51 protein-coding genes and 2 pseudogenes (2 of these 53 cut by a window edge) are annotated in these 57,671 nt (G+C 56.8%); 27 read left to right on the forward strand and 26 right to left on the reverse strand.

The features are described 5' to 3' along the window. From C2E16_RS07290 to C2E16_RS07305, 4 genes are all read right to left on the reverse strand, one after another. A protein-coding gene (locus C2E16_RS07290; RefSeq protein ID WP_084970289.1) for an HAAAP family serine/threonine permease crosses the window boundary here: on the reverse strand, positions 1–227 show its beginning. Its footprint begins 1,060 nt before the window's first position; only the first 227 of its 1,287 coding nucleotides appear in the window; its start codon is at positions 225–227; its stop codon lies off the left edge, out of view. 530 nt (positions 228–757) lie between these two features. Next, positions 758–1,354, reverse strand: coding sequence for an undecaprenyl-diphosphate phosphatase (gene ybjG, locus C2E16_RS07295; RefSeq protein ID WP_038630068.1), 597 nt, complete (start codon positions 1,352–1,354; stop codon positions 758–760). A gap of 2 nt (positions 1,355–1,356) precedes the next feature. Next, positions 1,357–2,094 carry a phosphatase PAP2 family protein gene (locus C2E16_RS07300; RefSeq protein WP_084970288.1) on the reverse strand — a complete coding sequence of 246 codons (738 nt, stop codon included), beginning with the start codon at positions 2,092–2,094 and terminating at the stop codon, positions 1,357–1,359. Positions 2,095–2,300: 206 nt separating this feature from the next. After that, positions 2,301–3,989 carry an aspartate:alanine antiporter gene (locus tag C2E16_RS07305; protein ID WP_038627134.1) on the reverse strand — a complete coding sequence of 563 codons (1,689 nt, stop codon included), beginning with the start codon at positions 3,987–3,989 and terminating at the stop codon, positions 2,301–2,303. A 290-nt stretch (positions 3,990–4,279) separates the two neighbouring features. On the opposite strand from C2E16_RS07305, the gene ybjM reads away from it, so the two are divergent. Continuing rightward, positions 4,280–4,651: an inner membrane protein YbjM gene (ybjM, locus tag C2E16_RS07310; RefSeq protein ID WP_038627133.1), complete on the forward strand. Its 372-nt coding sequence runs from the start codon at positions 4,280–4,282 to the stop codon at positions 4,649–4,651. A gap of 119 nt (positions 4,652–4,770) precedes the next feature. Here ybjM and C2E16_RS07315 read toward each other — a convergent pair whose 3' ends face one another. Then, positions 4,771–5,034, reverse strand: coding sequence for a GrxA family glutaredoxin (locus C2E16_RS07315; protein WP_038627131.1), 264 nt, complete (start codon positions 5,032–5,034; stop codon positions 4,771–4,773). 203 nt (positions 5,035–5,237) lie between these two features. Here C2E16_RS07315 and C2E16_RS07320 point away from each other — a divergent pair, with 203 nt between their 5' ends. From C2E16_RS07320 to rlmC, 10 genes are all read left to right on the forward strand, one after another. Then, positions 5,238–5,528: a DUF1418 family protein gene (locus tag C2E16_RS07320; protein WP_038627128.1), complete on the forward strand. Its 291-nt coding sequence runs from the start codon at positions 5,238–5,240 to the stop codon at positions 5,526–5,528. After that, complete coding sequence (gene nfsA / locus C2E16_RS07325; RefSeq protein ID WP_038627127.1) at positions 5,512–6,234, forward strand: oxygen-insensitive NADPH nitroreductase; 723 nt, start codon at positions 5,512–5,514, stop codon at positions 6,232–6,234. Before C2E16_RS07320 ends, nfsA begins: the two co-directional genes overlap by 17 nt. A 20-nt stretch (positions 6,235–6,254) precedes the next feature. Next, positions 6,255–7,157: a 30S ribosomal protein S6--L-glutamate ligase gene (rimK, locus tag C2E16_RS07330; protein WP_038627125.1), complete on the forward strand. Its 903-nt coding sequence runs from the start codon at positions 6,255–6,257 to the stop codon at positions 7,155–7,157. 89 nt (positions 7,158–7,246) lie between these two features. Then, entirely contained in the window at positions 7,247–7,726 is a 480-nt protein-coding gene (locus C2E16_RS07335; protein WP_038627122.1) for a YbjN domain-containing protein, read from the forward strand. Between the two features lie 393 nt (positions 7,727–8,119). Then, positions 8,120–9,232 (forward strand): spermidine/putrescine ABC transporter substrate-binding protein PotF, encoded by a 1,113-nt coding sequence (gene potF / locus C2E16_RS07340; protein WP_084970287.1) that lies wholly within the window; start codon positions 8,120–8,122, stop codon positions 9,230–9,232. 120 nt (positions 9,233–9,352) lie between these two features. After that, positions 9,353–10,486 (forward strand): putrescine ABC transporter ATP-binding subunit PotG, encoded by a 1,134-nt coding sequence (potG, locus tag C2E16_RS07345; protein ID WP_038627118.1) that lies wholly within the window; start codon positions 9,353–9,355, stop codon positions 10,484–10,486. A 10-nt stretch (positions 10,487–10,496) separates the two neighbouring features. After that, positions 10,497–11,441: a putrescine ABC transporter permease PotH gene (gene potH, locus C2E16_RS07350; protein ID WP_084970286.1), complete on the forward strand. Its 945-nt coding sequence runs from the start codon at positions 10,497–10,499 to the stop codon at positions 11,439–11,441. Then, positions 11,438–12,283, forward strand: coding sequence for a putrescine ABC transporter permease PotI (gene potI / locus C2E16_RS07355; RefSeq protein WP_038627113.1), 846 nt, complete (start codon positions 11,438–11,440; stop codon positions 12,281–12,283). The genes potH and potI overlap by 4 nt, the downstream gene beginning before the upstream one ends. A 123-nt stretch (positions 12,284–12,406) precedes the next feature. After that, on the forward strand, positions 12,407–12,883 hold the full coding sequence (locus C2E16_RS07360) for a YbjO family protein (protein WP_038627111.1): 477 nt from the start codon (positions 12,407–12,409) through the stop codon (positions 12,881–12,883). 60 nt (positions 12,884–12,943) lie between these two features. Then, positions 12,944–14,071 carry a 23S rRNA (uracil(747)-C(5))-methyltransferase RlmC gene (gene rlmC, locus C2E16_RS07365; RefSeq protein ID WP_084970285.1) on the forward strand — a complete coding sequence of 376 codons (1,128 nt, stop codon included), beginning with the start codon at positions 12,944–12,946 and terminating at the stop codon, positions 14,069–14,071. Between the two features lie 125 nt (positions 14,072–14,196). On the opposite strand, the gene C2E16_RS07370 is transcribed toward rlmC, so the two are convergent. The 6 genes from C2E16_RS07370 to C2E16_RS07395 all read right to left on the reverse strand — a co-directional run bounded on the left by C2E16_RS07370 (position 14,197) and on the right by C2E16_RS07395 (position 18,704). Beyond that, the gene (locus C2E16_RS07370) at positions 14,197–14,928 is read right to left on the reverse strand and encodes an arginine ABC transporter substrate-binding protein (RefSeq protein ID WP_038627107.1); all 732 of its coding nucleotides are present in this window, start codon (positions 14,926–14,928) and stop codon (positions 14,197–14,199) included. A 155-nt stretch (positions 14,929–15,083) separates the two neighbouring features. Then, a complete protein-coding gene (artM, locus tag C2E16_RS07375) occupies positions 15,084–15,752 on the reverse strand; it encodes an arginine ABC transporter permease ArtM (protein WP_038627105.1) in 669 nt (222 codons plus the stop codon). Then, positions 15,752–16,468, reverse strand: coding sequence for an arginine ABC transporter permease ArtQ (artQ, locus tag C2E16_RS07380; protein WP_084970284.1), 717 nt, complete (start codon positions 16,466–16,468; stop codon positions 15,752–15,754). Before artQ ends, artM begins: the two co-directional genes overlap by 1 nt. Before the next feature lie 4 nt (positions 16,469–16,472). Further along, complete coding sequence (gene artJ, locus C2E16_RS07385; protein WP_038627101.1) at positions 16,473–17,204, reverse strand: arginine ABC transporter substrate-binding protein; 732 nt, start codon at positions 17,202–17,204, stop codon at positions 16,473–16,475. Positions 17,205–17,218: 14 nt separating this feature from the next. Next, positions 17,219–17,947, reverse strand: coding sequence for an arginine ABC transporter ATP-binding protein ArtP (gene artP, locus C2E16_RS07390; RefSeq protein WP_038627099.1), 729 nt, complete (start codon positions 17,945–17,947; stop codon positions 17,219–17,221). Between the two features lie 214 nt (positions 17,948–18,161). Next, the gene (locus tag C2E16_RS07395) at positions 18,162–18,704 is read right to left on the reverse strand and encodes a lipoprotein (RefSeq protein ID WP_038627097.1); all 543 of its coding nucleotides are present in this window, start codon (positions 18,702–18,704) and stop codon (positions 18,162–18,164) included. Between the two features lie 108 nt (positions 18,705–18,812). Here C2E16_RS07395 and C2E16_RS07400 point away from each other — a divergent pair, with 108 nt between their 5' ends. Continuing rightward, positions 18,813–19,133 (forward strand): heavy metal-binding domain-containing protein, encoded by a 321-nt coding sequence (locus C2E16_RS07400; protein WP_038627096.1) that lies wholly within the window; start codon positions 18,813–18,815, stop codon positions 19,131–19,133. Continuing rightward, positions 19,130–19,954: an N-acetylmuramoyl-L-alanine amidase gene (locus tag C2E16_RS07405; protein ID WP_103790899.1), complete on the forward strand. Its 825-nt coding sequence runs from the start codon at positions 19,130–19,132 to the stop codon at positions 19,952–19,954. Before C2E16_RS07400 ends, C2E16_RS07405 begins: the two co-directional genes overlap by 4 nt. Before the next feature lie 12 nt (positions 19,955–19,966). Here C2E16_RS07405 and ltaE read toward each other — a convergent pair whose 3' ends face one another. The 5 genes from ltaE to C2E16_RS07430 all read right to left on the reverse strand — a co-directional run bounded on the left by ltaE (position 19,967) and on the right by C2E16_RS07430 (position 26,549). Next, positions 19,967–20,968, reverse strand: a complete 1,002-nt coding sequence (gene ltaE, locus C2E16_RS07410) for a low-specificity L-threonine aldolase (RefSeq protein WP_038627094.1) — start codon at positions 20,966–20,968, stop codon at positions 19,967–19,969. Between the two features lie 56 nt (positions 20,969–21,024). Beyond that, a complete protein-coding gene (gene poxB, locus C2E16_RS07415) occupies positions 21,025–22,746 on the reverse strand; it encodes a ubiquinone-dependent pyruvate dehydrogenase (RefSeq protein WP_084970283.1) in 1,722 nt (573 codons plus the stop codon). Between the two features lie 116 nt (positions 22,747–22,862). Then, a complete protein-coding gene (gene hcr / locus C2E16_RS07420) occupies positions 22,863–23,852 on the reverse strand; it encodes an NADH oxidoreductase (RefSeq protein WP_084970282.1) in 990 nt (329 codons plus the stop codon). Positions 23,853–23,855: 3 nt separating this feature from the next. Next, a complete protein-coding gene (gene hcp, locus C2E16_RS07425; RefSeq protein ID WP_084970281.1) occupies positions 23,856–25,505 on the reverse strand; it encodes a hydroxylamine reductase in 1,650 nt (549 codons plus the stop codon). A 144-nt stretch (positions 25,506–25,649) separates the two neighbouring features. Then, the gene (locus C2E16_RS07430) at positions 25,650–26,549 is read right to left on the reverse strand and encodes a LysO family transporter (protein WP_084970280.1); all 900 of its coding nucleotides are present in this window, start codon (positions 26,547–26,549) and stop codon (positions 25,650–25,652) included. Between the two features lie 197 nt (positions 26,550–26,746). On the opposite strand from C2E16_RS07430, the gene ytfE reads away from it, so the two are divergent. Next, positions 26,747–27,412, forward strand: a complete 666-nt coding sequence (ytfE, locus tag C2E16_RS07435) for an iron-sulfur cluster repair protein YtfE (RefSeq protein ID WP_084970279.1) — start codon at positions 26,747–26,749, stop codon at positions 27,410–27,412. Positions 27,413–27,878: 466 nt separating this feature from the next. On the opposite strand, the gene cspD is transcribed toward ytfE, so the two are convergent. Beyond that, positions 27,879–28,106, reverse strand: coding sequence for a cold shock-like protein CspD (gene cspD, locus C2E16_RS07440; protein ID WP_038627082.1), 228 nt, complete (start codon positions 28,104–28,106; stop codon positions 27,879–27,881). Positions 28,107–28,429: 323 nt separating this feature from the next. Here cspD and clpS point away from each other — a divergent pair, with 323 nt between their 5' ends. Together clpS and clpA are read left to right on the forward strand one after the other, a co-directional pair. After that, positions 28,430–28,750 carry an ATP-dependent Clp protease adapter ClpS gene (clpS, locus tag C2E16_RS07445; protein ID WP_038627080.1) on the forward strand — a complete coding sequence of 107 codons (321 nt, stop codon included), beginning with the start codon at positions 28,430–28,432 and terminating at the stop codon, positions 28,748–28,750. A 56-nt stretch (positions 28,751–28,806) separates the two neighbouring features. Then, on the forward strand, positions 28,807–31,083 hold the full coding sequence (gene clpA, locus C2E16_RS07450; protein ID WP_084970278.1) for an ATP-dependent Clp protease ATP-binding subunit ClpA: 2,277 nt from the start codon (positions 28,807–28,809) through the stop codon (positions 31,081–31,083). A gap of 151 nt (positions 31,084–31,234) precedes the next feature. On the opposite strand, the gene infA is transcribed toward clpA, so the two are convergent. The 5 genes from infA to trxB all read right to left on the reverse strand — a co-directional run bounded on the left by infA (position 31,235) and on the right by trxB (position 37,131). Next, positions 31,235–31,453, reverse strand: coding sequence for a translation initiation factor IF-1 (gene infA, locus C2E16_RS07455; protein WP_002211347.1), 219 nt, complete (start codon positions 31,451–31,453; stop codon positions 31,235–31,237). Positions 31,454–31,781: 328 nt separating this feature from the next. Beyond that, entirely contained in the window at positions 31,782–32,483 is a 702-nt protein-coding gene (gene aat, locus C2E16_RS07460) for a leucyl/phenylalanyl-tRNA--protein transferase (RefSeq protein WP_038627075.1), read from the reverse strand. 32 nt (positions 32,484–32,515) lie between these two features. Then, on the reverse strand, positions 32,516–34,249 hold the full coding sequence (gene cydC / locus C2E16_RS07465) for a heme ABC transporter ATP-binding protein/permease CydC (protein WP_084970277.1): 1,734 nt from the start codon (positions 34,247–34,249) through the stop codon (positions 32,516–32,518). After that, positions 34,249–36,018: a heme ABC transporter permease/ATP-binding protein CydD gene (cydD, locus tag C2E16_RS07470; RefSeq protein ID WP_038627071.1), complete on the reverse strand. Its 1,770-nt coding sequence runs from the start codon at positions 36,016–36,018 to the stop codon at positions 34,249–34,251. Before cydD ends, cydC begins: the two co-directional genes overlap by 1 nt. Positions 36,019–36,162: 144 nt before the next feature. Continuing rightward, entirely contained in the window at positions 36,163–37,131 is a 969-nt protein-coding gene (gene trxB / locus C2E16_RS07475) for a thioredoxin-disulfide reductase (protein ID WP_038627069.1), read from the reverse strand. A 521-nt stretch (positions 37,132–37,652) separates the two neighbouring features. On the opposite strand from trxB, the gene lrp reads away from it, so the two are divergent. From lrp to C2E16_RS07505, 7 genes and pseudogenes are all read left to right on the forward strand, one after another. Continuing rightward, a complete protein-coding gene (lrp, locus tag C2E16_RS07480; protein ID WP_017347019.1) occupies positions 37,653–38,147 on the forward strand; it encodes a leucine-responsive transcriptional regulator Lrp in 495 nt (164 codons plus the stop codon). Between the two features lie 118 nt (positions 38,148–38,265). Then, positions 38,266–40,272 (forward strand): annotated as a pseudogene (locus tag C2E16_RS21365) (DNA translocase FtsK 4TM domain-containing protein); the annotation flags it as partial. 141 nt (positions 40,273–40,413) lie between these two features. Continuing rightward, positions 40,414–41,955: pseudogene (ftsK, locus tag C2E16_RS21370) on the forward strand (DNA translocase FtsK); the annotation flags it as partial. Between the two features lie 191 nt (positions 41,956–42,146). Next, on the forward strand, positions 42,147–42,758 hold the full coding sequence (gene lolA / locus C2E16_RS07490; RefSeq protein WP_038627064.1) for an outer membrane lipoprotein chaperone LolA: 612 nt from the start codon (positions 42,147–42,149) through the stop codon (positions 42,756–42,758). Between the two features lie 7 nt (positions 42,759–42,765). Continuing rightward, positions 42,766–44,109: a replication-associated recombination protein A gene (locus C2E16_RS07495; protein WP_084970359.1), complete on the forward strand. Its 1,344-nt coding sequence runs from the start codon at positions 42,766–42,768 to the stop codon at positions 44,107–44,109. Between the two features lie 99 nt (positions 44,110–44,208). Continuing rightward, positions 44,209–45,501, forward strand: coding sequence for a serine--tRNA ligase (gene serS, locus C2E16_RS07500; RefSeq protein WP_038627060.1), 1,293 nt, complete (start codon positions 44,209–44,211; stop codon positions 45,499–45,501). A 404-nt stretch (positions 45,502–45,905) separates the two neighbouring features. Beyond that, positions 45,906–47,057: an MFS transporter gene (locus tag C2E16_RS07505; protein WP_038627057.1), complete on the forward strand. Its 1,152-nt coding sequence runs from the start codon at positions 45,906–45,908 to the stop codon at positions 47,055–47,057. Positions 47,058–47,120: 63 nt separating this feature from the next. Here the strand turns inward: C2E16_RS07505 and pflA are convergent, their stop codons facing one another. From pflA to ycaO, 4 genes are all read right to left on the reverse strand, one after another. Next, complete coding sequence (pflA, locus tag C2E16_RS07510; RefSeq protein ID WP_038627055.1) at positions 47,121–47,861, reverse strand: pyruvate formate lyase 1-activating protein; 741 nt, start codon at positions 47,859–47,861, stop codon at positions 47,121–47,123. Positions 47,862–48,025: 164 nt separating this feature from the next. Next, positions 48,026–50,314, reverse strand: coding sequence for a formate C-acetyltransferase (pflB, locus tag C2E16_RS07515; protein WP_038627053.1), 2,289 nt, complete (start codon positions 50,312–50,314; stop codon positions 48,026–48,028). A gap of 84 nt (positions 50,315–50,398) precedes the next feature. Beyond that, positions 50,399–51,256 carry a formate transporter FocA gene (gene focA, locus C2E16_RS07520; RefSeq protein ID WP_038627051.1) on the reverse strand — a complete coding sequence of 286 codons (858 nt, stop codon included), beginning with the start codon at positions 51,254–51,256 and terminating at the stop codon, positions 50,399–50,401. Positions 51,257–51,596: 340 nt separating this feature from the next. Beyond that, complete coding sequence (gene ycaO, locus C2E16_RS07525; RefSeq protein ID WP_038627049.1) at positions 51,597–53,354, reverse strand: 30S ribosomal protein S12 methylthiotransferase accessory factor YcaO; 1,758 nt, start codon at positions 53,352–53,354, stop codon at positions 51,597–51,599. Positions 53,355–53,663: 309 nt separating this feature from the next. Here ycaO and serC point away from each other — a divergent pair, with 309 nt between their 5' ends. From serC to rpsA, 4 genes are all read left to right on the forward strand, one after another. Continuing rightward, entirely contained in the window at positions 53,664–54,749 is a 1,086-nt protein-coding gene (gene serC, locus C2E16_RS07530; RefSeq protein ID WP_038627047.1) for a 3-phosphoserine/phosphohydroxythreonine transaminase, read from the forward strand. A gap of 81 nt (positions 54,750–54,830) precedes the next feature. Then, positions 54,831–56,117, forward strand: a complete 1,287-nt coding sequence (gene aroA / locus C2E16_RS07535; RefSeq protein ID WP_038627045.1) for a 3-phosphoshikimate 1-carboxyvinyltransferase — start codon at positions 54,831–54,833, stop codon at positions 56,115–56,117. A gap of 215 nt (positions 56,118–56,332) precedes the next feature. After that, entirely contained in the window at positions 56,333–57,016 is a 684-nt protein-coding gene (gene cmk, locus C2E16_RS07540; protein ID WP_038627043.1) for a (d)CMP kinase, read from the forward strand. 117 nt (positions 57,017–57,133) lie between these two features. Next, positions 57,134–57,671: the start of a 30S ribosomal protein S1 gene (rpsA, locus tag C2E16_RS07545; RefSeq protein ID WP_038627041.1), read on the forward strand. The gene runs 1,136 nt beyond the window's last position; 538 of the gene's 1,674 nt are visible here — the first part of the coding sequence; its start codon is at positions 57,134–57,136; its stop codon lies off the right edge, out of view.

A 57,671-nucleotide genomic window follows, 5' to 3' on the forward strand; every position in this document is an offset into this window, starting at 1 on the left:
AAACGGCAGAGGCCGCGGTGCGCGTAGTAAGTCATCGGGAAAGCCAGCAGCGCCATAATAATCAGCGGCACCAGTCCGCCGATGCCGGCATTGATCGGCAAAAAGAGTACGCCGGCGCCAATCGCCGTACCGTAAAGTCCCAACATCCACATGGTATCGGTTTTGCGCCAGCTGCTGGCGTGTGTTGTCGCCTGTCCGGTCTGGATTGCGGTTTGCTGTGAGGCCATTACCATCTCCATGAGTAACGAATGAATATAAAAAACCGTCGGCGTTCGGCTATGCGAGCGCAGTTATTCACCGCCGGTAAACAAATAGTGTCCTGGGGATACCCCGTTTTCGCGGCACACTCTACCATCATGAAAATAAGTTAAAAGTACCGCGATACCACTAATAGGTGATTAGGATCACAATGCGGAGAATAAGTTAGGTTCGATAATCTGGATGTTTAATTATTTTTAATTTAATTCTCTAAGTTTGTTGTTAATCATGGAGGATAAAGCTGTTTTTTTATTTAATGTCTGGTTGTAAATAGCGAGGTGATTTGTTTGTTTTTTGTGCGATTGTTTTATTAATTTCTTTAAAAACAAATAATTGAAATGATGCTCGCTTTGAATTTACACAGTTTGCGCAACAAATTAGTTTAATTTTCATTAAACGGCTCGTCTTTGCGCAATAGATCGTAAACAACGTGAAATAAGATCAAACAGGAATGAATAAAAAAAACGGGCCTGTAAAACAGACCCGTCAGAAGGGGAGATTAATTACGTACCCAGCCTTTTCTGATCGGCAGGGAAAAAAGCAGACGATAAATCTGATGCAGGAGTTTCATTAAAGGTTGGCCATACCAGGGCCAGGCCATCTGCGAAAACAGACAGCCCAGTACTCCTACCAGCAGCCCGCCCAGCATATCCATCGGCCAGTGAACGCCGAGAAAAACGCGCGACCAGGCGATAGCGATGCCGATTGCCAGCAGCAGCACGCCCGACCAGAGGCGGTGCCAGAAGATAAACGCCAGCGCAAAAGTGAAAATGGTGGTGCCATGATCGCTGGGATAAGAATCATCCGGCGCGTGCGACAGGAACTGGTGTCCAAAACCAATGGCAAAAGGGCGCGGGTGAGGGAACAGTTGGCCGACGCACCAGGAGATCGCCAGCGCATAGAGCAGGGCGATGCCGGTTTTCAAGACCAGCTCCCGAATGCCGCTATGCGGTCCCCAGAGCCACAGCGCGACAATCAGCATCGGGACAATGGCAATTAAATCTTTGGCGATAAACGTCGCCAGTTCCAGTAACCAGGCCGGAGAGTCCGGCGTGGCGTTGATCCAGAGAAACAGCGTCCGGTTCAACTCTTCCATCATTATATCTTCCTCGTCTTATCTGTCAGGCGCGTTACACACCCATAAACCAACAACTGCGCCAGCCAAACCCACCAGCCAGACCATAAATTATGGGAAAGGAAGTGCGCGCCGCGCATCATCTGGCCATAACCCATCACTAAACCCAGCGCGATTGCGCCGCCCCAACAGAGCCAGGCCATTCTGGGACGCGTCGGCCAGTAAAGAAAAAACAGCGCCATCAGACTAAAGCCGCTTGAGGCGTGCCCACCGGGAAAACAACGCCCAGGCCCGCTTTCCATCGGCACGGCGCCGAGCAGCGGATAAGAGAACGCTTTACCGCCGAACTGCACCAGATCCCAGGGGCAGGAGTGCGCGCTTGTCGCTTTCAACACGCCCACAGCCAGCGACCCGACGCCGATCAACAGCGCTACCAGCACCCAGCGCGGCTGACGACGAATCAGGCCCGCCAGCAGCAGCGCAACGCCGATGACAATGACGATATCCTTCAACAGGCGATGATTGATCAGATCCAGCCAACGGTTATCCTTCCAGGGAAATTGCTGCGTCATGGGATCGAACCAGTAACCGGTCAGCGCCATATCCAGGCTCCCGTCGCGCGCCAGCCACAAAAACAGCAGGCCCAAAACCGCCAGAAAAACAGCATGGATAGCGTAGAAGCGTCCCGGCAAAGGGTAAAGCGCCTTAATCCTAATCGGAGGGGATGTTGCGGGTTGGTTTAACTTTGATGTCAGTTGCATGACCGTGCCTGCAAAGGGAACAGGCTGGCTATAGTGACGATCGGTCCTTAAGAAAACATTAAGAGAAGGCGACGAAAAGCAGGCATAAAAAAACCCGCTAATCAGAGATTAACGGGCTCCACAATTTGGGGATTTCAAAGAAAAGCAGTGGCACATATTGAGACTGCCAGCCATGAAAGAAGTTCGCACAAAAAATAAAATATTTTTTAGCCGCCCAGCGCCGGCCAGATAATTACAATCAGCGTGCCCGCCAGCGTCAGTAAAACGTTAGCGATAGCGTAGGTTCCGGCATAGCCCAGCGCCGGGATATTGCTGCGCGCGGTATCGCTGATAATCTCCATCGCCGGGGCGCAGGTGCGCGCGCCCATGATGGCGCCGAACAGCAGGGCGCGGTTCATGCGCAGCACGTAGGCGCCGAACAGGTAGCAGAGCACCACCGGCAGCAGGCTCACCGCCAGGCCGCTCACCAGCATAAGCAGGCCGGTTTCGCCCAGGCCTTTCCCCAGGCCGCTGCCGGCGCTGAGTCCGACGCCGGCCATAAACACCATCAGGCCGAACTCTTTCACCATCGTCAGCGCGCCCTGCGGGATATAGCCGAAGGTTGGATGGTTGGCACGCAGAAAGCCCAGCATGATGCCGGCGAACAGCAGGCCGGCGGCGTTGCCGATGCCGAAGCTGAAGGCGCTGAACTGGAAGCTCACCATGCCGATCATCAGACCTATGATAAAAAAGGCGCAAAAAGCGAGCAGGTCGGTCACCTGACTGTGAATAGAGATAAAGCCGATGCGATCGGCAAGGCTCTTTACACGGCGCGCTTCGCCGCTGACCTGCAGCACGTCGCCTTTATTCAGCATGATGCTGTCGTCGATCGGCATCTCAATCTGGCTGCGGATAACGCGGTTAAGGAAGCAGCCGTGATCGGTCAGCTTCAGATGACTGAGACGCTTGTTGACCGCATTGTGGTTTTTCACCACGATCTCTTCGGTGACGATGCGCATATCGAGCAGATCGCGGTCGAACACCTCTTTACCGTTGCGGAAGCTGGGATCGAGACGCGCATGGGCGTCGGGATAGCCCACCAGCGAAATTTCATCGCCCAACTGCAGCACCGCGTCGCCGTCGGGACTGGCCAGAATGCCGTTGCGGCGGATACGTTCGATATAGCAACCCGTCTGGCGGTAGATGCCCAGCTCGCGCAGATTTTTTCCGTCCGCCCAGGCGACCAGTTCAGGACCGACGCGGTAGGCGCGGATCACCGGCAGATAGACTTTTCGCTGGCTGTCGGCGTCGAGACCGCGTTCGCGGGCGATCTGCTGCGCGCAGGTAGGCAGATCCTGATGCTGCAGGCGCGGCAGGTAGCGGGCGCCGAAGATCAGGCTGACCAGGCCGACCAGGTAGGTCAGGGCATAGCCGAGGCTGAGGTGATCCTGCATCTGGCCGAGCAGCGGGCTGTCGCTCATTGACTGCCGTAGCGTATCGCCGGCGCCGACCAGCACCGGCGTAGAGGTCATTGCGCCCGCCAGCATCCCCGCCGTCAGGCCGATATCCCAGCCGAACGCTTTGCCCAGCGCCAGCGCCAGCAGCATGGCGCTGCTGACCATCACCAGCGCCAGCATCAGGTAGTTTTTGCCGTCGCGGAAAAAAATAGAGAAGAAATTGGGCCCGGCCTCGACGCCTACGCAAAAAATAAACAGCATAAAGCCCAGACTCAGCGCATTGGTATTAATGCCAAAGTGCTGCTGGCCCAGTATAAGCGAAACCACTAAAACACCAATGGAATTACCCAGTTGCACCGAGCCGAGGCGTAATTTACCCAGACAGAGGCCTAAAGCCAGCACGACGAATAATAACAAAATATCATTACGGCTTAACAAATCTGCGACGTTTATATTCACGTATTAACTTCTTGTTTACCAGTAACTTGTTGAAAGACCTGAATTTCCAGGCTAACGTTATTTCCTGTAAGCGCGATGATGGACCGGGCAGTGGCCCGTCCGGAAAGCGATATTCAGGGGCATATGTAAAGTGGCGCTTATTTTATTCATTTATTCTTCAGACCTCCAGTAGAAAGCCAGAGTAAAAACAAAATATTTATTAACTTTTTCCTGTTAATTGTTTAACAGCTTTTTCAGAAACGCTTATTTTTTTGACGGTCCTGGGTAGCAGAAATAAATGAGGAAATTCTATGCTGTTGTATGGCGTCCGCTGGCCGGGCGTAATGATTTGTATGACGCTTTACTGCGCGACCTTCCTGCTGGCGCGCTATAGCGGCGAAGACACGTCTGGCTACTCTTCGGAGCAGACCGGGCTGCTGCTGTTTATGCTGCCGGGCCTGGTCGCGGCGTTGATAAATCGTCGGACGCCGCTGAGCCACGCGCTGCTGGCGGCGCTGGCGGCGACGCCGTGCTGCCTGCTGATCGGCTTCAGTCATGCGTTTATTTCTCAGTCGCTGTTGCAGGAGCTGGCCTGGCTGACCAGCGCCATATTCTGGTGCGGCTTCGGCGCGCTGCTGGTGATGCTGTGGCGTACCCTGACCGCCTCGCGCACAACGCGCTGACGCGTTGGCCAGGCCAGCGCCACGATCTTGCGTTAAGCCCGCTGTCGCGATGGCGCGTCAGACGCATAAAAAAACCGGCGCGCCTGAGCGGGCCGGTTTTTTACGCCGCTGATTTACCTTTACAGCGCGACGCCCAGGTTCGCTTTGCTCCAGGCGTTGAAGTCGGTAAAGCCGCCGATGTGCTGGGTATCGACGAAAATCTGCGGCACAGTTTCTACCGGCTTACCGACTTTCTCTTCCAGATCTTTCTTGGTAATGCCTTCCGCCTGAATGTCAACGTAGCGGAAGTTGAAGTCTTCACGCTCTGCGGTCAGCTTTTCCGCCAGATCTTTCGCACGTACGCAGTAGGGGCAGCCGGGACGGCCAAAAATCACTGCAAGCATCGTTATCTCCTTTGTCTCTCATTTTTGTGTGAATTATGTCACACTTTTAAGCTAGCTGAACGCATCATCGCGCCGGGCCTTCCCCTCTGTAAAGAAGGCTGTGCCTGTTGCTACAATGCATACAGGCTATGCGTCATTGTGCCAGTTACGCTTTAATATGAAACCCCCGTTTCGTTTGCGGGATGCCAAAAGGGAGAAATCCGGTGAAACGTGCTCTGCAGTTGCCTAAAACGGTGCTGGCGCTGGAAGCTGTCGGCATCCTGCTGCTGATTCTGGCTTTTCTACTTGTGCAGCATCTGGTGGCGCTGCCTGTCGGCTGGTCCGGCCGGCGCATCGCCACCGCGCTGATTTTTACCGGCATTGTCCTGATGCTGCCCGCCGCCGTCGCGCTGATGTGGCGCATGGCGCAGGCTATCGCGCCTGAGCTTTTCGGCCGCCGCCGCGACGATGCCTCATCGAAACCTACCGGAGATTCACATGACGCCGACCATTGAACTGTTACGTGCGCATCGTTCGATTCGTGCTTTTACCGATCAACCGATTAGCGATGAACAGCGTGAGGCGATTATCGCCGCTGCGCAGTCGGCTTCCACGTCCAGCTTTTTACAATGCTCATCCATTATTCGTATTACCGACAAGGCGCTGCGTGAACAGCTGGTGACGCTGACCGGCGGCCAGCATTATGTGGCGCAGGCGGCGGAGTTCTGGGTGTTCTGCGCCGATTTTCAGCGCAATCTGCAAATCTGTCCTGAGGCGCAGCTCGGTCTGGCGGAACAGCTGCTGCTGGGCTGCGTCGATACGGCGATTATGGGACAGAACGCGATGATCGCCGCCGAGTCGCTCGGACTGGGCGGCGTCTATATCGGCGGCATCCGCAACAGCATCGGGCAGGTGACCGAGTTGCTCGGCCTGCCGCAGCATGTGCTGCCGCTGTTCGGCATGTGCCTCGGCTGGCCGCAGCAGGAGCCCGATCTGAAGCCGCGCATGCCCGCCAGCATGCTGGTGCATGAAAATCGCTATCATCCGCTCGATCCAGTGCAGCTGGACGCCTACGATCGTGAGCTGGAAGCCTATTATCAGCAGCGCGACAGCAACCAGCGCAGCGACAATTTCAGCAACCATATTCGTCGCACCATCGTGCGTGAAAGCCGTCCCTTTATTCTCGACTACCTGCACAAGCAGGGTTGGGCAACGCGGTAATTTCAGGCGGAGACCTTCGGGTGAAAATTGCCATCCTTTCCCGTGACGCATCGCTTTACTCCTGTAAACGTCTGCGTGAGGCTGCGCGGGGGCGCGGCCACCAGGTGGAGATCGTCGACCCGCTCTCCTGCTATATGAATATCAATCCCGCCTCGGCGGCGGTGCACTATCGCGGACGGGCGCTGGATGATTTCGATGCGGTGATCCCGCGCATCGGCTCAGCTATCACCTTTTACGGCACCGCGGTGCTGCGCCAGTTCGAGCTGTGCGGCAGCTACCCGCTGAACGAATCGGTGGCGATCACCCGCGCGCGCGACAAGCTGCGTTCGCTGCAGCTGCTGGCGCGACAGGGAATTGATATGCCGGTCACCGGCTTCGCCCATTCGCCCGACGACACCAGCGATCTGATCGATATGGTGGGCGGCGCGCCGCTGGTGGTGAAGCTGGTAGAGGGCACGCAGGGCATCGGCGTGGTGCTGGCGGAGACGCGCCAGGCGGCGGAAAGCGTTATTGACGCCTTTCGCGGCCTTAACGCACACATTCTGGTGCAGGAATTTATAAAAGAGGCGAAAGGGCGCGATATTCGCTGCCTGGTGATCGGCAACGAAGTGGTGGCTGCTATCGAACGCGAGGCGAAAGAGGGCGATTTTCGCTCTAACCTGCATCGCGGCGGCCGCGCCCGCTGCGTGGAGATCACCCCGCGCGAGCGCGAAATCGCGGTGAAGGCGGCGGCCACGCTGGGACTGGACGTGGCGGGCGTCGATATTCTGCGCGCGCAGCGCGGCCCGCTGGTGATGGAGGTCAACGCCTCGCCGGGACTGGAGGGCATCGAAAAAACCACTGGTTTGAATATTGCCGCCATGATGATCGACTGGATTGAGCAGCACGCCCAACCCGGTTTCAGTCTGAAAACCGGTGGTTGAATCGCCTTTTTGACCGGCGGACGTGGTTTTCAGGTTGCTTTTTCCGTAAGCTATTGCGCTTATTTCAACGCGGTATAGGGCAGTAGCATATGGATTCACTCGTCGTTCCAGACTTAGACGTATTACGACGTTGGCTGGATCAGCAAAGCATTACCTGGTTTGAATGCGACGCCTGTCAGGCGCTGCATCTGCCGCACATGCAGAATTTCGATGGCGTTTTCGATGCCAAAATCGATTTGGTCGATAACGTCATTCTGTTTTCCGCCCTTGCAGAGGTGAAGCCCACGGCGCTGATTCCGCTCGTGGGGGATCTGTCGCAAATCAACGCCGCGTCGCTGACGGTGAAAGCGTTTCTGGATATTCAGGATGATAATCTGCCGAAGCTGATTGTCTGTCAGTCACTGTTGATCGAAGCCGGTATTACTTACGGTCAGTTCGTCCATTTTCTGCGTCAGAGCGAAGAGCAGATCTCAATGGTGATTATGGAAGCCTTCGCCAATAATTTGCTGTTGATGGGGGAAGAAGATGAACCTGTCGCGCCCGATCAGCGTTTGCCCGTTCTGCACTGATTCTCTCTTCAGCCGTTATTTCCTCTCTTTTCGCGCCCCTTCCCGCTTTTCCAGCCGGGGAAGCGGCGCACTTCACATTTTTATGCTGCGTTTAGGCCTTTAATGCCACATATTTCTCGCCGTTTATGCTGGTCTGGCATATCACATAGGTGAAACATGCATAAATAATCGATAAAAGGCGTTTTTTACTCTGGGGTATGGCCTGAATGCCAGCATGCGGCTATGCTTGCGGGGCTGCATCGTGGGTGCGGTAAACCGCACGCGGCGCGCGGCGTTTTCTCAGCGGCCAGCACTGAATAACGATTCACTGTCACAGCTGATACGCAAGGGGAGGCCGGCCGGCTTCTTCTGTTCTGCATCTGAAGTTTGATCCCGATTCTGGAGGAAGGAAACATGTTAAACAACCACGGCAAGAAATGGTTGTCTGGTGTGGTGGCTGGCGTGCTGATGGCGGCTTCCGCCGGCGCTATGGCGGAACAGAAAACCCTGCACGTTTATAACTGGTCAGATTATATCTCGCCCGATACCGTTCCCGATTTCGAGAAGCAGACCGGCATTAAAGTGATTTATGACGTGTTTGATTCCAACGAAGTGCTGGAAGGCAAACTGATGGCTGGCAGCACCGGCTACGACGTGGTGGTGCCGTCATCGAGCTTTCTGGCGCGTCAGCTGCAGTCCGGCGTTTTCCAGCCGCTCGATAAAAGCAAGCTGCCTAACTACAAGAACCTCGATCCTGAGCTGCTGAAAAAGGTTGAACAGCACGATCCGGGCAATAAATACGCTATCCCTTATCTGTGGGCCACCACCGGCATCGGCTATAACGTCGATAAGGTGAAGGCGGTGCTGGGCAAAGACGCGCCGGTCGACAGCTGGGATCTGGTGCTGAAGCCGGAAAATCTTGAGAAACTGAAAAGCTGCGGCGTCTCTTTCCTTGACGCGCCGGAGGAGATTTTCGCCACCGTGCTGAACTACCTCGGCAAAGATCCCAACAGCAGCGACGCGAAGGATTACTCCGGCGCAGCGACCGATCTGCTGCTGAAGCTGCGTCCGAATATTCGCTATTTCCACTCCTCGCAGTACATCAACGATCTGGCTAACGGCAACACCTGCGTGGCGATCGGCTGGGCGGGCGACGTGTTGCAGGCGAAAAACCGCGCGGCGGAAGCGAAAAACGGCGTCAATATCGCCTACAGCATTCCGAAAGAGGGCGCGCTGGCCTTCTTCGATATGATGGCGATCCCGAAAGACGCGAAAAACCTCGATGAAGCCTATCAATGGCTGAACTACATCATGGACCCGAAAGTGATTGCGCACATTTCCGACAAGATGTTCTACGCTAACGGTAACAAGGCGTCGCTGCCGCTGGTGAGCGAAGCGGTGCGCAACAACCCTGGCATTTTCCCTACGCCGGAAACTATGTCCAGGCTGTTCGTGCTGAAAGTGCAGGAACCTAAACTGGACCGTGTGCGCACCCGCGCATGGACCAAAGTAAAAAGCGGTAAGTAATTCGCAAACGCGAATACCCATCGCAGGCTAAAGACAACAGAGGCGCGGTTCCGGCCTCTGTTGTCTTATTTGTGCGGCCCCGTGCCGTGAGTGTCCGCTTAGCGCCGGAGAGTAAAGTTAGTGAACGACGCGATCCCCCGTCCTCCCCATAAAACGGCAAAGGCCCTGACGCCGCTGCTGGAGATCCGCAACCTGACCAAATCGTTTGATGGCCAGCACGCTGTCGATGACGTCAGCCTGACGATTTATAAAGGCGAAATTTTTGCGCTGCTCGGCGCTTCGGGCTGCGGCAAATCGACCCTGTTGCGCATGCTGGCGGGGTTTGAAGCGCCGACCCACGGCCAGATCCTGCTCGACGGGCAGGATCTTTCCCATGTGCCGCCTTACCAGCGCCCGATCAATATGATGTTCCAGTCCTATGCGCTGTTTCCCCATATGACGGTGGAACAGAATATCGCCTTCGGCCTGAAGCAGGACAAGCTGCCGAAGGGCGAAATCAGCAGCCGCGTGGCGGAAATGCTGGCGCTGGTGCATATGCAGGAGTTTGCGAAGCGCAAGCCGCACCAGCTTTCCGGCGGCCAGCGTCAACGCGTGGCGCTGGCGCGTAGCCTGGCGAAGCGTCCCAAGCTGCTGCTGCTGGATGAGCCAATGGGCGCGCTGGATAAGAAACTGCGTGACCGCATGCAGCTGGAGGTAGTGGATATCCTTGAGCGCGTCGGCGCCACCTGCGTGATGGTGACGCACGATCAGGAAGAGGCGATGACCATGGCGGGCCGCATCGCCATTATGAACCGCGGCAAATTCGTTCAGATCGGCGAGCCGGAGGAGATCTATGAGCATCCCACCAGCCGCTACAGCGCCGAATTTATCGGCTCGGTTAACGTCTTTGAGGGGCTGCTGCGCGAGCGGCGCGAAGATGGCCTGGTCATCGACAGCCCTGGTCTGGTGCATCCGCTGAAGGTCGCTTCCGACGTGTCGATCATGGATAACGTGCCGGTCTCTATCGCGCTGCGTCCTGAAAAAGTGATGCTTTGCGAGCAGGTGCCGGAAGATGGCTGCAACTTCGCCGTCGGCGAGGTGGTGCATATCGCCTATCTGGGCGATCTGTCGATTTATCATGTACGGCTGCACAGCGGACAGATGATCAGCGCGCAGCTTCAGAACGCGCATCGCTTCCGTCAGGGCGCGCCGACCTGGGGCGATGAAGTGCGTCTCAGTTGGGACGCCGACAGCTGCGTCGTACTGACGGTATAAGAGGGCGCATATGAAACAACCTGTTGCCGCGGCGCAGCCCGGCGCTTTCGGCCGCACGCTGACGCGGCTGAAAATGGCTCACGGACGCAAGCTGGCGATCGCGCTGCCCTATTTCTGGCTGGTGCTGTTCTTCCTGCTGCCGTTCCTGATCGTGCTGAAGATCAGCTTTTCCGAGATCGCGCGCGCTATTCCGCCTTATACCGATCTGATCGCCTGGGCGGACGACCAGCTGACGCTGGTGTTCAATCTGGGGAATTATCTCCAGCTGACGGACGATCCGCTTTACGTCGACGCCTATTTACAGTCGCTGAAGGTGGCGGCGATTTCGACGCTGATCTGCCTGGTGGTAGGCTACCCGCTCGCCTGGGCGGTGGCGCAAAGCCCCGCCTCGGTGCGCAATATCCTGCTGCTGCTGGTGATCCTGCCGTCATGGACTTCCTTTCTGGTGCGCGTTTACGCCTGGATGGGGCTGTTGAACAGCAACGGTATCCTTAACCGCTTTTTAATGTGGCTGGGGGTTATCGATCATCCGCTGGCGATCCTCTATACCAATACGGCGGTCTATATCGGCATTGTCTACTGCTATCTGCCGTTTATGGTGCTGCCGATCTACACCGCGCTGACGCGCATCGACTATTCGCTGGTGGAAGCCTCGCTCGACCTGGGCGCGCGCCCGCTGAAAACCTTTTTTAGCGTGATCGTGCCGCTGACGAAGAACGGCATTATCGCCGGGTCGATGCTGGTGTTTATTCCGGCGGTAGGGGAGTACGTGATCCCTGAACTGCTGGGCGGGCCGGACAGCATAATGATCGGCCGCATCCTGTGGCAGGAGTTTTTCAATAACCGCGACTGGCCGGTCGCCTCGGCGCTGGCGGTGATTATTCTGCTGATTTTGATTCTGCCGATCATCTGGTTCCACAAGCATCAAAACAAAACCCTGGAGGAGAAGGCATGAGCAATCTGCCCGCTGTTCGTTCGCCATGGCGGCTGGTGATTCTGCTGCTGTGCTTCAGCTTCCTTTATGCGCCGATGTTGCTGCTGGTGGTCTACTCGTTCAACAGTTCGCAGCTGGTGACCGTCTGGGAGAGCTTCTCGCTGCACTGGTATCGGGTGCTGTTCCAGGACAGTGCGATGATCAGCGCGGTGACGCTGAGCCTGACCATCGCCGCGCTTAGCGCCACGATGGCGGTGGTGCTGGGCACGATCGCGGCGGTGGTGATCGTGCGCTTCGGCCGTTTCAAGGGCTCGACCGGCTTCGCCTTTATGCTTACCGCGCCGCTGGTGATGCCCGATGTGATCACCGGCCTGTCGCTGCTGCTGCTGTTTGTAGCGATGGGGCATGCGTTGGGCTGGCCAGGCGATCGCGGCATGCTGACCATCTGGCTGGCGCACGTTACCTTCTGCACCGCTTACGTCTCGGTGGTGATCAACTCGCGCCTGCGCGAGCTGGATCGCTCGATTGAGGAAGCGGCGATGGACCTGGGCGCGACGCCGCTGAAGGTCTTTTTCGTGATTACCGTACCGATGATCGCGCCAGCGCTGGTCACCGGCTGGCTGCTCGCTTTTACCCTGTCGCTCGACGATCTGGTGATCGCCAGCTTTGTCACCGGTCCGGGGGCTACCACGCTGCCGATGGCGATTTTCGCCACCGTGCGCCGCGGGGTGAACCCGGAGATCAACGCGCTTGCCTCGCTGATCCTGTTTGTGGTCGGGCTGGTCGGCTTTATCGCCTGGCGCTTTATGGCGCATGAAGAGAAGCAGCGGGTACGCGATATTCAGAAAGCGAGACGTAGCTAAAATCCGAAACCTTTGCCACTATTGATTGCAGGGTTCTGCAGCGTCAGATCGCGTCCGACAGAGGGGCGGCGCGGTCTGACGTACAGGGTGAACGTGGTCTGCTGCGATGCAAGGAGTCGGTGAATGTCGGAAGTTTTCAGAACCGGTAAAGTGGTTACGCGCTACCCGCAGGCGCCTGTTCCGGTCCTGATCGCCGGGCAGGCGATTATCGCCACCCGCTGCCTTAGCGTGCTGCTGCTGGCGAATGAGCTGGGCTATGACGGGGTGTCCGACTTTATTCACCGCAGCGCCCAGGCCTGGGACTCCACGCTGATTTTTTTCGCCAGTCAGATTATCTTTTTTATCGAGCTGCGCAGCGCCCTGACGTTGATGCGCGGTTCGCGTCGCGGTCGCGCCACTTATCTGATTACCCAGGCGATCGTGCTGCTCTATCTCTGGGCCGCGTCGATGGGCTGGATCTATCCCGAAATCTTCAGCCTCAGCGGGGCGGGCAGCATCGATATTTTGCATAATCTGCTGCTGCATAAAATGCCCGATCTGCTGGTGCTGGCGCTGCTGTTTTTGCCCGCCGCCAGCCGGCAATTTTTTCAGCGAAACTGAGTGGCTGATGCTACAATCCTGCCCCGCAAACCGGCACACCCACTCATCACAGGTTTAATCATGCATTGCGCGCTTTACGATGCAGACCGCTGTCGCTCCTGTCAGTGGCTGACACTCCCTTATCCCCAACAGCTGCGGCAGAAGCAGGATCATTTGCAGGCGCTGCTCACCGATATAACGGTCGGCGAATGGCGTTCGCCGGTGAGCTCGCCGCAGCAGGCGTTTCGCAACAAGGCGAAAATGGTGGTAAGCGGCAGCGTCGAGCGCCCGGTGCTGGGCATCGTACAGCGCGACGGCAGCCCGGTCGATCTCACCGCCTGTCCGCTCTATCCCGCCAGCTTTGCGCCAGTGTTCGAGGTGCTGAAGCCCTTTATCGCCCGCGCCGGTCTGACGCCCTATAACGTGGCGCGGCGGCGCGGCGAGCTGAAGTTCCTGCTGTTGAGCGAAAGCGCGCTCGACGGCAGGCTGATGCTGCGCTTTGTGCTGCGATCGCAGGCGAAGCTGGACCAGCTGCGCGCCGCGCTGCCGTGGTTACAGCAGCAGCTACCGCAGCTGTCGGTGATCTCCGCCAATATCCAGCCGGTGCATATGGCGATTCTGGAAGGGGAGGAGGAGATCGCGCTGACGGAAAATCAGGCGCTGGCGGAACAGCTGAATCACGTCCCGCTCTGGATTCGGCCGCGCAGCTTTTTTCAGACCAACCCGGCGGTGGCGGCGCAGCTGTATGACACCGCGCGTCAGTGGGTCAGCGAGCTGAATATCCATGCCATGTGGGATCTTTTCTGCGGCGTCGGCGGTTTTGGGCTGCATTGCGCCACGCCGGAGATGCGCCTGACCGGGATTGAGATTAGCGCCGAGGCGATCGCCTGCGCGCAGCGTTCGGCGCAGCAGCTTGGACTGAAAAAGGTGCAGTTTGCGGCGCTCGACTCCACGCGCTTCGCCACGGGCGAAGAGGCGGTGCCGGAGCTGGTGCTTGTTAACCCGCCGCGTCGCGGCATCGGCGCCGAACTGTGCGATTATCTGAGTCGTATGGCGCCGGCGTGGCTGCTCTATTCCAGCTGCAACGCTGAGACTATGGCGCAGGATATTGCCCGTCTGGAGAATTATCGCGTGCTGCGCGTGCAGCTGTTCGATATGTTTCCGCATACCACGCACTATGAGGTGTTGACGCTGCTGCAACGCAGGTAAGGAACAAGGCGGCGCGCGGCTTAAAGCGTTGCCGACGCGTCCGCCAGAGGCGTTACCGGCCAACAGTCGGGCCGGTAAAGAAGGTCAGTGCAAGCACGTTGATCGGCAGATAGCCCGACAGGCGATCAATGGGCAAACCACTTGTCGTTAATCTTTTGCAGCGTGCCGTCCGCTTTGATCGCCGCCAGCGCGTCGTTCAGCTTTTTCAGCAGCGCCTGGTTGTCAGGGCGCACCGCGATGCCGAGGCCGGTGCCGAAATATTGCGGGTCGGTGACCGGCTGGCCAACAGTGCCCAGCTGCGGATTCGCCTTCAGCCACTCATTCACTACCGCCGTATCGCCGAATACGCCGTCAAGACGGCCATTTTTCAGATCAAGGATGGCGTTCTGATAGCTGTCGTAGGCTACCGGAACCACTTCAGGATGCTTATCCTGCAAATAACGCTGATGGGTGGTGCCGTTTTCCATGCCGATGCGTTTCCCCTTCAGCGCTTCCATCGTCGGATATTTTCCTTTCGCCGCAATCACCACCGCTGAGTTGGCGTAGTAGGGCTGGGTAAAGGCGACCTGTTTGCTGCGCTCCGGCGTAATATCCATCCCGGAAATGACCGCATCATAGCGACGAAACTTCAGCGCCGGGATCAGGCTGTCGAAGGCGTTGTTAGTAAAGGTGCACTCCGCTTTGATCTGTTGGCACAGCGCGTTAGCCAGATCGATATCGAAACCGACAATCTGGTTATCGCTGTTGAGCGATTCAAAAGGCGGGTAGGTTGCGGAGGAGGCGAAACGAATTTTTTCCGCTGCGCCTGCATTCATTGCCACGCCCGCCAGCATGGCGGCCAGTAACCATTTCTTCATCGGGTCTGCTCCTGTTTTCATTATGCTATTTGCCCAGCGGCGGAAAACAAGATGCCATTTAATGCATGTTTATGCAAATAAAATGTATAATTAATGGAAAAGGCGGGTTAAACCCGCCTTTTTATGGTTACTTACCGTTTTTATCACCGCTGCAATCAGTTGCGTCGTTCAAACGCCAGCGCACGATGTTCAATCAGACGCATCAGCAGCGTCAGCAGGCCGTTGACGCACAGATAAATCAATCCGGCGGCGGCGAACACCATCACATCATAGGTGCGGCCGTAGAGCAGCTGACCGTGGCCCATTACCTCCATCAGCGTGATGGTATAGGCCAGCGAGGTGCTCTTAAACACCAGCACCACCTCGTTGGAATAGGAAGAGAGGGCGCGCTTAAAGGCGTAAGGCAGCAGAATGCGCATTGTGTCGCGGCGCGTCATGCCCAGCGCGGCGCAGGACTGCCATTGACCGGCGGGAATAGCGCGCACCGCGCCGTAAAACAGTTGGGTGGTATAGGCGGCGCTGTTTAACGACAGCGCCAGCAGGGCGCAGAGCCAGGGCTGCGAAAGCAGCTGCCACAGCCAGTCGATCTTCTGGATCGAAGGAAACTGTCCCGGTCCGTAGTAGATCAGGAAGATCTGCACCAGCAGTGGCGTGCCGGTAAACAGAGTGATATAGCCTCTTACCAGCTGGCTGACCACCGGCGTTTTCAGCGACAGCACCATGGTGAACAGCAGGGAGAGCACCAGCGCCGCCACCAGCGAGGCCACGGTGAGCGTCAGGCTGGTTTGCAGCCCTTTAAGCAGCTCAGGCAAATAGTCGAGCATCAGCTGTTCCCCCGTTCGAAGCGGGTGGTCCGCAGTTCAATGCGTTTCAGCACCGCCTGGCTCAGCAACGTAATCAGCAGATAGATTGCCGCCGCCAGCAGATACCAGGTAAAAGGCTCCTGGGTGCGGGTGGCGATACTGCGGGTTTGCAGCATCAGATCGTTAACGCTGATCAGCGAAACCAGCGCGGTATCCTTCAGCAGCACCAGCCACTGATTGCCCAGCCCCGGCAGGGCATGACGCCACATCTGCGGCATAATCAGCCGGAAAAAGATGGCCGACTTTTTCATGCCCAGCGCCTGACCCGATTCCCACTGTCCAACCGGCACCGCCTTCAGCGCGCCGCGCAGCGTCTGCGAGGCGTAGGCGGAATAGAGGATGGCAAGCGCGATCACGCCGCACAGAAAGGGACTGACGTCGAAGTTGTCGATCTGCATCTGCACCGGCAGCGTAAACAGGCCGAGGTTAATCGTGAAGCCGTCGGAGAGCAGCAGCAGCAGTTGCGAGGCGCCGAAATAGATAAACAGCACCACCAGAATTTCCGGCAGGCCGCGCAGCAGCGTCACCAGACCGGTGCCGACCCAGGCGACCGGACGCAGACGCACCGATTCCCAGCCGGCAAACAGCATCGCCAACAGCAGGCCGAGGATCAGCGCGCAAACGGCAAGGCCGACGGTCATCCCGGCGGCGCTTGCGAGTGGAAGTAATTCGTTCATCTAATTACTGCTGAAACCATTTGTTATAGATGGTTTTGTAAGTGCCGTCAGCTTTCACTTTATCCAGCGCGGCGTTAAATTTTTCCTGCAACGCGCTGTTGCCCTGACGCACCGCAATGCCGAGACCGGTGCCGAAGTAGGCTTTGTCGGTCACCTTGTCGCCGACCGCCGCCAGGTTCGGATTCTGCTTCAGCCACTCGTTGACGACCGCCGTATCGCCGAACACCGCTTCGATGCGGCCGTTTTTCAGATCGAGAATCGCGTTCTGATAGCTGTCGTAAGGCACGGTAGTGATGTCGCTCTGCTTGTCGGTCAGGTATTTCTGATGCGTGGTGCCGTTTTGCACCCCGACGCGTTTGCCTTTCAGCGCGGCGACATCCGCCACTTTTCCTTTTTGCGCGATAAACAGCGCGGAGTTTTCATAATAAGGCTTGCTGAACAGCACCTGTTTTTCACGCTCCGGCGTGATATCCATACCCGCCATCACCGCATCGAAGCGGCGGAACTTCAGGCTGGGGATCAGGCTGTCGAACGCCTGATTGGTGAAGGTGCAGGTCGCGTTCATCTCTTTGCACAGCGCGTTGGCCAGATCGACGTCGAAGCCCATGATCTTATTGTTGGCGTCAACAAACTCAAACGGAGGGTAGGAGGCTTCGGTGGCGAAACGGATCGTCTCCGCGGCGGAGGCGCTCAGGCTGATGCCGGCTAACAGGGCAGCAAGAACAAGTTTTTTCATCTTTATGGCCTTACTCAGTGCGAGAGATAGTTAGCAAACGCATCGGTTTGCGGCTGTGTAAAACGGCTGGCGTCACCCTGTTCAACGATATAGCCATTTTCCATATAGACGACGCGGCTTGCCGTTTTGCGGGCCACTTCGACTTCATGGGTGACGATAACCTGAGTGATATTGGTTTGCGCCAGCTCGCGAATAATGCTGACAATCTGCGCGGTGATTTCCGGGTCAAGCGCCGCGGTAGGCTCATCGAACAGCAGCACCGCCGGCTCCATCATCAGCGCGCGCGCGATAGCGACGCGCTGCTGCTGGCCGCCGGAAAGCTGTAACGGAAAACGATCGGCGTGAGGCGCCAGGCGCAGGCGTTCCAGCAGTTTATCGGCGCGCGCGTGGGCGCGATCTTTCTCCAGCCCCAGCACGCGGCAGGGCGCTTCGATCAGGTTCTGCTTCACCGTCAGATGCGGCCAGAGATTATATTGCTGAAAGACCATGCCGACATTCTGCCGCAGCTCACGGATCGCGCTGTCGCCCGGCTTTTTACTGAAGTCGAAATGGTGGCCGGCGATGCTTAAGGTGCCGGAGCGCGGCATCTCCAGCAGGTTCAGCACGCGCAGGAGCGAACTTTTCCCGGCGCCGCTGGGGCCCAGCAGCACCAGCGTTTCGCCTTCCGGGCACGTTAGCTGAATATCGAACAGCGCCTGCTGGGCGCCGTAAAAGCAATTAATACCGTTTAGTTGAATACTCATGCGCTGAAAATGAATAGCAATTGATGCCGCAAATCTTAACGTCGACAGAATAGTTATGCAATCATCGTGCGTTAAAATTTATTAATGAGACGTGGAATGCCTAAAGGCTAGCACAAAATCTCGTCATGTGCGGAGCGGGCGGTGAATACGTGGGAAGATTTCTCTCTTTTTGTGATAACCGCAGCGCCGCCGGGCGACGACGCTGCAAAAGAGTTTATTTTTCCAGCAGCTGGGTCAGGGTGCCGCCGCCGGGACGCTGCCAGTCGGCGACGTAGCGCACGTCGTCCAGCGTCCAGCAGGTGCCTTCGCGCACCATCAGCACTTCATCCTGCCAGCTGACGCTTTTCTCGCCCTCACGCGTCAGGCTGACGCGCAGGGGGATATTGCGCGCGTCGGTATTGGGAATCGTCGACGCGTCGGCGACTTCCGCTTTGGTGGGGCCCTGCGCCAGGCTGGAGAAGAGATCGCCCTGACGCCATTCCGCCGGTCGATCGCTTTTCGCGCTGGCGCGCAGCAGGGTCTGGTAAAGTTTTTCGCTCAGGTAAGGGCGGTAGCGCGCCAGCAGTTGGCTGTCCGGCAGACCCTGCGTCGGCTGCGCGATGCGCAGATCGTAAAATTTTTGCGCCACGGTATCCGGCCCACCCTCTACGCAAGGAGCCGCACGCGTGCCGATATCCTTATAGGCCGGCTCCACGGTAGTACAGGCGCTCAGCAGCAGGGCGGCCGGCAGTAGCGCGGCAAACGCTTTGTTTTTCATCTCATTTTCCTTATGGTTATCGGGCAAGGCTTTGTTTTATCATAAAGTATAGCCGCGCTTTTTAGCCGCACGGGTTAAACTGTTGCTGAATCGGAAAAGGAGAAAAGCATGAAATTAACCACTACCCCCGGACTCGAAGGCGAAACGATCACGGAATATTGCGGCGTGGTCACCGGCGAGGCGATTCTCGGCGCTAACATCTTCCGCGATTTTTTTGCCGGCATCCGCGATATCGTTGGCGGCCGCTCCGGCGCCTATGAAAAAGAGCTGCGCAAGGCGCGTCAGCTGGCGTTTGAAGAGATGGAAGAGCAGGCGAAAGCGCTGGGCGCCAATGCGGTGGTCGGCATCGACATCGATTATGAAACCGTCGGTAAAGACAGCAGCATGTTGATGGTCAGCGTGAGCGGCACGGCGGTAAAAACGCAGTGATCGCACGCGGTTGGCTGCTGCTGTTGGCGCTGCTGCTATGTGGATGCGGCACATCGGGCCTGGAACAGCGCCAGGGTTACAGCGTAGATACGCGGCACGCCGCGTTGGGCGCAAGGCCGCGCGTAAAGAGCATCGTTATTCACTATACCGCCGAGGCGTTTTCCACCTCGCTGGCGACGCTGACGGATAAAGAGGTCAGCGTTCACTATCTGATCCCGGCTCGTCCGCCACAGTATCGCGGCACGCCGCTGATCTGGCAACTGGTGCCGGAAAAGCAGCTCGCCTGGCACGCTGGCGTCAGCTACTGGCGCGGCGCCACGCGGCTGAATGATACCTCTATCGGCATCGAGCTGGTTAACCCCGGCTACCGTAATACGCCGCAGGGACGGCAATTTTATCCTTACCCGTCGGGCCAGATCGCCGCGCTGCTGCCGCTGCTGGAAGATTTAATCCATCGCTATGATGTAAAGCCGCAAAATATCGTCGGCCACAGCGATATCGCGCCGCAGCGCAAGCAAGATCCCGGACCGCTGTTTCCCTGGGCGCAGCTGGCGGCGCAGGGCATCGGCGCCTGGCCGGACGGCGCACGGGTCGCCGAGCTGTTGCGCGGACGCGATCCTGATGCGCCGGTCGATCAGATTGCGCTGCTTGGTCTGCTGAAACGCTATGGCTATGAGGTCGACGCGGCGTCGACGCCGGAACAGCGGCAAAAGGTGATTGCCGCCTTTCAGATGCATTTTCGGCCCGCCGATTATCGTGGGCTGGCCGATGCGGAAACGCTGGCGATCGCCCAGGCGCTGGTGGAGAAGTATGGACGCTGAGGACGCGGCGCGTTACTGTGCCGCGAGAAAGTCCTTCCACTGACTGACTACCCGTTGCAGCGCTGCGCGGTCGACATCCATATGGGTGACCAGACGCGTTACCGGCGCCGCCGAGATCAGAATATTACGCGCCTGCATCCAGGCTTTCAGCGGGGCCGCCTGCTCCGGCGGCAGCTGCGCGAACACCATATTGGTGTGCTGGCTGACCGACAGGCCCAGCGCGCTGAGCTGCTCCGCCAGCCATCGGGCGTTGTCGTGATCCTCTTTCAGACGCATCACGTTGTTCTCCAGCGCGTAAAGCCCCGCCGCCGCCAGAATGCCCGCCTGACGCATGCCGCCGCCGGTCATTTTACGCCAGCGGCGCGCGCGCTGAATGTACGCGTCGTCGCCGCACAGCAGCGAGCCGACCGGCGCGCCCAGCCCTTTCGACAGGCAGATGGTCAGCGTATCGCAGTAGCGGGAGAGCGCTTCCAGCGGCAGTTCCAGCGCCACGGCGGCGTTGAAGATGCGCGCGCCGTCGATATGCAGCGCCAGCTGACGCTCGCGCGTGAAGCGATACGCCTCAGCCAGATAGTCGACCGGCAATACCTTGCCGCCGAATGTGTTTTCCAGGCTCAGCAGACGCGTGCGCGCAAAATGTATATCGTCAGGCTTGATAAAGGCGGCCACCTTTTCCAGCGGCAGCGTGCCGTCTTCCGCCGCTTCGATCGGCTGCGGCTGAATGCTGCCCAGCACCGCCGCGCCGCCCGCTTCATATTTATAGTTATGCGCCTGCTGGCCGACGATATATTCCTCGCCGCGCTCGCAGTGCGAGAGCAGGGCGACAAGGTTCGCCTGGGTGCCGGTAGGCAGAAACAGCGCGGCCGCTTTGCCGCTCAGACGGGCCGCCTCCGCTTCCAGCGCGTTGACGGTGGGATCGTCGCCATAGACATCATCGCCGGTGCGGGCGGAAACCATTGCCGACAGCATGGCCGGCGACGGACGGGTGACCGTATCACTGCGTAAATCTATCAACAGGATGCTCCTCAAAAAAACGGGCGCCGGGCGCCCGTGTACAGGGGGATTCTGTTTTACCGCAGCCAGTTGGTTTTTGCCAGCTCAACGACTTCGTCGCCGCGGCCGTTAATGATGGCGCGCAACATATAGAGGCTGAAGCCTTTCGCCTGCTCCATTTTGATCTGCGGCGGCATCGCCAGCTCCTCTTTTGCGGTAATGACGTCCAGCAGCACCGGACCGTCATGGGCGAACGCCTCCTGAATCGCGCCGTCGAGATCGGACGCTTTCTCCACCCGAATGCCCTTTACCCCGCAGGCGGCAGCGATAGCAGCAAAGTCAGGATTTTGCAGATCGGTGCCGTCGGTCAGGTAGCCGCCCGCTTTCATCTCCATGGCCACGAAGCCCAGCACGCTGTTGTTGAACACCACCAGCTTCACCGGCAGTTTCAGCTGCGCCACCGAGATAAAATCGCCCATCAGCATGCTGAAGCCGCCGTCGCCGCACATCGCCACCACCTGGCGCCGTGTATCCAATGCCTGCGCGCCCAGCGCCTGCGGCATTGCGTTGGCCATCGAACCGTGGTTAAACGATCCCAGCAAACGACGCTTGCCGTTCATCTTCAGATAGCGCGCCGCCCAGACCGTCGGCGTGCCGACGTCGCAGGTGAAGATGGCGTCTTCGCTGGCGAAGTCGCTCAGCCGCTGCGCCAGGTACTGCGGATGGATCGGCTGCTTATCGTTGGGCTTCGCCAGCTCGTCCAGCCCTTTACGCGCATCGGCGTAGTGCGCCAGCGCGTTATCAAGAAAGGCGCGGTCGGTTTTGGTTCGCAGGCGCGGCAGCAGCGCGTTCAGCGTCGCTTTGACATCGCCCACCAGCGCCATATCGACATGACAGTGCGCGCCGATGCTGCCGGGGTTGATATCCAGCTGAATAATTTTCGCTTTGGTGGGGTAAAAGGCGCGATAGGGGAACTGGGTGCCGAGCAGCAGCAGCGTATCGGCGTTCATCATCGCGTGGTAACCAGAGGAGAAACCGATCAGGCCGGTCATTCCTACGCTGTAAGGATTGTCATATTCGATATGCTCTTTGCCGCGCAGCGCATGTACCACCGGCGCCTTCAGCGCGGCGGCCAGCTCGACCACCTGCTGATGCGCGCCCGCGCAGCCGCTGCCGCACATCAACGTTATGTTTTCCGCTTCGTTCAGCAGCGCCGCCAGCTTATCCAGCTCGCTTTCCGGCGGCTGCATAACCGGCTGCTGCGGCGGATACCAGGCGGAGGAGGCTTCTTCCGGGGCAGGCTTCAGCGCGACGTCGCCCGGCAGCACGACGACAGAGACGCCGCGATTCAGGATCGCCTTACGCATGGCAATGCCCAGCACCTGCGGCAGCTGTTCAGGGTTGGAAACCAGCTCGCAATAGTGGCTGCATTCGCGGAACAGCTCCTGAGGATGCGTTTCCTGGAAGTAGCCGCTGCCGATTTCACTGGAGGGAATATGGGCGGCGATCGCCAACACCGGCACATGATTGCGGTAGCAGTCGAACAGCCCGTTGATGAGATGGAGGTTGCCCGGACCGCACGATCCGGCGCAAACCGCCAGTTGACCGCTGATTTGCGCCTCGGCGCCAGCGGCGAAAGCGGCAACCTCTTCATGACGCGTCGGCATCCAGTCGATGGTGCCCATACGATTGAGGCTGTCGCTCAGCCCGTTAAGAGAATCTCCGGTGACTCCCCAGATACGCTTGACGCCCGCGCTTTCCAGCGTTTGCGCAATCAGCGCGGCAACGGTGTGCTTCATAGTGGATCCTTACTGTTGTGGGCCATCATCCCGATGGCAAGACTCAGACGCTAAAAAGTCTAGTCAATGCGTGATGAAACAGTAGAGCCACTGTGAAACGAGGTATGTCCGCGGCGTCAGGCCAACTCGATATCGCCCGCCGGCTGGCAGCTGCAGGCCAGCACGTAGCCCGCCGCGATCTCTTCCTCCGTCAGGCCGACTGTGCTGCTGGTCTGGTAATCGCCGCTTGTGACGCGCGTTTTACAACAGCCGCAAACGCCGGCGCGGCAAACCGCTTCCACCGGCAGCTTATGCTGCTCCATCGCCGCCAGCAGCGACCAGCCCGCCGGGAATGCGCCGCCTTTCAGCGGCTGCGAAGCGCTGCTCAGGTGATAGCGCACGCCGCTGTCGGCCACCTCGTCGGAGACGCCAGCGGTAAACTGCTCGCGCAGCACCCGACTGGCGCCCAGTTCGCGCACCGCTTTTTCCGCCAGATCCATATAAGGCTGCGGGCCGCACATCATCACCGTGCGGCGCGCCATATCGGGCACCCGCTGCGCCAGAATATCAGGCGTCAGGCGGCCAGAGAGCATCTGCGCTTCCGGCTGCTGCTCGGCGATAATCGTCAGCTTCAGCCAGCTGCTCAGCTGTTGCAGCTCAGCGGCGAAGATCACGTCGCGCGGCGAGCGTACGCTGTAGATCAGCTGCACGTCGGTTTCCGGGCGATTGCGATGCAGCCAGCGCGCCATCGACATTACCGGCGTAATGCCGCAGCCGGCGGCCAGCAGCAGGTAGTGCGACGCGGGATGCTGCTCGCAGCTGAAGTTGCCCTGCGGATCGGAGAGCCAGACGAAATCGCCCGGCTTAACCTGCTGCGTCAGCCAGCTGGAGCCTTTCCCCTGTTCAATATGACGAATGGTCAGGGTGATAAAGCGGCTCTGACCCGGCGTGGAAGAAAGCGTATAAGCGCGCACTTCATCACTGTTGCCGATGCGCACCAACGCGAACTGGCCCGCCTGCCAGCGATAAAAATCGTGGTCAATCAGCGCCAGCGTCCAGACGTCCGGCGTTTCCTGAATAATGTGATGCACCTGCATGCGCCAGGGGCAAAGCGTCGTGCTGTTCATGGTTTACTCCTCCGTGCCCAGAATGGCGGCGAGATCGTTTTCCGCAGTGGTGACCGGGATCAGGCCGAACTCTTTTTCCAGAATGGCGATCAGGTTATCAGTGAGGAACGCCGGCGCGGTCGGGCCGGTACGGATATTCTTCACACCGAGCGCCAGCAGGGTCAGCAGTACCACGATCGCTTTTTGTTCAAACCAGGAAAGGATCAGCGACAGCGGCAGATCGTTAACGCCGCAGTTCAGTTTTTCCGCCAGCTTCACTGCCAGCACGATGGCGGAGTAGCTGTCGTTGCACTGGCCGACGTCAAGCAGACGCGGCAGCCCTTCCAGCGTGCCGAAATCGAGCTTGTTGAAGCGGTATTTGCCGCAGGCGAGCGTCAGGATCAGGCAATCTTTCGGCACCGCCATCGCCAGATCGGTATAGTAGCTGCGTTTGTCGCGGCTACCGTCACAGCCGCCGACCAGGAAGACGTGGCGCAGTTTTTTCTGTACCGCCAGGTCGATAATGGCGTCGCAGGAATCGAGCAGCACGCGGCGGCCAAAGCCGACGGTAATCTGATGCGGAATTTCATCCCACGGGAAGCCTGCCATGTTCTGCGCCTGTTCAATCACCGGCGAGAAATCGTCGCCGTCAAGATGGTTGACGCCCGGCCAGCCGACGATGCTGCGCGTCCAGATGCGCTGCTGATAGTCGCCGACGGTGGGATCGATAATGCAGTTGGAGGTCATCACGATCGGGCCAGGGAAGCGGGCGAACTCGGTCTGCTGGTTCTGCCAGCCGCTGCCGTAGTTGCCGACCAGATGCGGGTATTTATTCAGGTCAGGATAGCTGTGGGCCGGCAGCATTTCGCCATGCGTATAAACGTTGATGCCGGTGCCGGCGGTTTGCTCCAGCAGCAGCTGCAGATCTTTCAGATCGTGGCCGGAGATCAGGATCGCTTTGCCAGCGACCGGACGCACGTTGACCTGAACCGGCTGCGGATCGCCGTAGGTGGTGGTCTGCGCTTCGTCCAGCATCTCCATAATGGCGAAGTTCATTTTACCGATGTGCATCGCTTCGGCCAGCAGCTCTTCAATATTGTTCGGGCGGGTGCCGAGCCACGCCATAATCTGATGATACTGCTTATAAATGTCGTTATCGTAGCGGCCGTGAACGTGGGCGTGCTCCATATAGGCGGCGGCGCCTTTCAGGCCGTACAGGCAGAGCAGGCGCAGACCGACGATATCTTCATGATCGTCGCCAGCGTTGAGCGCGAACGCCTGCGCCTGCTGTTGCAGGATTTCCGCATCGTTGCTGGTCAGCGTGATATCCGCCAGCGGATGCTCCGGCTGCGTCAGACCGAGCAGCGCGCAGCGCGCTTTCAGGCTGTCGCGATAGCTCTGCGCCTGAAAGGCGTAATCGATGATGCGATCAGAGTCGAAGTTGACGTTGGTCAGCGTGGAGAAGAAACCGCGTGGCGCAAAGCTGTCGATTTCATGATCGATCACCCCCTGCGTGCGCGCATGCAACGCCCAGGCGGAAAGGCTTTGCAGCACAGCGATCAGCAGATCCTGCAGGTCGGAAGTTTGCGCGGTTTTGCCGCACATGCCCTGCGCCCAGGCGCAGCCGTTGCCAGCAGGAGTTCTTATTGTTTGCTCACATTGAATACAGAACATAGTATCATCTCGTTATAAGTTGTATTTCACATGCAACTTATAAAGATCGACGAGGGCTGCTGGCAAGAAAAGTCTTAACTAACTGCAACCAATTTGATCTGAAGCAAAAGGGAAAGCGGCGGCCCGTTACAGGCCGCGCGTTAATCAGGATGAGAAAAGGGCGATCAGCACCGGCGCCGCCAGGCTGAGGGCAAAGCCATGCACAATGGCGGCTGGCACGATTTCAATGCCGCCGGCGCGTTGCAGGACGGGCAAGGTAAAATCCATCGACGTGGCGCCGCACAGGCCCAGCGCGCTGGAGCGGTGCTGACGAATTAGTGCTGGAATCAGCATGATCGCCAACAGTTCGCGCAGCAGATCGTTAAAAAAGGCGGCGCTGCCGATAACCGGACCAAAGCTTTCGGTCATCAGGATGCCGGAAAGGGAATACCAGCCGTAGCCGCTAGCCAGCGCCAGGCCGGTGGTTAACGGCAGGCCCAGCATCAGCGCCGCCAGCATGCCGCCGACAAAGGCGCTGAGACAGACCACCGCCGCCACGATCATGCCGCGTCGGTTCAGCACGATCTGGCGCAGCGTCATGCCGCTGCCGCGCAGTTGCAGACCCACCAGGAACAGAAGCAGTAACAGGGCGTATTCGCTCGCCTCGGTCGCATGATGCAAAAACGTCCAGTCGGTTAAGCCGAGCAGAAAGCCCAGCACCACCACACCGAGCAGCTTCAGAGACTCCAGCGCCATATGCAGCCGCGAAGGCAATGCTTCCTGGTGATGCTGATGGCGCCAGGGACGCCGCTTTTCCAGCAGGCGCAGCGCGATAAGGTTGCAGGCCAGAATCGCAATGACGCTAACGCTGGCGATATGCACAATCGCCAGCAAATTGGCCGCCAGGTTGTCAAGAAACGCCAGGCTAATACCCATAAAGAAGAGAATAATATAAACCATCCAGCTCAGCAGACGATTAAGCAGACGTTGCAGACCAGGCGATTTCAGCGGCAGTAAGTAACCAATAACCAAAGGCAGAAGAATGATGAGTAATCCTGAGTACATATCCCTGTAAAATCCTTAAAGAAATGTGATGTGTACCACGCTAGCTAAAAACCCAAGGGCCGTAAAGCCTGGCGTTACAATAATCATCCGATGTTTCCATTTGAGCTTTTTCTCTGAGACGTTGAAAAAAAGCGTTTGGCTTGTGCCAAAAGATGCATTTAAAATGCAACTTATAAATACATCATGAGGGTCATTCAATGTCATTACGCACTACGTCTCTGGGCGAGATCGCCATTACCATTCCCGGTTCTACCGCTGTGTTCCATAAATACGATCTCGATTTCTGCTGTGGCGGCAAGCGTACGCTGGGAGAGATGGCGGAGCGGCGTGGCCTTGATATCGACCAGATTGAGCAGGAGTTACAGCAGCTGACGCAGCAGGAAAACGGCGATGAAAAATGGCGTGACGCGCCGCCTGGCGCGCTGATTGAGCATATTATCGCGCGTTATCATAATCAGCATCGCCAGCAGCTGCCTGACCTGATCGCGATGGCGGAAAAAGTGGAGCGCGTTCATGGCGCAAAGCCCGCCTGTCCGCGCGGCCTGGGGAAAGTGATCGATGAAGTTTACCAGCACCTGACCAGCCATATGATGAAAGAGGAGCGCGTGCTGTTTCCAATGATTGCGCAGGGTTTCGGCTCGCACGCGGGCGATCCGATCGCCGTAATGGAGATGGAACATAATGAGGCGGGCGAGCAGTTAGAAACGATCAAAGCGCTGACCAATAATCTGACGCCGCCGGAAGGCGCCTGTACCACCTGGCGCGCGCTTTACACCGGCATCGATCGTTTTATCCAGGATTTGATGCAGCATATCCACCTGGAAAATAATCTGCTGTTCCCACGCGCGCTGCGCGGCGAATAATCGTTAAGTAAACGGCTCCCTGGTGACAGGCAGTAGTGACCAGGACGCCGCTAATCTTCAGCATGCGTTTTTCCAGCGGCGCATGCTGTTGCTGACCTCCCGCAGATCTTCAACAATCTGAACGCTCGCTTTCGCGCCCGCTCTCTTTATTACGCAGCCTATACCCTAAAAGAAAAATATGGGCGCCGTCAGGCCGTTAAGCGCGCGTGGCACAAATGGTGTAGCGCAGAATCGCGCAACAACTATGCTTTGGCTCGCGCCGTCGTCAAAGCGTAAAACGCGTGATGGGACACAGTAAGCTTTTTATGCTGTTCGGCGCGTTGGCGCAGGCGAAAGAGAGCGGAGCAGGGTTGAAATAAATCGCGTTACCCCCATCCTTAAAGCGTAACCATAGTGTGTAATAAAAATGCCAGCATCCGTGGCTGGCATTTTTTAGTCGGGTTGTACAGAATGTGTCAGCACAGGTTCAGGCCCGAATGCCTTCGGCCGCTTCCAGTGGAACAATAAGGCTGGCGTGATTGCCTTTCGGCCCTTCATGTACAGCAAACTGAACGGGTTGCCCGGCTTTGAGCGTCCTGTATCCCTCCATCTGGATTGAGGAATAATGGGCAAAGATATCATCGCCGCCGCCGATCGGGCAGATAAAGCCGAATCCTTTGGCGTTGTTGAACCATTTAACTGTACCCTTCTCCATACTTCTGGTTCCCTCGCAAGACGTTTTTTACTGTGTAGGTGAGGTAGCGAAGCTGCATTGAGCTGTTTAAAACTCAATCAGCCTGAGCTTGTAGAATGTAGAGAAACGGGGGGAAGCGTCAAGCCATCGGCGGGGTCGGATATTGATCAAATCGCCAAAGTTTGAGGCAGTTAACGCTATTTTCAATTTTGTGATAGCGGTCGCGCCTTCTGGCGAGCGGATATTTTTTCACCCGCGCGAAGCCCTACGGCGCGCGTGTTACACTGATGATATGGCATGCGGCTTTTCGTGCCAGCGCGCAACACAGATTACGACGGAACACTATGGGAAACACTAACGACTGGCTTAACTTTGAACATCTTGCAGAAGAGAAACTGCGCGAAGGTCTCAAGCCGCCTTCGATGTATAAAGTTATACTCAACAATGACGATTACACACCTATGGAATTTGTTATTGACGTTCTGCAAAAGTTCTTTTCTTATGATATTGAGCGTGCAACGCAACTGATGCTCAAGGTGCATTATCAGGGTAAGGCGATTTGCGGCGTGTTTACCGCCGAGGTGGCGGAAACCAAGGTCGCGCAGGTAAATCGCTATGCTAAAGAGCATGAGCATCCGTTGCTGTGTACGCTGGAAAAAGCCTGATCGGCGTCGTGCCATTCCGGCATGAACTGTAGGGCGATAATTGGGGGAGGTGCCTAATGCTCAATCAAGAACTGGAACTCAGTTTAAACATGGCTTTCGCCAGAGCGCGTGAGCACCGTCATGAATTTATGACCGTCGAGCATCTGTTACTGGCATTGCTCAGTAACCCGTCGGCCAGAGAGGCACTGGAAGCCTGTACGGTGGATATTGTGGCTCTGCGTCAGGAGCTCGAAGCCTTCATCGAACAAACCACGCCGGTGCTGCCGGTAACGGAAGAAGAGCGCGACACGCAACCAACGCTCAGCTTTCAGCGGGTATTGCAGCGCGCGGTTTTCCACGTTCAGTCGTCCGGCCGCAGCGAAGTGTCCGGCGCGAATGTGCTGGTGGCTATTTTCAGCGAGCAAGAATCGCAGGCGGCCTATCTGCTGCGCAAGCACGAAGTCAGCCGTCTCGACGTGGTGAACTTTATCTCCCACGGCACGCGTAAAGATGAACCGGGCCAGTCGCAGGGGCCTGAAAATCAGATCAACGAAGAGCAGGCAGGCGGGGAGGAGCGTATGGAAAACTTCACCACCAATCTTAACCAGCTTGCTCGCGTTGGCGGTATCGATCCGCTGATCGGCCGCGACAAAGAGCTGGAGCGTACGGTTCAGGTACTCTGCCGCCGCCGCAAAAACAACCCGCTGTTAGTGGGAGAGTCGGGCGTCGGTAAAACCGCCATTGCTGAAGGTCTCGCCTGGCGCATCGTGCAGGGCGACGTGCCGGAAGTGATGAAAGACTGCACCATCTATTCGCTGGATATCGGTTCGCTGCTGGCCGGTACGAAATACCGCGGCGATTTTGAAAAGCGCTTCAAAGCGCTGCTGAAACAGCTGGAGCAGGATGAAAGCAGCATCCTGTTTATCGATGAAATCCATACTATCATCGGCGCCGGCGCCGCGTCCGGCGGGCAGGTCGACGCCGCGAACCTGATTAAACCGCTGCTGTCGAGCGGCCGGATTCGCGTGATGGGTTCCACGACCTATCAGGAATTCAGCAACATTTTTGAGAAAGATCGCGCGCTGGCGCGTCGTTTCCAGAAAATCGACATCACCGAGCCGAGCATTGATGAAACGGTGCAGATCCTGAATGGACTGAAGCCGAAGTACGAAGCGCATCACGATGTGCGCTATACCGCGAAAGCGGTGCGTGCGGCGGTGGAGCTGGCGGTGAAATATATCAACGATCGTCATCTGCCTGATAAGGCGATCGACGTTATCGATGAGGCGGGTGCGCGCAGCCGACTGATGCCGGTCAGCAAGCGTAAGAAAACCGTCAACGTAGCGGATATCGAATCGGTCGTGGCGCGTATCGCCCGTATCCCGGAGAAAAGCGTCTCCGCGACCGATCGCGATACGCTGAAAAACCTGGGCGAGCGGCTGAAAATGCTGGTGTTCGGGCAGGACAAGGCCATCGAGGCGCTGACCGAAGCGATCAAAATGAGCCGCGCGGGTCTGGGCCACGAGCGCAAGCCGGTAGGTTCATTCCTGTTCGCCGGTCCGACCGGGGTGGGTAAAACCGAGGTTACGGTTCAGCTGGCGAAGGCGCTGGGCATCGAGCTGCTGCGTTTTGATATGTCCGAATATATGGAACGTCATACCGTTAGCCGTCTGATCGGCGCGCCTCCGGGCTATGTCGGCTTCGACCAGGGCGGCCTGCTGACGGATGCGGTGATTAAGCATCCGCACGCGGTGGTGCTACTGGATGAGATTGAAAAAGCGCATCCTGATGTATTTAACCTGCTGCTGCAAGTGATGGATAACGGCATGCTGACGGACAATAACGGACGCAAAGCGGATTTCCGCAACGTGGTGCTGGTGATGACCACCAACGCCGGCGTGCGTGAAACCGAGCGTAAATCGATCGGCCTTATCCATCAGGATAACAGCACCGATGCGATGGAAGAGATCAAGAAGATCTTTACGCCGGAGTTCCGTAACCGCCTCGACAATATTATCTGGTTCGATCATCTCTCCGCTGAGGTGATCCATCAGGTGGTGGATAAGTTCATCGTGGAATTGCAGGCGCAGCTGGACGCCAAGGGCGTTTCGCTGGAGGTCAGCGACGAAGCGCGTGAATGGCTGGCGAAGAAAGGTTATGACAAAGCGATGGGCGCGCGTCCGATGGCGCGCACCGTGCAGGAAAACCTGAAGAAACCGTTGGCGAATGAGCTGCTGTTCGGTTCGCTGGTGGAAGGGGGATCGGTTTCGGTGGCGCTCGATAAAGAGAAGAACCAGCTGACCTACCATTTCGTCAGCGCCGAAAAACGCAAAACGGAAGGCACCGTGCATTAAGTCGGCGCCAGAGCAAAAGGCCGGATGCTTCCGGCCTTTTTACTTTTTCCGACAAGCGTAAAAGCGTAAATGCCAGAAATGCGAAAGGCCGGATTATCCGGCCTTTTTTTATCAGTCAGGCGTTAATATCGCAATTAACGCAGCACTTCTATTAACGACTACGGAAGACAATGCGGCCTTTGCTCAGGTCGTACGGGGTCAGCTCAACAGTGACTTTGTCGCCCGTCAGAATGCGGATATAGTTTTTACGCATTTTACCGGAGATATGAGCGGTAACCACGTGTCCGTTTTCTAATTCCACGCGGAACATGGTGTTAGGTAACGTATCAAGTACGGTACCCTGCATTTCAATATTGTCTTCTTTGGCCATCGAATCCTCTGGGTGGACTTCCAAGTTTTGAACCGGCAAGATAATGCCGAATTCCACGAATTATGTAAAGAATAGTTGGTTATTAGACCAACGCCCGCATGCACCTGTAGCGCAGCATACAAGCATAACTTTCGTCGTCTGATGACAGTGACGCTAGCGAGGGGGAACAGCGGCTAAGAATCTGTTAACCGGTCATAACCAGAAATAACAGTTCCAGAGATGCGTGGTGATTCCCAGCCTGGTAATTCCGATGCGCTGACGCGATAAACGGACGACATACCAAACTTCCCTATTATACCACCATTCATCACGGTTGCGTGTAAAACATCTATCCACCAGCGAAAAGCGTGTCGGTCTGCCAGCATTCATCGCTAACCGGCGCGTGCGCCAGGCGGCTAAGCGCCAGCAAATAGTCGATGCGCGGGATCTCTCTCGCGCCGAGAGAGGCGGTATGCGGATTCAGCACCTGACAATCGATAAGCTGACCGCCATGCTGTTTAAAGTGTTGGCAAAACACCAGCAGCGCGGTTTTAGAGGCGTTTTCGCGGCGGCTGAACATCGATTCGCCGCAGAAAAGCTGCCCCAGCGCCAGGCCATACATGCCGCCGACCAGCTCATCCTCAAACCAGACCTCGACGGAGTGGGCGTGGCCCAGATCGTACAGGCGACCCCAGGCGCGTTTGACTTCCGGTGTGATCCAGGTTCCCTCATCGCGTGCGCTGGCGCAGCCTTCGATCACCTCGGCGAATGCGCGGTTCATGGTAACGGAGTAGGGCGAGCGGCGATGAAAGCGTTTCATGCTGCGGCTGAAATGAAAGGCGTCCGGCAACAGGACGGCGCGCGGATCGGGCGACCACCATAAAATCGGATCGCCCGGCGAAAACCAGGGGAAAATGCCACGGTGATAAGCGTTGAGAAGGCGCGCCGGGCTTAAGTCGCCGCCCATCGCCAGCAGGCCGTTAGGTTCACGCAGCGCCATTTCCGGCGGCGGAAAATTAAGCGATTCACGTGAGAGCTGAATCAGTCGCATTTCTGGAGTTCCCACTGTGTCGAGAGCTATGACTATAGCGTAATTCGCTGCTGAAAATGCCAGTAGCGGCCGCGTTTTGACAACAATTCGTGATGGCTTCCCTGCTCGATAATCTCACCTTCATCCATCACATAAATCCGGTCGACTTCACTCAGTCCCTGCAGGCGATGGGTTATCACGATCACCGTTTTATCTGCGGTGAGGCGCGCCAGCAGCGCCAGAATATGTTTTTCCGTTTCAGCATCCAACCCTTCGGTAGGTTCGTCAAGCAGCATTATCGGACTCTTGTGCAGCAGCGCACGCGCGATCGCCAGACGCCGCAATTCACCGCCGGAGAGCTGGCGGCCGCCTTCGCCCAGCCAGGCGTTTAGCCCTTCATTGCCGCTTAGCAACTTCTCCAGCCCAACCTGCTTCAGCACCGCGCACAGCGCTTCATCGCCGCTATCGGGCGCAGCCAGCAGTAAATTATCGCGCAGCGTCTGATTAAACAGGTGCACGCGCTGGCTGACCACGCTAATCTCCGCGCGCAGCGCAGGCTCGCTCCACGCGCTCAGCGGCATATCCGCCAGGCGAATTTCGCCCATCTGCGGGTCCCAGGCGCGCGTCAGCAGCTGCAACAGCGTCGTTTTGCCGCAGCCGGTCGGCCCCAGCAGCGCGACGGTTTCGCCGGGCTGAACGGTCAACGACAGATTACGCAGCGTCGGCGCCACGGCGTTGGGGTAAGAGAAGGACACGTCGGTTATCACCAATGCGCCGTGAGCGCTGGGGGAAACGCGCTTATCTTCAGGGAAAACGACGGCGGGGCGCTGGCCGATAATCTGTTGGATACGGCTGGCGGAAGCGATAACCTGACCGAGATGCAGGAACGCCGCACCTACCGGCGCCAGCGCCTCGAAAGCCGCCAGCGCGCAGAAAACGAACAGGGCGACCAGCGCGCCCGGCTGCGTGTATTGACCAACGCCGCTCGCGCTGAGCCAGAGCAGCAGCGTCACCGTCGCGCCGCTGATCAGCAACAGCAGCGCCTGTGACAGACCCGTCAGGCTCGCCTGTCGACGCTGCGCCCGCTGCCAGTTTTCTTCCGTTTCATCCAGCTGCGAACGGCTTGCCTCGACGTCGCCATACAGCGCAAGCTCCGCCTGCGCCTGGAGCCAGCGGGTGAGCTGCAGACGATAGCGCGCGCGCTGCGCGGTGATGGTTTCGCCAGCCGGACGACCGATACGATAAAACAGCGGCGGCAACAGTAGCAGCGTCAGCAGCATAATCCCGCCCAGCGTCAGCGCCAGCGCGCCGTCGAGCCAGCTAAGACCGACGGTCACGACAATAATGACCATCAACGCGCCGATAAAAGGCGAAATGATGCGCAGATAGAAATGGTCAAGGGTATCGACATCGGCGACAAAGCGGTTAAGCAGGTCGCCCTGACGAAAGCGCGCGACGCCCGCCGGCGCCAGCGGCAGCAGGCGACTGAAGGTAAAGACGCGCAGATGCTGCAATACCCGGAAGGTGCCGTCATGGCTGACCAGCCGCTCAAAATAGCGCGCGACGGTGCGTATGATGGCCGCGCCGCGTACGCCCGCCGCAGGCAACATATAGTTAAAGCTATAGAGGCCGGCGGCGCCCGCCAGCGACGAGGCGGCGAGGAACCAACCGGACAGGGTCAGCAGCCCGGTGCTGGCCAGCAGCGTAACGATAGCCAGTACGATGCCCAGCGCCAGGCGCCAGAAATGGCGGCGCCAGAGCCGCAGGAAAGGTCGCAATGTCATCATTATGCCTGTTCCTCCTGACGATGGTTCAGCAGGGCGGCGAAGGGTCCCTGCTGCTGAGTCAGCTGTTGCCAGCTGCCGCGTTGAACAAGCCGCCCGTCGCGCATTACCCAGATTTCATCCCACTGCGCCAGCTCAGTAAGCTGATGCGTCACCATTAGCGTGGTTTGCTGATGCGACGCGGTGCGCAGCGCCCGCATAACATGCTGCTCGCTGCGGGCGTCCAGGCTGGCGCCCGGCTCATCCAGCAGTAGCAGGCGGCATGACTTCAGCAGCGCGCGCGCCACCGCGATGCGCTGCGCCTGACCGACGGAGAGACCCGCGCTCTGATCGCCGACAGCGCTCTCCAGCCCCTGTGGCAGGCGCGCAATAAATTCCGCTACGCCCGCCAGCGCAAGCGTTTCCTCCAGTCGCGCTGCGGAAACCTGTTGACCGTTAAGGATGTTATCCCGCACCGTCGCGCCCGGCAGGTGTGGGTTTTGTCCCACCCAGGCGACGACGTGATGCCAGCTGCGCCGCTGCAGATCGCGCAACTCATGCCCGTTGATGCGCAGGGATCCCTGATAGGGCAGAAAGCCCAGCAGCGCGTTGATCAGCGAACTTTTTCCCGCGCCGCTCTGTCCGACCAGCGCGACCCGGCGGCCCGGCGGCAGCGTGAAATCGAGCGGCCCGGCCAGCGGCGCGCCGTCCGGCGCCGTGATAATCAGTCCCTCAGCCTCAATATGCAGAGGCTGGTCGGCTGGCAAAGCCTGTTCGCCTTCAGCGGACGCCGGGGTGGGGTGAGAAGCAAGGAAATGATGCAGCGCGTCAGCCGCGCCGACCGCCTGCGCTTTGGCGTGATAAAAAGCGCCGAGGTCGCGCAGCGGTTGAAAAAATTCCGGCGCCAGAATTAACGCGAGGAAACCAGCGAACAGTGTCACCTGGTGACCGTAGTGGCCGAAATCGAGCTCGCCCAGATAGGAGAAACCAAAATAAACGGCGACGACGGCGATAGAGATCGAAGCGAAAAACTCCAGCACCGCCGAAGAGAGAAACGCCAGCCGCAGCACCTCCATGGTGCGCTGCCGGAAATCCTCCGACGCGGTGGCGATGGCACGCGTTTCCGCCGCGCCGCGATGAAACAGGCGCAGCGTATCCAGCCCGCGTAGCCGGTCAAGGAAATCGCCGCTCAGACGCGCCAGCGCCTGAAAATTACGTCGGTTCGCATCGGCGGCCCCCATGCCGACCAGCGCCATAAACAGCGGGATCAGCGGCGCCGTCGCCAGTAAAATCAGCCCGGCTACCCAATTGACAGGAAAAATCACCAGCAAAATCAGCGCAGGAATCAGTACGGCGAGGCTCATCTGCGGCAGGTAGCGGGCGTAGTAATCCTGCATCTCTTCCAGCTGCTCCAGCAGCAGCGTTGCCCAGCTACCGGCAGGTTTGCCCTGAATCCAGGCGGGGCCAAGCTGATGCAGACGATCGAGCACCTGCTTGCGCAGCGCGCGGCGGATGCTCTCTCCCGCCCGATAGCCGACCTGTTCGCGCAGCCAGACGAGCAGGGCGCGCAGAACAAAACAGAACAACAGCAGCAGCATTGACGGCAACCACTGCTCGCGCGGCTGGTGAGCGCTGATTAACTGATGCATCAGCGTCGCCAGCAGCCAGGCCTGAGCAATAATCAGCAGCGCGCTGGCTACGCCGAGCAACGTAGAGAGGGTGGTCCAGGGGCGAGCGTAAACGCGCTGTTGACGCAGCCAGCGGGTAAGTTGATGTTGACGTTTCTTTTCCATTCGGGGCCGTTTCATCAGAAAAACAGGCTGGCCGATATCGCCAGAGAATATGCCAGCAGAGGCGCTGCAATGTAGCATGGCGGCAAGAAAAAAGGCGACTGTTCAACAGTCGCCTTCGGTAATTAAGATCAGTTAATTAACAAGTTACTTATCGTTTTTAACCAAACCGTCCAGATAGCGTTCGGCATCCAGCGCGGCCATACAGCCGGTGCCAGCGGAAGTGATCGCCTGACGGTAGGTGTGGTCCATCACATCGCCGGCGGCGAAGACGCCAGGGATGCTGGTTTGCGTCGCATTGCCTTGCAGGCCGGACTGCACCTTGATATAGCCGTTTTCCAGCTCCAGCTGACCGGCGAAAATAGCGGTGTTCGGGCTGTGGCCGATAGCGACAAACAGGCCCGCGACCTCCAGCACCTCCGTCTGCGCCGGGTTTTGCGTCGCGCGCAGGCGCACCGACGTGACCCCCATCTGATCGCCCATCACTTCATCCAGCTCGCGATCGGTGTGCAGCACAATATTGCCGCTGCTCACTTTTTCCATCAGTCGGTTAATCAGGATCTTCTCGGCACGGAACGTATCGCGACGATGAATCAAATGCACTTCAGAGGCGATGTTAGAGAGATAAAGCGCCTCTTCCACAGCGGTGTTGCCGCCGCCGACGACAGCGACCTTCTGCTTGCGATAGAAAAAGCCGTCGCAGGTCGCGCAGGCGGAAACGCCTTTACCCTTGAACGCCTCTTCGGAAGGCAGGCCCAGATAACGCGCGGAGGCGCCGGTAGCGATAATTAACGCATCGGCAGTGTATTCGCCGCTGTCGCCGATGAGACGAAACGGACGGTTTTGCAGATCGACAGTATGAATATGGTCGAAGATGATCTCGGTGTTGAACTTCAACGCATGCTCATGCATCCGCTCCATCAACAGCGGACCGGTCAGATCGTTGGGATCGCCAGGCCAGTTCTCAACGTCGGTAGTCGTGGTTAGCTGACCGCCTTTTTCCAGGCCGGTGATCATCACCGGATTCAGGTTAGCGCGCGCAGCGTAAACGGCTGCGGTATAGCCCGCCGGACCAGAGCCCAGAATAAGCAATTTACTGTGTTTGGCCGTGCCCATGAGATCCTCATTAATTTACTGGCAATATGGAGCCAGATTGTAGGGAATTTACTGGCGCAAAAAAAGCATTCTGCGATTTTGTTAACAATTGATGCAAAAGGTTTAATCAATGGGCGTCGGGCGGCAGAAGGATCGGCGCATAAAAGATGAAGTAAGCGTTCAGGCTTAGATAAAACCCCAAAATATCCGGTTTAAATCAGTCATGCTGGCTGCGGGCTGGCATGTTCTCCTGATTTTCAATGTTTTGCTTTGACAATCGCCTGCGCTTTTGCGAAAACATTGTGGGAAGCAGAGAATATTTGGGCTATGTGAACAGGGTTTCATACCACTTTTTACGTTTAATGCCGGATAAACTCAGCCTGTCATCCGTAATGACGCATGGTGTGGACAGACAGCATGCGTCATGCGGATGGGCGCTGCAACAGCAACAGGCTCTATGTCTTCACTTACGAAAGACCCTGCACAATGATTACGTTCAGGGTATGGCAGGTAAAGGGAAGGAATGAAGAGAGACAATAATAATGGTAGACAATAAAAAACGCCCCGGTAAAGACCTCGACAGAATCGACAGAAATATCCTGAACGAGCTGCAGAAGGATGGTCGCATTTCCAACGTTGAACTTTCCAAACGCGTTGGGTTATCGCCCACGCCGTGCCTTGAACGCGTACGCCGCCTGGAACGTCAGGGATTTATTCTCGGCTATACCGCGTTGCTCAACCCGCACTATCTTGACGCCTCGCTGCTGGTTTTCGTTGAGATTACTCTGAATCGCGGCGCGCCCGACGTGTTTGAACAATTTAACGCCGCTGTGCAAAAACTTGAGGAAACTCAAGAGTGTCACCTGGTTTCCGGTGATTTTGACTACCTGCTGAAAACCCGCGTGCCAGATATGTCCGCCTATCGTAAACTGCTGGGCGAAACCCTGCTGCGCCTGCCGGGTGTTAACGATACGCGTACTTATGTGGTCATGGAAGAGGTGAAGCAGAGCAATCGTCTGGTGATTAAAACGCGGTAACACAGGGCAGGTGCAAAACCTGGTGGTATTCGGTACACTCCTGTGAATTCATACAGGCACAGCGTCGGTTAGCCCGGCGCTGTTTCCTTCATAGTTTACAGGTACCTGGAGAGTTCTCTTGAGCCAGGAATATACAGAAGATAAAGAAGTGTCTCTTAAGCCGCTTAGTAGTGGTCGCCGTCTGCTCGAAGCGTTGCTGATTCTCGTCGCGCTCTTTGCTGTCTATTTGATGGTGGCGCTGGTTAGTTTTAATCCTTCCGATCCCAGCTGGTCGCAGACCGCCTGGCATGAACCTATCCATAACCTGGGCGGCAGCGTCGGCGCCTGGCTGGCCGATACGTTGCTGTTCATTTTTGGCGTGATGGCGTACGCCATTCCACCGGTGATTCTGGGACTGTGCTGGATTACCTTCCGTCAGCGCGATCGTCAGGACTATATCGACTATTTCGCCGTCGGCCTGCGCCTGATAGGGGTGCTGGCGCTGGTGGTGACGACCTGCGGCCTCGCGGCGCTGAACGCGGATGATATCTGGTACTTCGCCTCCGGCGGGGTGATCGGCAGCCTGGTCAGCAGCGCGATGGCGCCTTATCTGAACGGCGCCAGCGGAACGCTGGCGTTGCTGTGCATCTGGGCCGCCGGCCTGACGCTCTATACCGGCTGGTCATGGCTGACCATTGCCGAAAAAATCGGCGCGGTAGTGATGGGCGTGCTGACGTTCGCCAGCAACCGTTCACGTAATGACGATGCCTGGTATGAGGACGAGGAAGAAGCGCCTGCGCCGGTTATTAAGCGCGTCGTGCAGCTTGAAGAAGAGGACGATGTGCTGTTGACGCCGCCGCGCAGGCTCTCCGCCACTGACGATATCGACGAGGAAGACGATCCGCTGTTTGCCCGCGCCGACGACGCCGTAGCCGCCGACCCGCAGCCGCCGACGTCTGGCGCGCCGTCACAGCCCGCCATTACTCAATCCGCAGCGGCGCCTGCGGCAGCTATGGTTCCGGCCAACGCTGCCGCAGCATCGGCGCTGGCGCAAACGGGCGCTGCCGCAGCTGCCTTGTCTCAGGCCGCTGCGCCGGTGGCGCAACCGACCCCGCCGTCTCAATCTGCCGCCGTTCAGCCGCCGCAGAACGCGACCTTTGGCGCGTCGTCTGCATCCGCAGCCTCTTCCACGCCGCAGCCGCAAATGCATCACGCCGTGCGGCCGGAAAGCGACAGCGCCGAGCCGCCGCTTTACCGGTTTGAAATGCCGCAGCAGACGCCCGCCGCCTTTACGCCGCACATTGAGGATGACGAAGGTCCTCAGATGGGGAACTGGCAGGAGGCGACGGCGTCAGCAACCGTTCAGAATGCCGCTGCTGCCGCCGCAGCGGGCGCCGCATCTTCATCGATGGCCGCGCCCTTTATGCCTGTCAGCGCGCCGGAAGAGAGCAATCCGCAAATCAAACAGGGCATTGGACCTGAACTGCCGCGCCCGAAACCGGTTAAGCTCCCTACGCGCCGCGAGCTGGCTTCTTACGGTATAAAACTGCCTTCTCAACGTCTGGCGGAAGAGAAAGCCCGCCAGGAGGCGCAACAACAGGCCGCTCCCCAGCAGGACGAGGAGCAGGCCGCAGCTCAGGAAGAGACGCAGTTGCGCGACGCCTTTATGGCGCAGCAGAAAGCGCGCTACGGCGAAGAGTACGCCAGCGAAGATGACGAAGGCGCATCAGAGCAGGCGGCGCTGGCGCAGCAGTTCGCCCAGCAGCAGCAACAGCGTTATGCGCAGCCGCAGCCTTCTCAAGCGGCGCCGTCTCAAGCGCAAACCGCGCTGACGCAGCCGCAAGAGCGCGCGTCATCGCCCTTTACTCAGCCAGCTGACGCTAACTCTCAGCCGCATCAGGATGAAATGACAACGCCGCCGCGTGACATGCCTGGCTTTACGCTTGACCCCGCCACCGTTTTCGATTTTTCGCCGATGGAAGATCTGGTGGATGACGGTCCGGGCGAGCCGCTGTTTACCATTGCCGCCACGCCTGAGCCGGAGTTTTCGACTGACGAAGCGCAGTGGCAGCAGCCCGCTCAACGTGCCGAGCCGCATTATCACAGCGAACCGAACGTCGTGCCGGCGCCGCAGCCGGCGGTTCCGCCAGCCGCAGCGCCTTCCGCCGCCTGGCAAGGCGAGCCGCAGGCTGCGTTTGCTCCAGCGGAACAGTCAAACGTATCGCAGCCGCACTATTCATCCGTGGCGGAACCGGGCGAACCGGAAGCAGAGCCTCAAAGCTCGCTGAGCGACAGCCTGATTCATCCGTTCCTGATGCGCCACGAGCAGCCGTTGCATAAGCCGACGACGCCGTTGCCGACGCTTGATCTGCTGACATCGCCGCCTGCGGAAGACGAGCCGGTGGATATGTTCGCGCTGGAGCAAACCGCCCGTCTGGTGGAGGCGCGTCTGGCGGACTATCGCGTTAAAGCGGAAGTGGTCGGCATCTCTCCCGGTCCGGTTATTACCCGTTTCGAGCTGGATCTGGCGCCGGGCGTAAAAGCCGCGCGTATCTCCAACCTGTCGCGCGACCTGGCGCGTTCGCTGTCGGCGGTCGCGGTGCGCGTAGTTGAGGTGATTCCCGGCAAGCCGTATGTCGGTCTTGAACTGCCGAACAAGCGCCGTCAGACCGTTTATCTGCGCGAAGTGCTGGACTGCGCCAGCTTCCGCGATAATCCTTCGCCGCTTTCTGTTGTATTGGGGAAAGATATCGCCGGTCAGCCGGTGGTAGCCGATTTGGCTAAAATGCCGCACCTGCTGGTGGCGGGCACCACCGGGTCGGGTAAATCGGTCGGCGTAAACGCCATGATCCTCAGCATGCTCTATAAAGCCACCCCTGAAGAGGTGCGCTTTATTATGATCGACCCCAAAATGCTGGAGCTGTCGGTCTATGAAGGCATTCCTCATCTGCTGACGGAAGTGGTTACCGACATGAAGGATGCGGCGAACGCGCTGCGCTGGAGCGTCGGTGAGATGGAGCGGCGCTATAAGTTGATGTCCGCTCTTGGCGTGCGTAACCTGGCGGGCTATAACGAGAAAATCGAGCAGGCAGAAGCGATGGGACGGCCGATCCCCGACCCGTTCTGGAAGCCGGGCGACAGCATGGATACCCTGCCGCCGACGCTGGAAAAACTGCCTTATATCGTCGTGATGGTGGATGAGTTCGCCGATCTGATGATGGCCGTAGGCAAAAAGGTGGAGGAGCTGATCGCGCGTCTGGCGCAGAAAGCGCGTGCGGCAGGTATTCACCTTGTACTGGCGACGCAGCGACCCTCGGTGGATGTCATTACCGGTCTGATTAAGGCCAACATCCCAACGCGCATCGCCTTTACCGTATCGAGCAAAATCGACTCGCGCACCATTCTCGATCAGGGCGGCGCCGAATCGCTGCTGGGCATGGGCGATATGCTTTATATGCCGCCGAACTCCTCGATTCCGGTGCGTGTTCACGGCGCTTTCGTGCGCGATCAGGAAGTGCATGCCGTAGTACAGGACTGGAAAGCGCGCGGACGCCCGCAATATATCGACAGCATCACCGCTGGCGAAGAGGGCGAAGGCGGCAGCCTGGGTCTGGAAGGCGATGAAGAACTGGATCCGTTGTTCGATCAGGCGGTTTCGTTCGTGGTGGAAAAACGCCGCGCCTCTATTTCCGGTGTACAGCGTCAGTTCCGCATCGGTTACAACCGCGCGGCGCGCATTATCGAGCAGATGGAAGTGCAGGGCATCGTTTCGCCGCCGGGCCATAACGGCAACCGTGAGGTTCTGGCGCCACCGCCGCACGAAATGTAATAAAACGGCTTTTGCGCTGTCAGAGAGTAAACGGGCCGGATTACCGGCCCGTTGTTTATTTAAGCACCAGACAGCGCCCGCCGCGGCGCTTTCAGCATATTCTCCTGTCGGGAAGCGTGTTGTCAGTCTAATGTGTAATAAGGCCGCCGCTTATTTGCGGGATAAAACGACTTAAAAAGGAATCGGTAGTCATGAAAAAATTAGTACTTGCTTGCGGTTTGCTTTCAGCACTGACTTCAGCCGGCGCGCTGGCCGATGCCTCCAGTGAATTACAGCAACGCCTGGATAAGGTGAGCAGTTTCCATGCCAGCTTCAGCCAAAAGGTCACCGACGGCAGCGGGTCTAACGTACAGGAAGGCGAGGGCGAGCTGTGGGTTAAGCGTCCCAACCTGTTCAACTGGCATATGACCGCGCCCGATGAAAGCGTGATCGTTTCAGATGGCAAAACGCTGTGGTTCTATAATCCTTTTGTTGAGCAGGTCAGCGCCACCTGGCTGAACAGCGCCACCAGCAATACGCCGTTTATGCTGATTGCACGCAATCAGCGCAGCGACTGGCAGCAATATAATGTCAAACAGCAGGGCGACACCTTTGAGCTGACCCCTAAAACCAGCGCGGGCAACCTCAAACAGTTTATGATTAACGTCTCTGGCAACGGCACTATTAATCAATTCAGCGCCGTTGAGCAGGATGGACAGCGCAGCAGCTACACGCTGAAAAGCCAGAACAACGGGCCGGTCAGCGCGGACAAATTTACCTTTACGCCACCAAAAGGGGTGACGGTAGACGATCAACGTCAGTGAGGTTGAGTTGAGTAATCTCTCCCTTGATTTTTCGACAGAGCAGTTTCAGCCCTTGGCCGCGCGCATGCGGCCAACTAAGCTGGAGCACTATATCGGGCAACAGCATTTGCTGGCGCCCGGTAAACCCTTAACGCGCGCCATCGAAGCGGGCCATCTGCATTCGATGATCCTGTGGGGGCCGCCCGGCACCGGTAAAACCACACTGGCCGAGCTGATTGGCCGCTACGGCAATGCCGATGTTGAGCGCATCTCTGCCGTCACGTCCGGCATTAAAGAGATCCGCGAAGCCATTGAGCGCGCGCGCCAGAACCGTCAGGCGGGACGCCGCATGATCCTGTTCGTCGATGAGGTGCACCGCTTTAATAAAAGCCAGCAGGACGCTTTCCTGCCGCATATTGAAGACGGCACCATTACCTTTATCGGCGCCACTACCGAAAATCCCTCTTTCGAGCTGAATTCCGCATTGTTGTCGCGTGCGCGCGTTTATCTGCTGAAATCCCTGACGACGGAGGAGATTGAAACGGTGCTGGAACAGGCGCTGACCGATAGTGAACGTGGTTTAGGCAGAGAGGATATCGACCTGCCGCCAGCTACCCGGCGCATGATTGCCGAGCTGGTTAACGGCGATGCGCGCCGTGCGCTGAATACGTTGGAAATGATGGCGGATATGGCGGAAAGCGATGCACAAGGTAAGCGCATACTGACGCCGCAACTGCTAAATGAGGTTTCCGGCGAGCGCGCCGCGCGCTTTGATAATAAGGGCGACCGTTATTACGATCTGATCTCCGCGCTGCATAAGTCGGTACGCGGTTCCGCGCCGGACGCGGCGCTTTACTGGTATGCGCGCATTATCACCGCGGGCGGCGATCCGCTCTATGTAGCGCGACGTTTGCTGGCGATCGCTTCTGAAGATGTCGGCAACGCCGATCCGCGCGCAATGCAGGTCGCCATTGCCGCCTGGGACTGCTTTACGCGCGTCGGTCCGGCAGAGGGCGAGCGCGCCATAGCGCAAGCGATTGTCTATCTTGCCTGCGCGCCGAAAAGCAATGCGGTCTACACCGCTTTTAAAGCGGCGTTGCGCGACGCCCGCGAAAAGCCGGACTTTGACGTGCCAGAACATTTGCGCAACGCCCCGACCCGTCTGATGAAAGAGATGGGACTCGGCAAAGCGTATCGCTATGCGCATGACGAACCGAATGCCTACGCCGCCGGAGAGGACTACTTTCCGCCGGAGATGGCGCAGACGCGCTACTATCAGCCCACCAGTCGCGGGCTGGAAGGTAAAATTGGCGAAAAGCTCGCCTGGCTGTCGGAGCAGGATCAAAATAGCCCGACAAAACGCTACCGCTAATTCAGACGTTGCGGTAAGGTTAGCGCAATAGCCAGGTGGACCCTGAAGGAACGCTTTGGTTCAACACCTTTTTTTAATCACAGTAAGCACAGGATAAGCATGCTCGATCCCAATCTGCTGCGTAACGAGCCAGACGCAGTCGCAGAAAAACTGGCACGCCGAGGATTTAAACTGGATGTGGAAACGCTCGTCTCGCTTGAGGAGCGTCGCAAAGTGCTGCAGGTTGAAACCGAAAATCTGCAGGCCGAGCGTAACGCCCGCTCCAAATCCATCGGGCAGGCTAAAGCGCGCGGAGAAGATATTGAGCCACTGCGTCAGGAAGTGAACGCCCTGGGCGAGCGTCTGGACAAGGCGAAAGCTGAGCTGGACGCGTTGCAGAATGAGATCCGCGACTTCTCTCTCGCGCTGCCTAACCTGCCGGCGGATGAAGTGCCGCTGGGTAAAGATGACTCCGAAAACCAGGAAATCAGCCGCTGGGGCGAGCCGCGCCAGTTCGATTTTCCGGTACGCGATCATGTCGATCTCGGCGAAATGGCGAAAGGCCTGGATTTTGCCGCCGCAGTGAAGCTCACCGGTTCACGTTTTGTGGTGATGCAGGGCCAGATTGCGCGTCTGCATCGCGCGCTGAGCCAGTTTATGCTCGATCTGCATACTCAGCAGCACGGCTATACCGAAACTTACGTGCCGTACCTGGTTAACCATGCGACCCTGTATGGCACCGGCCAGCTGCCAAAATTCGGCGAAGATCTGTTTCATACCCGTCCGCTGGAAGAAGAAGCGGACAGCAGCAACTATGCGTTGATCCCGACCGCGGAAGTGCCGCTGACCAACCTGGTGCGCGACGAAATCGTCGAGGAAGAGTCCCTGCCGATTAAACTCACTGCCCATACGCCTTGCTTCCGTGCCGAAGCGGGTTCCTATGGCCGTGATACGCGCGGACTGATCCGTATGCACCAGTTCGATAAAGTCGAGATGGTGCAGATCGTTCGTCCTGAAGACTCTATGCAGGCGCTGGAAGAACTGGTCGGCCATGCTGAAAAAGTGCTGCAGCTGCTGAATCTGCCGTATCGTAAAGTGCTGCTCTGCACCGGCGATATGGGCGCAGGCGCGGCGAAGACGTACGATCTGGAAGTGTGGCTGCCGGCGCAGAACACTTACCGCGAGATCTCATCCTGCTCTAACTGCCAGGATTTCCAGGCGCGTCGCATGCAGGCGCGCTGCCGCAGCAAGCACGACAAAAAACCGCGTCTGGTGCATACGCTGAACGGCTCTGGCCTGGCGGTAGGCCGTACGCTGGTCGCGGTGCTGGAAAACTATCAGCAGGCGGATGGACGTATTGAAGTGCCGGAAGTGCTGCGCCCTTATATGGGCGGCTTAACCATGATTGGTTAATCATACTTTCAGCTATTTAAGCCCGCCGATATCGGCGGGCTTTTTTATATGCGCTTTATAAACGACAGATCTGATTTTCATTTATAAAGGGCGATGTTTACCGGCTAATAACAGAAAGACAAGCGTTTTGCATTCCCTTTCATTAAACGTTGCGCTCCGCTATAAGTACAAAGAACAAAAAAATAAATATATCGACTTTCATCGGCGCTGTTTTAATCAACTCATTGAATTACTAAGCTATTATCGAACGAAGCGATCAGAAATTGCCGCCGCTGCGCTGTTATAGATAAAAAAATTAAATCGCCCTAAAGCAAATTGTGCCACCGTTAAATTCCACGCATTGACATCAAAAACAGAAGTGGCAATATTCGCGCACTTTCTCTCACTTCCCTGTGACTTAACCGATGTCCACCTGGTCTCGTCCCGTTGTGCTGCTGCTCTGCGGCCTGCTGCTGTTAACGGTCTCTATTGCCGTGCTTAATACTCTTGTGCCCCTGTGGCTGACTCACGACAGCTTGCCGACCTGGCAGGTAGGTATGGTTAGCTCGTCCTGGTACGCCGGTAACCTTATTGGTACGCTGCTGGCCGGCTGGCTGATTAAGCATTACGGCTTTAACCGCAGCTATTATCTCGCTTCGCTGGTCTTTGCCGTCTCGACCGCCGCGCTGGGCATGAATGAAGGATTCTGGAGCTGGACGCTGTGGCGCCTGGCGGCGGGCATCGGCTGCGCCTGGATTTGGGTGGTGGTTGAAAGCGCTTTGCTCTGTAGCGGGACGTTGCGTAATCGCGGTCAACTGCTGGCGGCTTACATGATTGTCTATTACCTGGGCACCGTTGCCGGACAGCTAATGATTAGCAAGATGCCTACAGGTCTGACACACGTTCTGCCATGGGTCACCGCAGTGATCGTGACCGGCGTGCTGCCGATTATCTTTATGAAGATTACGCCGGCAGCGAATGAAGATGATGGCGCGCCGGGCCGCATTTGGCCGATGCTGCGTCGTCGCAGCTCAAGGCTGGGCATTAACGGCTGCATTATTTCCGGTATTGTGCTGGGATCGCTGTATGGCCTGATGCCGCTCTATCTTTCCCATCAGGGCATCAGCGACGCTAACGTGGGATACTGGATGGCGCTGTTGGTCAGCGCCGGGATTGTTGGCCAGTGGCCAGTTGGACGCCTGGCTGACCGCTACGGTCGTCTTCTGGTGCTGCGCGTGCAGGTGTTTATCGTCATCCTCGGGGCCATTGCCATGCTGGGCAATACCGCGATGGTGCCAGCCCTGTTTATTCTGGGCGCGGCCGGTTTTACGCTGTATCCGGTGGCGATGTCGTGGGCCTGCGAAACCGTAAAGCATCATGAGCTGGTGGCGATGAACCAGGCGCTACTGTTGAGCTATACCATCGGCAGCCTGGCAGGACCCAGCATGACGGCAATGCTGATGCAGAACTATTCTGACCAGCTGCTGTTTGTGATGATCGCGGCGGTGGCGCTGGTCTATTTAGTGATGCTGCTGCGCAAAGCCGATCATCATGTTACGCCGGTGGCGCAGGCATAAAGCTGCTCAGCATCGGATATAAAAAAGGGCGACTAAAGTCGCCCTTTTTTGTTGGCCGCCAGGCTAGTAGGTCACCTTGTGCCCATAACCTTCCAGGATATGCTTGATGCGATCCATGGTATCCGCTTTGGGCGGTTTAACGCCGTCCAGCTTGTACTCCTCGCCCATGGCAGTCCATTTGTGTTTGCCCAGCTCATGGTAGGGCAGCAGCTCGATTTTCTCAACGTTCTTCATATCACGGGTAAATTCACCCAGGCGATGCGCGGAATCGTCATCATCCGTATAGCCCGGCACAATCACATAGCGTATCCAGGTGCGAATGCCTTTCTTCGCGAGATAGCGGGCAAAATCCATGGTGCGATGGTTAGAAACGCCTACCAGAATCTGATGGATATCATCGTTAATCTGCTTCAGATCGAGCATTACCAGATCGGTCACGTCCAGCAGTTCGTCAATGACCGGATCGTAGCGGCGTACAAAGCCGTTGGTGTCCAGACAGGTATGGATGCCTTCCGCCTTGCACGCCCGGAACCAGTCCCGGACAAAAGCAGCCTGTAAGATAGCCTCACCGCCGGACGCGGTGACGCCGCCGCCTGAAGCATTCATAAAGTGGCGATAGGAGAGAACATCCTTCATTAACTCTTCAACCGTGATTTCCTTGCCTCCATGCGTATCCCAGGTATCGCGATTATGACAATAGAGGCAGCGCATCAGGCAGCCCTGAAAGAAGGTGATAAAGCGGATACCGGGACCATCAACGGTGCCACAGGATTCAAATGAGTGAATACGGCCGATAGTTGACATTGCGATGAGTTCTCCAAAATGAGCCTGCCTGGCAGGTGACGCAGTCTTTACGGGCTGCTGCGTTAAGTTGAGTCTGTTTTGCCAGATGACCTCGGTCGAGATCTCTGGCAAACCAGGCTTGCTGGTAAAAAGGCTCCCGCAGGAGCCTTTCATTAGCGCGGGGATTACAGCGACTGAGTAAAGGTACGCGTAATCACATCCTGCTGCTGCTCTTTGGTCAGCGAGTTAAAACGCACCGCATAACCTGAAACGCGAATGGTCAGCTGCGGATATTTCTCCGGATGGTCCATCGCATCCATCAGCATTTCACGGTTCATGACGTTAACGTTCAAATGCTGACCGCCTTCAATCGCCGTTTCCGCTTCATGGTGGAAGTAACCATCCATAAGACCGGCCAGGTTGGTTTTACGCACGTCGTCATCTTTACCCAGCGCGTTCGGCACGATAGAGAAGGTGTAAGAGATACCATCTTTCGCGTAAGCGAACGGCAGCTTGGCAACGGAGGTCAGCGAGGCGACGGCGCCTTTCTGATCGCGGCCATGCATCGGGTTTGCGCCCGGACCGAAAGGTGCGCCTGCGCGACGGCCATCCGGGGTGTTACCCGTTTTCTTACCGTAAACCACGTTTGAAGTAATGGTCAGTACAGACTGGGTCGGCACGGCGTCACGATAGGTGTTCAGTTTCTGAATTTTCTTCATGAAACGTTCAACCAGGTCGCAGGCAAGGTCGTCGACACGCGGATCGTTGTTACCGAACTGCGGATATTCGCCTTCGATTTCAAAGTCCACAGCCAGGCCATCTTCATCACGAACCGGCTTAACTTTGGCATATTTAATCGCTGACAGGGAGTCTGCCGCAACAGACAGACCGGCAATGCCGCAGGCCATGGTGCGGTAAACGTCACGGTCATGCAGCGCCATCAACGCAGCTTCATAGCTGTATTTGTCGTGCATGTAGTGAATGATGTTCAGCGCGGTGACGTACTGTTTAGCCAGCCAGTCCATAAAGTGGTCGAGGCGCGCCATAACGGTGTCGAAATCCAGCACGTCGTCGGTGATCGGCGAATCTTTCGGGCCGACCTGCATTTTCATTTTCTCGTCAACGCCGCCGTTGATTGCGTACAGCAGGGTTTTGGCGAGGTTGGCGCGCGCGCCGAAGAACTGCATCTGTTTACCGACGATCATCGGGCTGACGCAGCAGGCGATAGCGTAATCGTCGTTATCGAAGTCCGGACGCATCAAATCATCGTTTTCATACTGCACGGATGACGTGTCGATAGAGACTTTCGCTGCATATTTCTTAAAGTTAATCGGCAGCTGCTCTGACCACAGAATGGTCATGTTCGGTTCCGGTGACGGGCCCATGGTGTACAGGGTGTTCAGGAAGCGGAAGGTGGTTTTGGTCACCAGCGTGCGGCCGTCTACGCCCATACCTGCCAGGGATTCCGTTGCCCAGATCGGGTCGCCGGAGAAGAGTTCATCATACTCTGGCGTACGCAGGAAGCGCACCATGCGCAGCTTCATTACCAGGTGGTCGATCAGCTCCTGTGCTTCCTCTTCAGTCAGTTTGCCTGCCTGCATATCGCGTTCGATATAAACATCAAGGAAGGTAGAAACGCGGCCAAAGGACATCGCTGCGCCGTTCTGAGACTTCACAGCCGCCAGATAAGCGAAGTAGGTCCACTGTACTGCTTCTTGCGCGTTGGTTGCCGGGCGAGAGATGTCGCAGCCATATTTCGCCGCCATCTCTTTCAGCTGCGCCAGCGCGCGATGCTGTTCAGCGATCTCTTCACGCAGACGGATAGTGGCTTCCAGGTTAACGCCATTTTCCAAATCGCTCTGCAAAGAAGTGAACTGAGCGAATTTATCCTGCATCAGATAATCGATGCCGTACAGCGCGACGCGACGGTAGTCGCCAATGATACGGCCACGGCCGTAGGCATCAGGCAGACCGGTCAGCACGCCTGATTTACGGCAGCGCAGAATGTCCGGGGTATAGACGTCGAATACGCCCTGGTTATGGGTTTTACGGTATTCGGTGAAGATTTTTTTCAGCTGAGGATCAAGCTCGCGGTTATACGCTTTGCATGAACCTTCCACCATTTTGATGCCGCCAAAGGGAATCAGCGCGCGTTTCAGCGGCGCATCGGTCTGCAGGCCTACGATTTTTTCCAGGTTCTGGTCGATGTAGCCTGCATCGTGAGAGGTAATGGTAGATGCAACATCGGTATCAAAATCAACCGGCGCATGGGTGCGGTTTTCGATTTTGATACCTTCCAACACTTTATTCCACAGCTGTGTGGTTGCGTCGGTAGCGCCAGCCAGGAAGGATTCGTCACCTTCATAAGGCGTGTAGTTTTTCTGAATGAAATCGCGAACGTTAACTGATTTCTGCCATTCGCCTGCGCTAAAACCTTCCCAGGCAGCAGCCAGTTTTTCATTGAGCTCGGTCATGATATACCTACCTTCTGATAAAAGTTCTTTTTTTGCGCCAGCCGAACGCGTGGCCAGCCGGCGCGAATAGATTGCGTTGCGCGGCTAGTGAGCGGTATGGCCGCGTAGATAAATAACCCAGTACGTTAATCCCACCAGCACACCGCCGCCGATGATATTGCCGATAGTAACGGGAATCAGGTTATCGATAATAAAGTGGCTCAGCGTCAGGTTTGGAAACTGAGCAGCCGTTGCGCCGGTTGCCTGCCAGAATTCAGGCGAAGCGAAGTCGCGTATGACGATGCCCATCGGAATCATGAACATATTGGCGATGCTGTGTTCAAAGCCGCAGGCGACAAACATCGAGACCGGTAAAACCATGGCGAACATTTTGTCCGTCAGGCTGCGGCCGGAGTAGCTCATCCAGATAGCCAGACAGACCATTAAATTAGCCAGCGTGCCCAGGCAAACGGCCTCAAGAAAAGAGTGATGCATTTTGTGGTCGGCGGTTTGCAGGACATTCATGCCCCATGCGCCATTAGCCGCAAGATATTCACCGGAAAACCAGATGAGCGCGACAAAAAACAGGGCGCCGAACAGGTTGCCGATATAAACGTTTAGCCAGTTTTTTCCCAGCTGACCCCAGCTGATGCGGCCACTGGCTTTGGCGACAACGATCAGAACGGTTGAGGTAAACAGATCTGCGCCACAGACGACCACCAGAATCAGACCTAAAGAGAAGCAGAGGCCGCCCACCAGTTTGGCTAAACCATAGGGGACATCCGCTGTGCCGGTGGTTGCTGTAATATAAAAAACGAAAGCAATAGAGATAAATACGCCAGCGTTTATCGCCAGGAAAAATGTGGTTAATGGATGTTTTGTGGCTTTATAAACACCCGCCTCTTCGGCAACTTTTGCCATGGCTGGTGGCAATAATAGATTGAAAGGATTGTCAGTATTCACACTAACGTACTCCCATAAAAAATTGTCGTAGAGATACTAACAAAGGAGTATTTAGCGAAAATTGATATAGATCATATTGGGCGAGCGGCTTAAAGCTTTAAGGGCTATAAAAAACAGGGGTTTTTGATGTAATTTATTGATTAAATTAGATAAAATATATTTTAATTTATATAGTAAAAATTGAATAAAGCATTTAATGCACAACTTTAGAAAAGAAGAAAAGCAGAATATGTAAATTAAAATAAGCAATAATGTAATTATTGTTAATAGGATTGCTGTTCAAATAAGTAAGCCAGCTAACATAAAATAGCTGGCTTAAAGAATTTAATAACGTTTTTACTTATTTCCAGTAATTACGTTTAGCGCGCTGAAGCTTTTCATAAGCGGCCAGCAGAGCCTGATGCGCAGGGAAGGCCTGTAATTCATTATCAACCGGCTGCAAGCCGTAGAAAGGCGCTTCGCCGCTTAACGCTGCCGAGGCCGCTTCAACCGCGTCAGCGCCGTACATGCGTACAAACGCAGAGTAGTATTGCTGCGGATCACGTTCCTCCTCCTGCGTCAGCAGCAATAGCGTCTGCAGGCAGCGATAGTAATTCGCACGCTCGGTGGTAAAGACCGAGCTGTTGAATTCCATCGTCCATTCGGTCCAGATCAGCGCCTGATCCAGATCGCCGCCCGCCAGAGCCAGCATCGCTTTCAGCTCGCCGATGCGCAAAGTGTACCAACCATTATCTTTACCGGTCGCCAGGCCCAGCAGTTCGCGCACGCGCGTAAAGTCATCGTGGCCTTCTTCATCCAGCTGCTCAATCAGGGCCAGATAATCCTCTTTATCCCACTGGCTGTCTGGCAGCGCCAACAGCGTTTCGCGCAGATCGGCTCCCATATTGTTATTCGCCAGCAGCAGATCTTCCGCCGGATAGATATCGGACATGCCGGGCACGATAATACGGCAGGCGTAGACATCCAGATGCTCGTAATCCGCGATATAAACCTCTTTGCCTTCCGCCTTGAAGATGTCCATCAGCGTCGCGAACTCTTCTTCTGTGCTGCCATCGAAGCGCCAGTCGACAAACGGATAATCCGCCTGTTCTTTAAACAGATCCCATGAAATGGCGCCGCTGGAGTCAATGAAGTGCGTTTCCAGGTTGGCATGTTCGGCAACTTCTTCATCGTCAAAGGTCGGCGGCGTGAAGACGTCTAAATCTTTTAGGCCGCGGCCCTGCAGCAGCTCAGTAACGGTGCGCTCCAGCGCCACGCCGAAATCAGGATGCGCGCCAAACGAAGCGAAACAGGTGCCGTTTGCCGGGTTAAACAGAACCACGCAAATCACAGGGTATTTCCCGCCCAGCGAAGCGTCAAAAGCGAAAATCGGGAAACCTTCCGCTTCAAGGCGCACAATGGCTTCCACCACGCCTGGATAACGCGCCAGAACGTCCTGCGGAATCGCAGGCAGGCTGATAGCTTCAGCGATGATGCGATTTTTTACGTAGCGCTCGAAAACTTCTGAAAGCCCCTGCACGCGCGCTTCATTCGGGGTATTGCCTGCGGACATGCCGTTAGAGACGTACAGGTTGCCGATAATATTCATCGGAATATAAACGGTCTGTTGGTCAGACTGACGCGTAAAGGGCAGCGCGCAAATGCCGCGCGCCGCATTGCCGGACTGCAGATCGATAAGTCCGCTGGCGCTCAGCTCGTTTTCCGGGTCGTAAAACGCGCGCAGACCAGGGTCGAGAATGCCTTCTGGCAGAGTGTCATTCTCCGGCAACGGAAACCATTTTTCATTGGGATAGTGGACAAAATCGCCGTTGGCAATCGACTCGCCCAACCAGAAGTCCGCAAAAAAATAGTTGGTCGAGAGACGTTCAAAATATTCGCCCAACGCAGAGGCTAACGCAGCTTTCTTGCTGGCGCCTTTACCGTTAGTAAAACAAAGCGGGCAATCGCGGTCGCGAATATGCACCGACCAGACGTTAGGCACCGGGTTCAGCCAGGACGCTTCTTCAATATTAAAGCCCAGATCCTGTAATTTTTGCTGAAAGCGAGCGATGGAATCTTCCAGAGCGGCATCTTTGCCTGGAATAAAGGTTTGAGTCATGTTGCCTACTATAGGTTGGTTGAGCGTAAAGCGCGCAATGATACGGATTTTCCCTTCAGGACGCTATTGAAGGACTAAGATTTCCTGGCCCCTATGCTGCCAAAACTCTCGCTTTCTTTCTGTTTCAATGATTCCCCGATGCGTGAAACCTCACAAAATATCGTACCGCTTTGCTTTCACCGTACAAGCTGTTGCGACAGGGTAGAGCAAAATGTGATCTCGCCCAGAGAAATGTTTGCAGCAGGCTGATGGCAGTGATAAAACCGATAGCCTATTCATAATCAACAGATCTGACAGTGGTGACGGGAAATGACGCAGGTTTATAATTTCAGCTCCGGTCCGGCAATGTTGCCGGTAGAAGTGCTTCGTCGTGCAGAGCAAGAGCTTTGCAATTGGAATGGACTCGGCACCTCAGTGATGGAGATCAGCCATCGTAGCAAGGAGTTTATTCAGGTTGCGGAGGAAGCAGAAAAAGATTTACGCGATCTGCTGAAAATTCCCGATAACTATAAAGTTTTATTCTGTCATGGCGGCGCGCGCGCGCAGTTTGCAGCGGTGCCGATGAATCTGTTGGGCGCGGCGAAAACGGCAGACTATATCGATGGCGGATACTGGGCGCACAGCGCTATTCAGGAAGCGAAAAAATATTGCGCGCCGAACGTGATTGACGTGAAAGTGCAGAAGGACGGCAAACGCGCCCTGTTGCCGATGCGCGAATGGACGCTCAGCGATGATGCCGCCTACGTCCATTTTTGCCCTAATGAGACCATCGACGGCCTGGCTATCGACGAGCAGCCTGATTTCGGCGATAAAATCGTGGTCGCCGACTTCTCCTCCACCATCCTTTCTCGGCCTATCGAGGTCAGCCGCTACGGGGTGATTTATGCCGGTGCGCAAAAAAATGTCGGCCCGGCAGGGCTGACGCTGGTTATTGTGCGGGAAGACTTGTTGGGCAAGGCGCAACAGGCGCTGCCTTCAGTGCTGGACTATAAAACGCTGGCCGATAACGATTCGATGTTTAATACCCCGCCTACTTTTGCGTGGTACCTGTCTGGTCTGGTGTTTAAATGGCTGAAAGAGCGCGGCGGCGTTAGCGAAATCGACAAAATTAATCAGGCTAAAGCGGATCTGCTTTACGGCACTATCGATCGCAGCGATTTTTACCGCAACGATGTTGCTGTCGCTAACCGTTCGCGCATGAATGTGCCTTTCCAGCTGGCTGACGCTTCCCTTGACGCGTTGTTCCTGGAAGAGTCGTTTGCTGCCGGACTGCACGCGCTGAAAGGCCATCGCGTTGTCGGGGGGATGCGTGCCTCTATCTATAATGCGATGCCGCTTGAGGGTGTTAAAGCGTTGACTGATTTTATGACTGACTTTGAACGTCGTCACGGCTGATCGGACTGTTTTACGTGTTGCTGAGAACCTCGTTCCAATACGAGGTTCCCTTGTTCTGGCTTTATGGAGAGAAGTTTTCACATGCAGGAATCCCTGACCCTACAACCCATCGCTCGCGTTGACGGCACGGTTAATTTGCCCGGCTCGAAAAGCGTTTCTAACCGTGCTTTGCTTCTGGCGGCGCTGGCTCAGGGAACGACGCGGCTGACCAACCTGTTAGACAGCGATGACGTTAAACATATGCTTAATGCGCTTAGCGCGTTGGGGATCGGCTACACGCTTTCGCCGGATCGTACCGTTTGTGAAGTGAGCGGCAACGGCGGCCCATTAAAGGCCGCGGGCGCGCTGGAGCTTTTTCTTGGCAATGCCGGCACCGCAATGCGTCCCCTGGCCGCCGCGCTCTGTCTGGCGGACAACGACATCGTGCTCACCGGTGAGCCGCGCATGAAAGAGCGCCCGATTGGGCATTTAGTCGATGCGCTGCGTCAGGGCGGCGCGCGTATCGATTACCTTGAGCAGGTCGACTATCCGCCGCTACGCATTCACGGCGGTTTCACCGGCGGCGAGGTCAGCGTCGACGGCAGCGTCTCAAGCCAGTTCTTAACCGCGCTGTTAATGGCTGCGCCGCTGGCGCCGCAGAACACCGAGATTGTTATTAAAGGCGATCTCGTCTCCAAACCTTATATCGATATCACATTGCATTTAATGCAGCGGTTCGGCGTATCGGTAGAAAATCATAACTACCAACGCTTTTCGATCCGCGGCCAGCAAAGCTATGTTTCGCCAGGCGACTATCTGGTGGAAGGCGACGCCTCTTCCGCCTCCTATTTTCTTGCCGCAGCGGCGATAAAAGGCGGGACGGTGCGCGTAACGGGCGTCGGCCGCGACAGTGTGCAAGGCGATATCCGTTTCGCTGACGTATTGGAAAAAATGGGCGCGCAAATAGAGTGGGGCGACGACTATATCGCTTGTACGCGCGATCGACTGCAGGCGGTGAATATGGATATGAATCATATCCCCGATGCGGCAATGACTATCGCTACCGCCGCGCTGTTTGCGGAAGGCACGACGGTGCTGCGCAATATCTATAACTGGCGGGTAAAAGAGACCGATCGTCTGTCCGCGATGGCAACAGAATTGCGTAAGGTAGGCGCAGAAGTGGAAGAGGGGCATGATTTCATCCGCATTACGCCGCCAGAATGCATTCGCTCCGCGGAGATAGGCACCTATAACGATCACCGTATGGCGATGTGTTTTTCACTGGTGGCGTTGTCGGATACGGCCGTCACGATCCTCGATCCGAAATGCACAGCCAAAACCTTCCCTGACTACTTCGATCGTCTGGCAGCCATCAGCACGCCTGCCTGAGAAGCCGCAGTTTTGCCGTTCTCTTCCGCCTGAGGAGTGACGGCAAACACGTTTCGCCATTTTTTGCCGGCAAAGGATCTTCTTAAAAAGAAGAATATTTAATGCCTGTCTATGCTTAAAGATAACGTTCGGGAGGATTGCAGCGTATAATACGCCGCGACCTGGCAGTAAATGCAGGTAGTCATAAGAACGACCAGCAGCAACAGGAGAATAAAATGACGGCAACAGCCCCGGTAATTACCATTGATGGACCAAGCGGCGCCGGTAAAGGCACGCTGTGTAAGGCTATGGCCGAAGCGCTGCAGTGGCACCTGCTTGACTCCGGCGCTATTTATCGCGTACTTGCGCTGGCGGCTTTACACCATCAGGTAGATATCGAATCAGAAGAGGCGCTGGTGCCTATCGCCGCGCATTTGGATGTGCGCTTTATCTCTACCGATGGCGAGATGGCGGTCATTCTTGAAGGCGAAGACGTTACCGGTGAGATTCGCACTCAGGATGTCAGCAATACGGCGTCGAAGGTTGCCGCATTTCCTCGTGTGCGTGAAGCATTGCTGCGCCGTCAGCGCGCGTTTCGCGACGCGCCAGGCCTGATTGCTGACGGCAGAGATATGGGAACCGTGGTTTTCCCCGATGCGCCGGTAAAGATTTTTCTCGACGCCAGCTCCGAAGAGCGGGCGCACCGCCGTATGCTGCAGTTGCAGGAAAAGGGCTTTAGTGTTAACTTTGAACGCCTTTTAGCCGAGATAAAGGAGCGCGACGAGCGCGACCGTAACCGAGCTATTGCGCCGCTGGTACCAGCGGAAGATGCTTTAGTGCTGGATTCAACCAGCATGAGCATCGAACAGGTCATCGACACCGCGCTGAGTTATGCCCGCGATAAGCTGGCATTAGCGTAAGCCGGCGGCAGAACAGATGCTATAACCTGATGCTATGGACAGTCATCAGGCATGTTAAACAACCCCATCCGGCAGGAAGTCAGGTGGACGTTAAATTTACCTATCTAAAGATTAAATATGACTGAATCTTTTGCTCAACTCTTTGAAGAATCCCTGAAAGAAATCGAAACCCGCCCGGGTTCCATCGTTCGTGGTGTTGTTGTTGCTATCGACAAAGATGTCGTACTGGTTGACGCCGGTCTGAAATCTGAGTCTGCCATTCCGGCTGAGCAGTTCAAGAACGCCCAGGGCGAGATTGAAATCCAGGTTGGTGACGAAGTTGACGTTGCTCTGGATGCAGTAGAAGACGGCTTCGGTGAAACCCTGCTGTCTCGTGAGAAAGCGAAGCGTCACGAAGCATGGCTGATGCTGGAAAAAGCTTACGAAGAAGCTGCAACTGTAACTGGCGTGATCAACGGCAAAGTCAAGGGCGGCTTCACTGTTGAGCTGAACGGTATTCGTGCGTTCCTGCCAGGCTCTCTGGTTGACGTGCGTCCGGTGCGCGATACGCTGCACCTGGAAGGCAAAGAGCTTGAATTCAAAGTAATCAAGCTGGACCAGAAGCGCAACAACGTTGTTGTATCTCGTCGTGCCGTTATCGAATCTGAAAACAGCG

The organism is Mixta calida, from assembly GCF_002953215.1.
Taxonomy (GTDB): Bacteria; Pseudomonadota; Gammaproteobacteria; order Enterobacterales; family Enterobacteriaceae; genus Mixta; species Mixta calida.

Coding starts and splice junctions, on each gene's coding strand:
- ybjG (WP_038630068.1), bottom strand. CDS start 1,354: ATGGAAGAGTTGAACCGGACGCTGTTTCTCTGGATCAACGCCACGCCG.
- C2E16_RS07300 (WP_084970288.1), bottom strand. CDS start 2,094: ATGCAACTGACATCAAAGTTAAACCAACCCGCAACATCCCCTCCGATT.
- ybjM (WP_038627133.1), top strand. CDS start 4,280: ATGCTGTTGTATGGCGTCCGCTGGCCGGGCGTAATGATTTGTATGACG.
- C2E16_RS07315 (WP_038627131.1), bottom strand. CDS start 5,034: ATGCTTGCAGTGATTTTTGGCCGTCCCGGCTGCCCCTACTGCGTACGT.
- nfsA (WP_038627127.1), top strand. CDS start 5,512: ATGACGCCGACCATTGAACTGTTACGTGCGCATCGTTCGATTCGTGCT.
- C2E16_RS07335 (WP_038627122.1), top strand. CDS start 7,247: ATGGATTCACTCGTCGTTCCAGACTTAGACGTATTACGACGTTGGCTG.
- potF (WP_084970287.1), top strand. CDS start 8,120: ATGTTAAACAACCACGGCAAGAAATGGTTGTCTGGTGTGGTGGCTGGC.
- potH (WP_084970286.1), top strand. CDS start 10,497: ATGAAACAACCTGTTGCCGCGGCGCAGCCCGGCGCTTTCGGCCGCACG.
- potI (WP_038627113.1), top strand. CDS start 11,438: ATGAGCAATCTGCCCGCTGTTCGTTCGCCATGGCGGCTGGTGATTCTG.
- C2E16_RS07360 (WP_038627111.1), top strand. CDS start 12,407: ATGTCGGAAGTTTTCAGAACCGGTAAAGTGGTTACGCGCTACCCGCAG.
- rlmC (WP_084970285.1), top strand. CDS start 12,944: ATGCATTGCGCGCTTTACGATGCAGACCGCTGTCGCTCCTGTCAGTGG.
- C2E16_RS07370 (WP_038627107.1), bottom strand. CDS start 14,928: ATGAAGAAATGGTTACTGGCCGCCATGCTGGCGGGCGTGGCAATGAAT.
- artM (WP_038627105.1), bottom strand. CDS start 15,752: ATGCTCGACTATTTGCCTGAGCTGCTTAAAGGGCTGCAAACCAGCCTG.
- artQ (WP_084970284.1), bottom strand. CDS start 16,468: ATGAACGAATTACTTCCACTCGCAAGCGCCGCCGGGATGACCGTCGGC.
- artJ (WP_038627101.1), bottom strand. CDS start 17,204: ATGAAAAAACTTGTTCTTGCTGCCCTGTTAGCCGGCATCAGCCTGAGC.
- artP (WP_038627099.1), bottom strand. CDS start 17,947: ATGAGTATTCAACTAAACGGTATTAATTGCTTTTACGGCGCCCAGCAG.
- C2E16_RS07395 (WP_038627097.1), bottom strand. CDS start 18,704: ATGAAAAACAAAGCGTTTGCCGCGCTACTGCCGGCCGCCCTGCTGCTG.
- C2E16_RS07400 (WP_038627096.1), top strand. CDS start 18,813: ATGAAATTAACCACTACCCCCGGACTCGAAGGCGAAACGATCACGGAA.
- poxB (WP_084970283.1), bottom strand. CDS start 22,746: ATGAAGCACACCGTTGCCGCGCTGATTGCGCAAACGCTGGAAAGCGCG.
- hcr (WP_084970282.1), bottom strand. CDS start 23,852: ATGAACAGCACGACGCTTTGCCCCTGGCGCATGCAGGTGCATCACATT.
- hcp (WP_084970281.1), bottom strand. CDS start 25,505: ATGTTCTGTATTCAATGTGAGCAAACAATAAGAACTCCTGCTGGCAAC.
- C2E16_RS07430 (WP_084970280.1), bottom strand. CDS start 26,549: ATGTACTCAGGATTACTCATCATTCTTCTGCCTTTGGTTATTGGTTAC.
- ytfE (WP_084970279.1), top strand. CDS start 26,747: ATGTCATTACGCACTACGTCTCTGGGCGAGATCGCCATTACCATTCCC.
- cspD (WP_038627082.1), bottom strand. CDS start 28,106: ATGGAGAAGGGTACAGTTAAATGGTTCAACAACGCCAAAGGATTCGGC.
- clpS (WP_038627080.1), top strand. CDS start 28,430: ATGGGAAACACTAACGACTGGCTTAACTTTGAACATCTTGCAGAAGAG.
- clpA (WP_084970278.1), top strand. CDS start 28,807: ATGCTCAATCAAGAACTGGAACTCAGTTTAAACATGGCTTTCGCCAGA.
- infA (WP_002211347.1), bottom strand. CDS start 31,453: ATGGCCAAAGAAGACAATATTGAAATGCAGGGTACCGTACTTGATACG.
- aat (WP_038627075.1), bottom strand. CDS start 32,483: ATGCGACTGATTCAGCTCTCACGTGAATCGCTTAATTTTCCGCCGCCG.
- cydC (WP_084970277.1), bottom strand. CDS start 34,249: ATGATGACATTGCGACCTTTCCTGCGGCTCTGGCGCCGCCATTTCTGG.
- cydD (WP_038627071.1), bottom strand. CDS start 36,018: ATGGAAAAGAAACGTCAACATCAACTTACCCGCTGGCTGCGTCAACAG.
- trxB (WP_038627069.1), bottom strand. CDS start 37,131: ATGGGCACGGCCAAACACAGTAAATTGCTTATTCTGGGCTCTGGTCCG.
- lrp (WP_017347019.1), top strand. CDS start 37,653: ATGGTAGACAATAAAAAACGCCCCGGTAAAGACCTCGACAGAATCGAC.
- lolA (WP_038627064.1), top strand. CDS start 42,147: ATGAAAAAATTAGTACTTGCTTGCGGTTTGCTTTCAGCACTGACTTCA.
- serS (WP_038627060.1), top strand. CDS start 44,209: ATGCTCGATCCCAATCTGCTGCGTAACGAGCCAGACGCAGTCGCAGAA.
- C2E16_RS07505 (WP_038627057.1), top strand. CDS start 45,906: ATGTCCACCTGGTCTCGTCCCGTTGTGCTGCTGCTCTGCGGCCTGCTG.
- pflA (WP_038627055.1), bottom strand. CDS start 47,861: ATGTCAACTATCGGCCGTATTCACTCATTTGAATCCTGTGGCACCGTT.
- pflB (WP_038627053.1), bottom strand. CDS start 50,314: ATGACCGAGCTCAATGAAAAACTGGCTGCTGCCTGGGAAGGTTTTAGC.
- ycaO (WP_038627049.1), bottom strand. CDS start 53,354: ATGACTCAAACCTTTATTCCAGGCAAAGATGCCGCTCTGGAAGATTCC.
- serC (WP_038627047.1), top strand. CDS start 53,664: ATGACGCAGGTTTATAATTTCAGCTCCGGTCCGGCAATGTTGCCGGTA.
- aroA (WP_038627045.1), top strand. CDS start 54,831: ATGCAGGAATCCCTGACCCTACAACCCATCGCTCGCGTTGACGGCACG.
- cmk (WP_038627043.1), top strand. CDS start 56,333: ATGACGGCAACAGCCCCGGTAATTACCATTGATGGACCAAGCGGCGCC.